The 57,671-nt window shown below is 72.3% G+C and carries 45 protein-coding genes and 2 pseudogenes (1 of these 47 running past the window's edge); 19 read left to right on the plus strand and 28 right to left on the minus strand.

Annotation, left to right across the window (positions count from 1 at the left end):
- Together ACI79P_RS15445 and ACI79P_RS15450 are read right to left on the minus strand one after the other, a co-directional pair.
- Positions 1-794, minus strand: a 794-nt coding sequence (locus tag ACI79P_RS15445; RefSeq protein WP_456581933.1) for a GAF domain-containing protein, incomplete at its 3' end; no start/stop codon positions are given.
- 596 nt (positions 795-1,390) lie between these two features.
- Positions 1,391-2,110, minus strand: a complete 720-nt coding sequence (locus ACI79P_RS15450; protein ID WP_456581934.1) for an SGNH/GDSL hydrolase family protein — start codon at positions 2,108-2,110, stop codon at positions 1,391-1,393.
- A gap of 467 nt (positions 2,111-2,577) precedes the next feature.
- Between ACI79P_RS15450 and ACI79P_RS15455 the strand changes: the two genes are divergently transcribed.
- The 8 genes and pseudogenes from ACI79P_RS15455 to ACI79P_RS15490 all read left to right on the plus strand — a co-directional run bounded on the left by ACI79P_RS15455 (position 2,578) and on the right by ACI79P_RS15490 (position 12,742).
- Positions 2,578-4,017 (plus strand): SDR family oxidoreductase, encoded by a 1,440-nt coding sequence (locus tag ACI79P_RS15455; RefSeq protein WP_456581935.1) that lies wholly within the window; start codon positions 2,578-2,580, stop codon positions 4,015-4,017.
- Positions 3,921-4,229: a carboxymuconolactone decarboxylase family protein gene (locus ACI79P_RS15460; protein WP_456582010.1), complete on the plus strand. Its 309-nt coding sequence runs from the start codon at positions 3,921-3,923 to the stop codon at positions 4,227-4,229. Before ACI79P_RS15455 ends, ACI79P_RS15460 begins: the two co-directional genes overlap by 97 nt.
- Before the next feature lie 384 nt (positions 4,230-4,613).
- A complete protein-coding gene (locus tag ACI79P_RS15465; protein ID WP_456581936.1) occupies positions 4,614-6,572 on the plus strand; it encodes an alpha-amylase family protein in 1,959 nt (652 codons plus the stop codon).
- Positions 6,573-6,877: 305 nt separating this feature from the next.
- Positions 6,878-7,677, plus strand: a pseudogene (locus ACI79P_RS15470) (NAD(P)H-dependent flavin oxidoreductase).
- 309 nt (positions 7,678-7,986) lie between these two features.
- Positions 7,987-8,493: pseudogene (locus ACI79P_RS15475) on the plus strand (glucose-6-phosphate dehydrogenase); the annotation flags it as partial.
- A 61-nt stretch (positions 8,494-8,554) separates the two neighbouring features.
- On the plus strand, positions 8,555-9,475 hold the full coding sequence (locus ACI79P_RS15480) for a hypothetical protein (RefSeq protein ID WP_456581937.1): 921 nt from the start codon (positions 8,555-8,557) through the stop codon (positions 9,473-9,475).
- A gap of 232 nt (positions 9,476-9,707) precedes the next feature.
- Positions 9,708-11,360 (plus strand): FAD-dependent oxidoreductase, encoded by a 1,653-nt coding sequence (locus tag ACI79P_RS15485; protein WP_456581938.1) that lies wholly within the window; start codon positions 9,708-9,710, stop codon positions 11,358-11,360.
- Entirely contained in the window at positions 11,360-12,742 is a 1,383-nt protein-coding gene (locus tag ACI79P_RS15490; protein ID WP_456581939.1) for an ATP-binding protein, read from the plus strand. Before ACI79P_RS15485 ends, ACI79P_RS15490 begins: the two co-directional genes overlap by 1 nt.
- Positions 12,743-12,833: 91 nt before the next feature.
- Here the strand turns inward: ACI79P_RS15490 and ACI79P_RS15495 are convergent, their stop codons facing one another.
- The 3 genes from ACI79P_RS15495 to ACI79P_RS15505 form a co-directional block, all read right to left on the minus strand.
- On the minus strand, positions 12,834-13,955 hold the full coding sequence (locus ACI79P_RS15495) for a glycosyltransferase (RefSeq protein ID WP_456581940.1): 1,122 nt from the start codon (positions 13,953-13,955) through the stop codon (positions 12,834-12,836).
- 253 nt (positions 13,956-14,208) lie between these two features.
- A complete protein-coding gene (locus ACI79P_RS15500; RefSeq protein WP_456581941.1) occupies positions 14,209-15,300 on the minus strand; it encodes an NAD-dependent epimerase/dehydratase family protein in 1,092 nt (363 codons plus the stop codon).
- A gap of 278 nt (positions 15,301-15,578) precedes the next feature.
- Positions 15,579-16,079, minus strand: a complete 501-nt coding sequence (locus ACI79P_RS15505; RefSeq protein WP_456581942.1) for a type II toxin-antitoxin system VapC family toxin — start codon at positions 16,077-16,079, stop codon at positions 15,579-15,581.
- Between the two features lie 534 nt (positions 16,080-16,613).
- Between ACI79P_RS15505 and ACI79P_RS15510 the strand changes: the two genes are divergently transcribed.
- The 3 genes from ACI79P_RS15510 (at position 16,614) to ACI79P_RS15520 (ending at position 20,037) form a co-directional block, all read left to right on the plus strand.
- The gene (locus ACI79P_RS15510; RefSeq protein ID WP_456581943.1) at positions 16,614-17,333 is read left to right on the plus strand and encodes a hypothetical protein; all 720 of its coding nucleotides are present in this window, start codon (positions 16,614-16,616) and stop codon (positions 17,331-17,333) included.
- A gap of 72 nt (positions 17,334-17,405) precedes the next feature.
- Positions 17,406-19,379: a sensor histidine kinase gene (locus ACI79P_RS15515; protein ID WP_456581944.1), complete on the plus strand. Its 1,974-nt coding sequence runs from the start codon at positions 17,406-17,408 to the stop codon at positions 19,377-19,379.
- 7 nt (positions 19,380-19,386) lie between these two features.
- Positions 19,387-20,037, plus strand: a complete 651-nt coding sequence (locus ACI79P_RS15520; RefSeq protein WP_456581945.1) for a response regulator — start codon at positions 19,387-19,389, stop codon at positions 20,035-20,037.
- A gap of 158 nt (positions 20,038-20,195) precedes the next feature.
- Here the strand turns inward: ACI79P_RS15520 and ACI79P_RS15525 are convergent, their stop codons facing one another.
- The 3 genes from ACI79P_RS15525 to ACI79P_RS15535 all read right to left on the minus strand — a co-directional run bounded on the left by ACI79P_RS15525 (position 20,196) and on the right by ACI79P_RS15535 (position 24,461).
- Positions 20,196-21,656, minus strand: a complete 1,461-nt coding sequence (locus tag ACI79P_RS15525) for a M1 family aminopeptidase (protein WP_456581946.1) — start codon at positions 21,654-21,656, stop codon at positions 20,196-20,198.
- A gap of 1,025 nt (positions 21,657-22,681) precedes the next feature.
- Positions 22,682-23,443 carry an SDR family NAD(P)-dependent oxidoreductase gene (locus ACI79P_RS15530; RefSeq protein WP_456581947.1) on the minus strand — a complete coding sequence of 254 codons (762 nt, stop codon included), beginning with the start codon at positions 23,441-23,443 and terminating at the stop codon, positions 22,682-22,684.
- 16 nt (positions 23,444-23,459) lie between these two features.
- Positions 23,460-24,461, minus strand: coding sequence for an acetamidase/formamidase family protein (locus tag ACI79P_RS15535; protein ID WP_456581948.1), 1,002 nt, complete (start codon positions 24,459-24,461; stop codon positions 23,460-23,462).
- Between the two features lie 272 nt (positions 24,462-24,733).
- Here ACI79P_RS15535 and larA point away from each other — a divergent pair, with 272 nt between their 5' ends.
- The 4 genes from larA (at position 24,734) to ACI79P_RS15555 (ending at position 29,540) form a co-directional block, all read left to right on the plus strand.
- Entirely contained in the window at positions 24,734-26,029 is a 1,296-nt protein-coding gene (gene larA / locus ACI79P_RS15540) for a nickel-dependent lactate racemase (protein ID WP_456581949.1), read from the plus strand.
- Between the two features lie 72 nt (positions 26,030-26,101).
- Positions 26,102-27,187 (plus strand): four-carbon acid sugar kinase family protein, encoded by a 1,086-nt coding sequence (locus tag ACI79P_RS15545; protein ID WP_456581950.1) that lies wholly within the window; start codon positions 26,102-26,104, stop codon positions 27,185-27,187.
- Complete coding sequence (gene pdxA / locus ACI79P_RS15550) at positions 27,184-28,179, plus strand: 4-hydroxythreonine-4-phosphate dehydrogenase PdxA (protein ID WP_456581951.1); 996 nt, start codon at positions 27,184-27,186, stop codon at positions 28,177-28,179. Before ACI79P_RS15545 ends, pdxA begins: the two co-directional genes overlap by 4 nt.
- Before the next feature lie 32 nt (positions 28,180-28,211).
- Positions 28,212-29,540: a nickel pincer cofactor-dependent isomerase, group 22 gene (locus tag ACI79P_RS15555; protein WP_456581952.1), complete on the plus strand. Its 1,329-nt coding sequence runs from the start codon at positions 28,212-28,214 to the stop codon at positions 29,538-29,540.
- A gap of 390 nt (positions 29,541-29,930) precedes the next feature.
- On the opposite strand, the gene ACI79P_RS15560 is transcribed toward ACI79P_RS15555, so the two are convergent.
- From ACI79P_RS15560 to ACI79P_RS15570, 3 genes are all read right to left on the minus strand, one after another.
- Complete coding sequence (locus tag ACI79P_RS15560) at positions 29,931-30,842, minus strand: DMT family transporter (RefSeq protein ID WP_456581953.1); 912 nt, start codon at positions 30,840-30,842, stop codon at positions 29,931-29,933.
- Positions 30,843-30,963: 121 nt separating this feature from the next.
- Complete coding sequence (locus tag ACI79P_RS15565) at positions 30,964-31,836, minus strand: NAD(P)-dependent oxidoreductase (protein ID WP_456581954.1); 873 nt, start codon at positions 31,834-31,836, stop codon at positions 30,964-30,966.
- Positions 31,833-33,317 (minus strand): four-carbon acid sugar kinase family protein, encoded by a 1,485-nt coding sequence (locus ACI79P_RS15570; protein ID WP_456581955.1) that lies wholly within the window; start codon positions 33,315-33,317, stop codon positions 31,833-31,835. The genes ACI79P_RS15565 and ACI79P_RS15570 overlap by 4 nt, the downstream gene beginning before the upstream one ends.
- A gap of 101 nt (positions 33,318-33,418) precedes the next feature.
- Between ACI79P_RS15570 and ACI79P_RS15575 the strand changes: the two genes are divergently transcribed.
- Positions 33,419-34,147, plus strand: coding sequence for a FadR/GntR family transcriptional regulator (locus ACI79P_RS15575; protein WP_456581956.1), 729 nt, complete (start codon positions 33,419-33,421; stop codon positions 34,145-34,147).
- 243 nt (positions 34,148-34,390) lie between these two features.
- Here the strand turns inward: ACI79P_RS15575 and ACI79P_RS15580 are convergent, their stop codons facing one another.
- The 8 genes from ACI79P_RS15580 to ACI79P_RS15615 all read right to left on the minus strand — a co-directional run bounded on the left by ACI79P_RS15580 (position 34,391) and on the right by ACI79P_RS15615 (position 44,634).
- Positions 34,391-37,096 (minus strand): UxaA family hydrolase, encoded by a 2,706-nt coding sequence (locus ACI79P_RS15580; RefSeq protein ID WP_456581957.1) that lies wholly within the window; start codon positions 37,094-37,096, stop codon positions 34,391-34,393.
- Positions 37,097-37,268: 172 nt separating this feature from the next.
- Complete coding sequence (locus ACI79P_RS15585; protein WP_456581958.1) at positions 37,269-38,033, minus strand: SDR family NAD(P)-dependent oxidoreductase; 765 nt, start codon at positions 38,031-38,033, stop codon at positions 37,269-37,271.
- A 101-nt stretch (positions 38,034-38,134) separates the two neighbouring features.
- Positions 38,135-38,989 (minus strand): fumarylacetoacetate hydrolase family protein, encoded by an 855-nt coding sequence (locus ACI79P_RS15590; protein ID WP_456581959.1) that lies wholly within the window; start codon positions 38,987-38,989, stop codon positions 38,135-38,137.
- Between the two features lie 675 nt (positions 38,990-39,664).
- On the minus strand, positions 39,665-41,071 hold the full coding sequence (locus ACI79P_RS15595) for an Nramp family divalent metal transporter (protein WP_456581960.1): 1,407 nt from the start codon (positions 41,069-41,071) through the stop codon (positions 39,665-39,667).
- Between the two features lie 254 nt (positions 41,072-41,325).
- Positions 41,326-43,131: an IlvD/Edd family dehydratase gene (locus ACI79P_RS15600; protein WP_456581961.1), complete on the minus strand. Its 1,806-nt coding sequence runs from the start codon at positions 43,129-43,131 to the stop codon at positions 41,326-41,328.
- Positions 43,132-43,240: 109 nt separating this feature from the next.
- Positions 43,241-43,990, minus strand: a complete 750-nt coding sequence (locus tag ACI79P_RS15605; protein WP_456581962.1) for a FadR/GntR family transcriptional regulator — start codon at positions 43,988-43,990, stop codon at positions 43,241-43,243.
- A gap of 129 nt (positions 43,991-44,119) precedes the next feature.
- Positions 44,120-44,422: an SDR family oxidoreductase gene (locus ACI79P_RS15610; protein ID WP_456581963.1), complete on the minus strand. Its 303-nt coding sequence runs from the start codon at positions 44,420-44,422 to the stop codon at positions 44,120-44,122.
- The gene (locus ACI79P_RS15615; RefSeq protein ID WP_456582011.1) at positions 44,398-44,634 is read right to left on the minus strand and encodes an SDR family NAD(P)-dependent oxidoreductase; all 237 of its coding nucleotides are present in this window, start codon (positions 44,632-44,634) and stop codon (positions 44,398-44,400) included. The genes ACI79P_RS15610 and ACI79P_RS15615 overlap by 25 nt, the downstream gene beginning before the upstream one ends.
- Positions 44,635-45,280: 646 nt before the next feature.
- Here ACI79P_RS15615 and larE point away from each other — a divergent pair.
- The gene (gene larE / locus ACI79P_RS15620) at positions 45,281-46,162 is read left to right on the plus strand and encodes an ATP-dependent sacrificial sulfur transferase LarE (RefSeq protein ID WP_456581964.1); all 882 of its coding nucleotides are present in this window, start codon (positions 45,281-45,283) and stop codon (positions 46,160-46,162) included.
- On the opposite strand, the gene ACI79P_RS15625 is transcribed toward larE, so the two are convergent.
- The 7 genes from ACI79P_RS15625 to ACI79P_RS15655 all read right to left on the minus strand — a co-directional run bounded on the left by ACI79P_RS15625 (position 46,159) and on the right by ACI79P_RS15655 (position 53,393).
- Entirely contained in the window at positions 46,159-46,917 is a 759-nt protein-coding gene (locus tag ACI79P_RS15625) for an SDR family oxidoreductase (RefSeq protein ID WP_456581965.1), read from the minus strand. The two genes, larE and ACI79P_RS15625, sit on opposite strands and share 4 nt — an antisense overlap.
- 76 nt (positions 46,918-46,993) lie before the next feature.
- Positions 46,994-47,881, minus strand: coding sequence for a dihydrodipicolinate synthase family protein (locus tag ACI79P_RS15630; protein WP_456581966.1), 888 nt, complete (start codon positions 47,879-47,881; stop codon positions 46,994-46,996).
- Between the two features lie 2 nt (positions 47,882-47,883).
- The gene (locus tag ACI79P_RS15635; protein WP_456581967.1) at positions 47,884-48,858 is read right to left on the minus strand and encodes a sugar kinase; all 975 of its coding nucleotides are present in this window, start codon (positions 48,856-48,858) and stop codon (positions 47,884-47,886) included.
- Positions 48,855-50,300 (minus strand): Nramp family divalent metal transporter, encoded by a 1,446-nt coding sequence (locus ACI79P_RS15640; RefSeq protein WP_456581968.1) that lies wholly within the window; start codon positions 50,298-50,300, stop codon positions 48,855-48,857. The genes ACI79P_RS15635 and ACI79P_RS15640 overlap by 4 nt, the downstream gene beginning before the upstream one ends.
- 91 nt (positions 50,301-50,391) lie before the next feature.
- Positions 50,392-51,675, minus strand: coding sequence for an alpha-hydroxy acid oxidase (locus ACI79P_RS15645; protein WP_456581969.1), 1,284 nt, complete (start codon positions 51,673-51,675; stop codon positions 50,392-50,394).
- Between the two features lie 179 nt (positions 51,676-51,854).
- Positions 51,855-52,799 (minus strand): phosphoglycerate dehydrogenase, encoded by a 945-nt coding sequence (locus ACI79P_RS15650; RefSeq protein WP_456581970.1) that lies wholly within the window; start codon positions 52,797-52,799, stop codon positions 51,855-51,857.
- 135 nt (positions 52,800-52,934) lie between these two features.
- Complete coding sequence (locus tag ACI79P_RS15655; RefSeq protein ID WP_456581971.1) at positions 52,935-53,393, minus strand: anthrone oxygenase family protein; 459 nt, start codon at positions 53,391-53,393, stop codon at positions 52,935-52,937.
- Positions 53,394-53,634: 241 nt separating this feature from the next.
- Here ACI79P_RS15655 and ACI79P_RS15660 point away from each other — a divergent pair, with 241 nt between their 5' ends.
- Positions 53,635-53,949 (plus strand): hypothetical protein, encoded by a 315-nt coding sequence (locus ACI79P_RS15660; protein ID WP_456581972.1) that lies wholly within the window; start codon positions 53,635-53,637, stop codon positions 53,947-53,949.
- Positions 53,950-54,132: 183 nt separating this feature from the next.
- Here the strand turns inward: ACI79P_RS15660 and ACI79P_RS15665 are convergent, their stop codons facing one another.
- Positions 54,133-56,067, minus strand: a complete 1,935-nt coding sequence (locus ACI79P_RS15665; RefSeq protein ID WP_456581973.1) for an acyl-CoA dehydrogenase family protein — start codon at positions 56,065-56,067, stop codon at positions 54,133-54,135.
- Positions 56,068-56,433: 366 nt separating this feature from the next.
- Positions 56,434-56,568: a hypothetical protein gene (locus ACI79P_RS15670; RefSeq protein WP_456581974.1), complete on the minus strand. Its 135-nt coding sequence runs from the start codon at positions 56,566-56,568 to the stop codon at positions 56,434-56,436.
- Positions 56,569-56,751: 183 nt separating this feature from the next.
- Between ACI79P_RS15670 and ACI79P_RS15675 the strand changes: the two genes are divergently transcribed.
- Positions 56,752-57,671, plus strand: the 5' portion of a protein-coding gene (locus ACI79P_RS15675; protein ID WP_456581975.1) for an alpha/beta fold hydrolase. Its footprint extends 1 nt past the window's final position; the window shows 920 of its 921 coding nt (coding positions 1-920); the start codon lies at positions 56,752-56,754; only part of the stop codon is in view: it crosses the right edge, with 2 bases visible at positions 57,670-57,671.

Raw genomic sequence — 57,671 nt, forward strand, 5'->3', positions numbered from 1 at the left:
ACGATGCGGTACTCGGCGTCGTAGATCCCGCCGGTGTCGACGGCGTGCTGAACGCGGGCGCGGACATCGGCGACGTCGTCAGGGTGCACATGGGCGTAGACGTCCTCCGGGCGGCCGGTGAAGGTGTTCCGGTCCATCCCCGACAGCTCCAGCAGGCGGTCATCGACGGTCAGCGCGCCGGTGGCCAGGTCCAGGTCGAAGGTGCCGACCTTCCCCGCGTCCAGCGCCAGCGCCCACCGGGAACGGTCGATCGCCTGCTGCGCCAGTAGCCGCTGCGCCCGCTTCGCGGACTCCTGCGCCTGGGCGACGGCCTCATCGGCGCGCCGCTGGGCCGCCCGCAGCCACAACTCCGAGCTACATGCCCCGGCCAGGTCGGTCAGCACCGCCAGGTCATCGTCCGACCAGGTCCGCGGCCGGCTGTCGATGGCGCACAGCGAGCCGACCACGACGCCGTCGCCGTCGGTGAGCGGAACGCCGGCGTAGGCGATGACACGCAGGTCCGCGATCGCCAGGCTGTCGGCGACCAGCGGATCGGTGCGGGCATCGGTGACGACCAGCGGAGCCGCCGAACGCACCACGTGCTGGCAGAACGAGTGGCTCAGCGGCGTCCTCCGCGTCGACTGCCACGGCTCGGGCAACCCGACCGCGCCGGGGAACACCTGCTCCTCGGCCGACACCAGCGTGACCAGCGCGACCGGGACGTCCAGCTGCCGGCGGACCAGGCGGGCGAACCGCTCGAACGCCGGATCCGACCGCGGGGGCAGTGCCGTGCCCGAAGGCAGTGAGCCAGTCACACGTCCCCCCGGCGACAGGGACACGGCGCCGACGTCCCGATGAGTGAGCGCACCGAGGATACCGGGGTGCTGGTCGGGTCGGACCCTCTTCGTTGGTGGTGTGAGTGCCGACGAGCAGACCACGCGGCGCGCAGACCGCGCCCCCGCTCAGGAGAGGCCCGTCTGTCCCGGGCGACGCGGCAGGTGCGCGTCCTCGCTATCGCTGATCATGCCGGACCACAACACCGCACTGTGGCAGCTGGCGGCGACTGACCCGGTTGCCCTTCGGAGGACGATCTCGCCGCGTCGGACCAGCGCGCTACGTTCCGACAATGACCACCAAGCCGCGCACACCGCGCTCCACTCCCCCAGCGGGGGAAGGCGGTGGGACGGCTCCCACTTCCCTGTGTCCAACTCCCCCCTCGGACACCGAGTTGAACCCCCACGGTATTCGTGCCCGTGGGGGTTCTCCTTTTTCCCATGGCTGCACGGCGGCCAGGGGTGCGAGGCGGAGCTCTGCTGGGGTCCCCCGCGGGGACCGCGGATTCGGCACCCTTCCACGGCGGCGCAACGCACGAGCCACCGCCCCTCCCACCGTTACCGGTGGATGGTCCGTGTCACACGTCCAACGCCGTCCAGAATGCCGCCCGGACGCCGCCGGCTCCCCAGGCGTTCGGCTCGATGAAGCGGCTGAACCACAGGTCCCGCTCCCCCGGTCGCGCCTCGGTCCGCGCAGGATCACCGGCCCGAAGCCCGTGACCATGGAAGATCCCCCCGATGTCGGCCACCGCAGCACCGTGCCGCCCGGCGACGCCGCGCAGCGCCTGGTTGAGCTGGTCGATCACCGCGACCGCATCCGGCCACGGCGGCAGCCCCAGCCTGACGGCGTCCCCCGTGCCGTCGCTCGGGTCGTAGACGGTCCCGACGACGATCCGACCGCCGGGCGCCACGGCACTGGTGAGTTGGGACAGTGCTCCGTCGACGGCCGCCTCCACGCGCGCGATGACCTGCTGAGCGCCGGCGCTGTCCCCGTACACCGACAGCAGGTCGTTGCCCCCGATCGTGAGGGTGACCACCGTGGGCCGGTCCGGCAACGCCTCGAGGCGAGGGAGCTGCACGTGCAGCAGGGTCCGGGTGGTCGCGCCGTCCGTGGCCAACAGGAGGAAGCCGGTCTCGGGGTTGACCGTGAGGAGGTCGCGGCCGCGCCAGTCGGGGAAGTCGTCGTCGCGGTTGCGGAAGAGGAGGCTAGCCCCTCCCCGACCGGGGCCGCCCGCGTAATCATCGATGGAGATCGAGTCGCCGAGGGCGACGTAGAACGGGCACGAAGCATCGGACATGGGGCCATCCTGCTCGTCATTTCCGGGCGCCACCGCCTGCCGGGCGGCTGTCGTGCGCGCCGGAGTCCCGGCTTCCACGTGATCCCCTCGGGCCGCGGACCGACCGCGGTCACCCGCCGGAGGCAATGGCGCTCGCCGGACTCACCGTTGCGGGCTTCTCGGAGCAGCGCTGGCCCCGAAGGCGTCATATCCGGTAGCCCCGCGAGTACGGGGGACGGGCTCCGCCCCGGACGCTGCCGAGGGTCTTCGGCGGCGTGACGGGCCGATGTCCAGCCTCGCTCACGCGCTGACCACCCGTCATGGACTCCGGATGCGGTGCGCTTCTCCCGGGAGCCGACGTGCCGCGCTCTGTCCCACTGTCCCCCGTGCCACGTCTGCACCACTCGCCCATCGGATCCGGGCCACCGGGTAGGGGTGGGTCATGCCGCGCCAGTGTTGAAGCCATACGGGACCAGGTTGTCGTGGTGATGGGCGCGTCGAGCGGGATCGGTCGCGCCACCGCCGCCCGGTTCGCCGCGAACGGGGCGAAGGTCGTCGTTGCCGCCCGAGGAGAGGCCGGCTTGCGGTCGCTGGTCGAACAGGTCCGGGCCGACGGCGGAGACGCTGTGGCCGAGGTGGCCGATGTGACCGACCCCGCCCAGATGCGACGCGTGGCCCAGCGCGCGGTGACCGAGTACGGCGGACTTGACACCTGGGTGCACGCCGCCGGGGTCCTGCTGGTCGCCCCGTTCGACGAGACGACACCGGAGGAGTTCCAGCGCGTCATCGACGTGAACCTCATGGGCCAGGTCCACGGCGCCATGGCCGCTCTCCCGCACCTGAAGCAGAAGGGCGGAGCCCTCATCCACATCCCGTCGACGGGGGCCAAGCGGGGCGTGCCGCTACAGAGCGCCTACAGCGCCTCCGAGCACGGCATCGACGGATTGGTCGAAACGCTGCGGATGGAGGTGCAGCGGGCGGACCTGCCGATCAGCGTCACCAACGTCATTCCGGCGACGATCAACAGCCCCCTGTTCGACCAAGCCCGAACCAAGATCGGCGTCAAGCCCGTCGCGCCCCCGCCGATCTACCAGCCCGACGTAGTCGTGGACTCGGTCCTGTACGGGCCAGCTCCAGGGCGATTCGGCCCCCCAGGGAGACCCCCAGTACGTGTGGCATGGAGACCTCTTGCCGATCGAGCTCTCGCTCCACGGCGTCGGTCAGTGTCCCGACATCAGGCCGCAGGGGCGCGGGTAGCGCGGCGGCTCCCCCTGGCCGGGGAGGTCGAGCGTCAGCACCTCGTACCGGCGGGCCAGCGCCGGCAGCACCGTGCCGAACTCGCCGATGAGACTGGCGAGGCCGGAAAAAGCACCAGGGTCGGGCCGGTCCCCTCCCGGTGCGCGTTGACCTCGGAAGCTGCACCGTCCGGTCCACCCGGCGCATTAAACCGGATTAGCCACAGTGACCGCGGCCACGTTGGGTGGGGCCGGATGTGCGTCTGCCGCTCCCCGGTTGTGCTTACCTGCTCGACGTCCCGTTCGGTCGTCGACGCCCTCCGGTCAGCAGCCGCTGCGCTGCCTCGGGTGGAGGCGCTGGTGCCCAGGGTGGCGAAGACGCCCTCGGCGAGGCCGTCGTCAAGCAGTCGTCGAGGCCGCCCGCGCCACCGACATGGCGAAGGGCCCCCGAGCGGCACGTTGCGCAGCAGAGTCGGCCTGGACGCCGGTGGACCGAGCGTCCGGGCCACCGCGCACTGCGGTACGGCAACTGCCACCATCACGTCATGGGTCACGGCCACGCCGTCCAGGAGGAACTCCGCGCACCGGCCCGCGCGCTGCGTCGCGCGATCCCCGGGGTCTATGACGGATACCGCCAGTTGCATGCCGCCGCATACGCCGCCGGCGCACTGGATGAGAAGACGAAGGAACTGATCGCGCTCGCCATCGCGGTCAGCAAGGAGTGCGACGGGTGCATCGCGTCGCACGCTCGTGGGGCCGTCCGCACCGGCGCCTCCGAGTCTGAGGTTGCCGAAGCCCTAGGCGTCGCCATCGCGATGAACGGCGGACCTGGCACCGTGTACGGCCCGCGCGCATTTGCGGCCTTCCGAGAGTTCGCGGAAGAAGCGGACCACGAGCAGGGGTGACCCGAGGTCATCTCGTCAGGGCGGGAAGCGTGTGCGTACGTAGCGTGTCGCCCCTCGGACACCGAGTTGAAACCGCCACGGCTTCCGGGCCGGCGGGGGTTCTCCTGTCTCTGGCCGCGGCTCACCCCTTGACGGCGGCGGCCCACCCGCCGACTGCATGACGGGCGGCACCGGCCGGCTGGCCTGAGCCTCGGGGCCTGACGGCCGTCCCTTCGTTTGCGTGACGGCCCCCGAGCGCCCTGCGTCGGCGACGGTGGCCATGAGGGCTCAACGCCCTCGACACGGCGGGACGTCGGTGACCAGTCGCATGATGTCCCCGGAGGAGCGGCCATCGCAGCACGCCGATGGGCCCCAGGACCACGACGAGCGGTGGGGGTGACGGGCGTGCCCCTCGGGACAGCCACGCAGCAGCCGACGACCGATATCCGCGCGGTGCTCGGCGAGGACGCGGTGGCCGCGCTCGGCGAGGCCGATGCCGATGCCTTCCTCACCCGGGCCGAGCTGTGGCTACCCGACATCGCGACCGCATTGTCGGAGCTCTACGGCGAGCGGGCACCCGACGTGCTGCAGAGGGCGCTGCGCCTCGCACTGGCGGCCGCGGGCGAGCGGCCGGCGCAGCTGCGCCGGCTCGACCGGCGCCGGGAGATCAACCCGCGCTGGTTCCAGGCACCGGGCATGCAGGGCTACGTCTGCTACGTCGATCGCTTCTGCGGAACCCTCGACCGGCTGCCCGACCGGCTCGACCACCTCGCCGGCCTCGGCACCACCTACCTGCACCTCATGCCGCTGCTGCGTGCGCGCGAGGGCGAGAACGACGGCGGCTACGCCGTCGCCGACTACCGCGCCGTCGACCCGCGTCTGGGGACCATGGCCGATCTCGAGGCCGTGGCCACCGCGCTGCACGACCGTGGGATGAGCCTGTGCATCGACGTGGTCCTCAACCACACCGCACGGGAACACGCGTGGGCACAGGGGTGGCTGGCCGGCGACCCCCGGTACGGCGGCTTCTACACGGCGTTCCCCGACCGGACGATGGCCGACGCCTTCGACGCCACCATCCCCGAAGTGTTCCCCGACCGGGCGCCGGGCTCCTTCAGCTGGGTGCCCGAGGCGCTGGGCGGCGCGGGTGCGTGGGTGTGGACCACGTTCTGGCCCTACCAGTGGGACCTCGACTACTCCAACCCCGAGGTCACCCTCGCGATGCTCGGTGAGATCACCTGGCTGGCCAACCGCGGCGTCGACGTCTTCCGGATGGACGCCGTCCCCTTTCTCTGGAAGCGGCTCGGCACGGCCTCGCAGAACCAGCCCGAGGCCCACCTGCTGCTGCAGGTGCTGCACGCGCTCACCCGGCTGGCCGCCCCGGGCGTCGTCTTCAAGGCCGAGGCGATCGTCGCCCCCGACGAACTCGTCCGGTACCTCGGCGCGCACGAGCGCGAGCGCCCCGAGTGCGAGTTGGCGTACCACAACCAGCTCATGGTGCTGCTCTGGAGCAGCCTGGCGACCGGCGACGTCCGGCTGGCCCGCCAGTCGATCGCCCGGATGCGCCCCGTCCCGGCGTCGACGACCTGGTGCACGTACGTCCGTGGCCACGACGACATCGGCTGGGCGGTGACCGACGAGGACGCCGCCGCTGTCGGCCTCGACGGCGCCGCGCACCGTCGCTTCCTCAGCGACTTCTACGCCGGCCGCTTTCCCGGCTCGTTCGCCCGCGGCGCGCTCTTCCAGGAGAACGAGGCCACCGGTGACGCACGGATCTCGGGGACCACGGCGTCGTTGTGCGGTATCGAAGACGCTCTCGCGCGGCGTGACGACGCGGCACTCGAGTCCGGGATCCGGCGCCTGGTCCTGCTGTACTCGGTCGTCTACGGCTTCGGCGGCATCCCGCTGCTGTTCTCCGGCGACGAGCTCGCGCAGCTCAACGACCACGGCTATCTCGCCGACCCCGAGCTCGCACCCGACAACCGGTGGATGCACCGCCCCACTTTGGACTGGCAGGCCGCCGCCCGGGCAGCCGACGCCGGCTCGGTCGAGGGCCGCGTTTCCGCCGCGCTGCGCCGGCTCGGGGACGTCCGCCGCTCGCTGCCGGCGCTGTCCGGCGACGTCGGCGCCGAAGTGCTCGACATCGGCAACGACTCGGTGCTGGTCTGGCGCCGCCGGCACCCCCGCCACGGCACCTTCCTCGGACTGGCCAATGTCAGCCCCGCCCCCCAGCCCGTCGACGCCGATACGGTCACCGGGCTGGGCAGCTTCCGCCAGGTGCACGGCGGCGACGGTGTCCTGCCGGTCGAGCAGGGCCGCCTCGTCGTCCCGGGCCTGGGCTTCGCCTGGTTCGCCGAGGGCTGAGGACAGGACGACCCGAGACCTCAGCCGCTGCCGGATGCCGACCCCGCAGGCGCCGGCCCGGGACGGACCTGCTTGACCCACGTGCGCCCCAGCGCGACCGTTCCTGCAGGCCACTGTCCGCGAGGGGGTGCCGTCATGCAGACGCGGTTCACGGCCTTGGTCGGCTGCTCGGTCCCGGTCCAGCAGGCGCCCATGGGGGCGGTCTCGTCGCCGGACCTGCGGTCGCGGTCGCGGACGCCGGAGGTCTGGGCACCGTCTATGCACTGGGTGTGCCGGCCGAGACCTTCGTCCGCCGGCTGGACGGCATGCGACGGCGGACGAGCGGCGTGCTGTCGGCCAACATCCTCCTCGAGGACACCGACGAGGAGGTCATCGCCGCAGCCGCGGAGCGCGTGCGTGTGGTCGACTTCTTCTGGTTCGACCCCTCGCCGCGGCTGGTGGAGCTCGTGCACCGGGCGGGCGCTCTGGTCGGCTGGCAGGTCGGGTCGGTGGAGGAGGCGCGCGCCGCAGCGGATGCCGGATGCGACGTCGTCACCGCACAGGGCCACGAGGCGGGCGGCCACGTGCGTGGTGACCGGCCGTTGCTGCCCCTGCTGCGGGAAGTCCTCGACGCGGTACCGGTCCCGGTGCTCGCTGCGGGTGGCATCGCCGACGCCCCACCCTCGCGGCGGTGATGGCCGCCGGAGCGGACGGAGCACGCATCGGGACGCGGTTTGTCGCCACGACGGAAGCGGCTGCCCACCCGGTCTACAAGCAGGCACTCGTCGACGCCACCGGCGACTGCACCGTCATCAGCAGCACGTTCAGCCGGGACTGCCCCCTCTGCGCCACCCGCCCACGTCACCGGGTCCTGCGCAGTGCGGTGGAACGCGCCCGGGCCCTGGACGGCGACGTCGTCGGGACGGTGACGACAGGTGGCCGGCAGGTGGCCCTGCCGCGCGGTGCCGGCCTGCCCCCCCTTCCCGCCGTCGACGGAGACGTGGCCGGCATGGCGATGTACGCGGGCACGGGCGTGGGCGCGGTCACCGCCATCCGGCCGGCCGCCGACGTGCTCCGCGACCTGACGACCGCTCTCGGTCCCGGCAACGTGCCCGCACGTCGCTGAACGCACACCGCCGTCGGGACCCGGAGCAGGGCACCCGACCCGGGCTGTCCGCCGAGGGCGAGGTGTCCGGGCATCCTCGTCCCCGCCCCTGGTCCCGAGCCCGGCCGGGTCACCGCCGCGCCGGGACGATGGCACGAGATCCTGGCGACGCTGGCGGCCACGGGGCGTCAGCGTGCTGCGCCCCGGCTCCCCTCTCGCCCACGGGGTGGCGGCTTCTCGACCGGCCCTGCCTGCTGCGGACGCGAAGGCGCTCGCCCCGGCGCCGAAGTGTCTGTCGGAGGGCATCCTGTCACGGCATGCTGCCTGCTCATGAAGGTCGACGCGGATCGCCGCTCCCCTCCGTGCGCGCTGGTGATCTTCGGGGCCTCGGGTGACCTGACGGCCCGCAAGCTGCTGCCCGCACTCGAGCGACTGGCCGGCTACGGGGCCCTCCCCCCGGAGGTCGCCCTGATCGGGGTCGCCCGCACGCACATGACCGACACCGCCTTCGGAGACCTCTGCCGCCGCAGCGTGTCCGGTGACGACAACCCGCGCTGGAAGGACCTCACGGCGGCAGCCCGCTACGTCCACGGCGACTACGACGACCCGGCGACCTACCAGCGCCTGGCCGAGGTCCTGACCGAGTGCGACACCCGGATGGGGACCACCGGCAACCGGGTCTACTACTTCGCGACGCCACCCCGCCTGTTCGGTCCCATCGCGACGAGCCTCGGCAAGGCAGGGCTCTCCGTGCCGGCCGGCGGCAGCTTCGTCCGCGCGGTCGTCGAGAAGCCGTTCGGGTGGGACGAGGCCAGCGCCCGCGAGCTGTACGCCGACCTCTCGTCGGCGTTCTCGGAGGAGCAGATCTTCCGGATCGACCACTACCTCGCGAAGGACGGTGCAGAACCTGCTCGCGCTGAGGTTCGCGAACTCCATCTTCGAGCCGATCTGGAATCGGACCTGGGTCGACAACGTGCAGATCACCGTCGCGGAGACCCTGGGTGTCGGCGAACGCGGAGGGTTCTACGAGACGGCCGGCGCCATGCGGGACATCGTCCAGAACCACGTCCTGCAGGTCCTCTCGCTCTTCCTCATGGAACCGCCCACCTCGTTCCACGCGGAGGCCATCCGTGACGAGAAGGTCAAGTTGCTGCGGGCGATCCAGCCGCTGGACGAGGAGAAGCAGATCGCGGCCCACGCGGTGCGCGGGCAGTACACCCGTGGTGGCACCCGAGAAGACCTCATGCCCGGCTACTGCGACGAGTCCGGGGTCGACCCGCTCAGCACCACGGAGACCTTCGTGGCGATGCGCCTGGAGGTCCAGAACTGGCGGTGGACCGGCGTGCCCGTCTACGTGCGGACCGGGAAACGGCTGCCGGTGCGGCTCACCGAGGTCGCCATGGAGTTCCGCCGGCCTCCGCAGCTGCCGCTGTTCCCCGGGAGGGCCGAGAGCCTCGAACCCGACGCCCTGATCGTGCGCGTGCAGCCCGACGAAGGACTGAGCCTGCGCTTCGGTGCGAAGGTGCCCGGGCACGCGTTCAAGGTGCAGAAGGCGTCGCTGGACTTCTCCTACGAGAGCTTCGACGAGCAGTCCCCCGACGCCTACGAGCGGGTCATCCTCGACGGGCTGATCGGCGATCCGACGCTGTTCATCCGAGCGGACGAGGTCGCGCGCTCGTGGCGCATCGTCGATCCGGTGATGCGGTCGTGGGCCGGCGACGCGCGGCCCATCCCCCTGTACCAGGCAGCCACGTGGGGTCCGCCGGAGGCCAACGCGCTGATCAACCGCGACGGCCGGAGGTGGCGCCACTCGAGCTGACGACGTCCGGGCACGCTCCGTCCACCTCAGCCGGCTGTCGGGGTGGGGAACCGCGCGTGAACCGGTCCGCCGGCGGTCCTTCCCGTGCTTGTATGGCGCCGACCACCCCGGTGTCCCCGCCAGCGCTGACCCGGGCCGGTCGGCCAGTCGTCGGGCTGCGCGTGACGACCTGACAGCACGACCGCTCACCGACGAGCCGCGGCGCAGCCGACCGACGGAGGTTCAGCAGCGGATGAGCAAGGCGACCATCGTGACCGTGGACGACGACCCGATGGTCCTGCGAGCCATCGCCCGGGACCTGCGAGCGCGGTACGGGTCGGACTACCGGATCGTGCGGGCATCGTCCGGCGCCGAGGCGCTGGCCGCGCTGGAGGAGCTGGCGTTGCGGCTGCGCCCGGTGGCGTTGATCGCCACCGACCAGAAGATGCCCGGGATGACAGGTATCCAGATGCTGGAGCAGGCCCGGCAGCACGCGCCTGAGGCCAAGCTCCTGCTGTTGACCGCCTACGCCGACACGGACGTCGCCATCAAGGCGATCAACGACATCGGCCTCGACCACTACCTCGTCAAGCCGTGGGACCCACCGGCCGAGCGGCTCTACCCCGTCATCGACGACCTGCTCGCGGACTGGCAGCGGGCGCACCCGCAGGAGACCGGCGACGTGCGCGTGGTGGGACACCGTTGGTCGGAGCGGAGTCACGAGATCCGCACGTTCCTCACCCGCAACTACGTCCCCTACCACTGGGTCGACATCGACCGCGACCCCGAGGGCCAGCGGCTCACGACGCTGGCACAGGCGCAACCCGACGACCTGCCGCTGGTGTTCGTGCCGGACAAGGAGGTCCTGCGCACGCCGTCGACCCTGGAGGTCGCCGGCGCCCTGGGCCTCCGCACCCGTGCCCTGCAGCCGCTGTACGACCTCTGCATCGTGGGCGCCGGCCCGGCCGGGCTCGCCGCCGCCGTGTACGCCGCCTCCGAGGGGTTGCGCACGGTCGTGGTCGAGCGCGAGGCACCCGGGGGCCAGGCGGCCCAGAGCGCCGCGATCGAGAACTACCTCGGCTTCCCGAAGGGCCTGTCCGGTGCAGACCTCACGCATCGAGCCGTCGCGCAGGTGGGCCGCTTCGGAGCCGAGATGCTCCTGGCCCGCGACGTGGTGTCGCTGCAGAGGCGGGGACCTGTCCGAGCGGTCTGCTTCGGCGCCGGCGAGCTGGAGACCCGGGCGGTGCTCGTGGCCACCGGGGTCTCCTACCGGCGCCTGGAGGCTCCCGGCCTGGCCGAGCTCACCGGCCGCGGCGTCTACTACGGCGCCAACGCCAGCGACGCCGTCCAGTGCAGGGACGACGACGTGCTGATCGTCGGGGCGGCCAACTCGGCCGGCCAGGCGGCTCTGAACCTGGCCCTGTACGCCAGGCGCGTCGTGCTGGTGGTGCGCGGGGGATCGCTCGAGGACAGCATGTCCCTGTACCTCGTCGAGCGGATCCGCGCCGCCACCAACATCGAGGTCCGGCTCCACACCGAGGTGGCCGAAGCGCACGGCGACGGGCACCTGGAGGCCATCACGCTCGCCGATCGGCTGTCCGGTACCCGGGAGCACGTGGACGTCAACTGGTTGTTCGTCTTCATCGGCGCCTCGCCCCGGACCGACTGGCTGGGCGACGACGTCGTCCGGGACGCCAAGGGCTTCGTCGTCACCGGGCAGGACCTGCTGTCCTCCACCCCCACGGCGTGGACGGAGGCACGGCCACCCTTCACCCTGGAGACGAGCGTGCCTGGGGTCTTCGCTGCCGGCGACGTGCGGCTGGACTCGATGAAACGGGTGGCCTCGGCTGTCGGAGAGGGAGCCATGTCGGTCTACCTGGTCCACCGTTACCTGGCGACGATCTGATGGAGCTCTCCGCCGTCCGCCAGATCGCGTTGTTCGACGGCATCGGCGACGACCAGCTGCAGCGGCTGGTCGAGGCGAGCGCCCGGGTTCCCTTCGAGCGCGGCGACGTGCTCTGGCACGAGAACCAGCCCGCGGAGTACTGGTGGGTGCTCCTCGACGGGAGCATCGACCTCCTGCGTCACGTGGGTTCCGAGGCTACGGCGCTCGGGGCCATGGAGGTGCCGGGACAGTGGGCGGGCGGGTTCCGCGCCTGGGACTCGGACGGGCGCTACCTCGCCACGGGGCACGGCGCGACGGCCGGCTGTGTCCTGCGGGTGCCCGCCGAGGCGCTCCGGGACCTCTGGGCGGCGACCTTCCCCCTGGGCATCCGTCTCATCGAGGGCGTCGCCCGGAACGTCCGTAGCTTCGCGTCGCTGGCGCGGCAGCGCGAGTCACTCGCCGCGCTCGGCACCCTGGCGGCCGGGCTGGCCCACGAGCTGAACAACCCCGCGGCCGCCGCGACCCGGGCGGTGGACGCCCTCGGCGACGCGTACGCGGGCATGTTGTCCTCCCTCCAGCAGCTCGCCGCGGTCCCCATCACCGCGGACCAGTTCAACGCGCTCGACGTACTTCGCCGTGAGCTGGGTCCCAGCGCCCCGGGGTCTGGGTCACTCGACCTGGCCGACCGCGAGGACGAGCTCTCCGACTGGCTGGCCGACCGGGCGGTGGCGCGGGAGTGGGTGCTCGCACCGGCACTGGCCGGCGCTGGAGCCGACGTCGAGTGGTGCGAGCGGGTCGCGGACGCGATGGGGGAGGCTCCGCTGGGCTCGGCCCTGGAGTGGGTGGCGAGCACCATCTCCGCGACGGGCCTGCTCGGGGAGGTGAAGGAGTCGACCCGACGGATCTCCGAGCTGATCGGAGCGGTCAAGTCCTACTCGCAACTCGACCGGGCGGCGATGCAGGAGACCGACCTGACGGAGGGTCTCGAGAGCACCCTGGTGATGCTGGCGCACCGCACTCCGAAGGACGTGACGGTGGTGCGCGACTACGGCGCCGACGTCCCCCACATCCAGGCGCTGGCCGCAGAGCTCAACCAGGTCTGGACCAATCTCCTCACCAACGCGCTGGACGCGATGGACGGTCGGGGGACGCTGCGGGTGTCGACCCGCCGGAGCAGGGATGCGGTGATCGTGGAGGTCGCGGACACCGGCGCAGGCATGTCACCGGAGATCCAGGAGCACGTCTTCGACCCGTTCTTCACCACGAAGGGCGTCGGCCACGGCACCGGTCTCGGACTCGACATCTCCCGCCGCATCGTCGAGCGGCACAGCGGCAGCATCACCATCGACAGCCGGCCCGGCGAGACCGTCTTCCGGGTACGCCTGCCCGCACCGGACCTCTGAAGCGCCCATCCGCGGGCTCCCGGTCCGGCTGCTGCGTCCTGCGTGCGCATCGCACAGCGCGCCCGGCAGAGCTCACTGGACCCATGCGCCATCACCGCACCAGAGCCTCGAGGTCACGGACGACTTCCGACGGATCAGGCATGGTGGCGATCTCGGCGGCCACCTCGCCGGCCGTCGCCCACAGCTCCGGGTCCGTCGCGAGCCGCTCCAGCGTGGCGGACGTCAGCCCGTCGAGCGGCACGGCCAGGCCCGCACCCCTCGCTGCGACGAGTCGGGCGTGCTTCGTACGGTCTCCGGCGCCCGGGACGACCATCTGCGGCACCCCAGCGGCCAGCGCACTCATCAAAGTGCCCGCGCCACCGTGGTGGACGACGCCGGCAACGTGAGGCAGGACGTCTGCAAAGGGCAGCCAGTCCGTCGTCGTCACGTTCGGCGGCAGAGTCCGGCGGGCGACCGCCCGATCGGGCCGGACCAGGACGACGTCGAGGTCCGCGTCCCTCGCGGCATCGACCACCCGCGTCATCAGCCGATCCGGTCGCGGGTCATCGACCGTCGAGCGGGAGACCAGCAGGATCGGCCGGTTACCACGTCGCGTGAACTGCTCCGGTACGTCCCCGTGTCCAGCAGCGACCACGTACCTCATCGGCCGCCCGATCCGGGCACGCTCGTGGAGGCTCAGGGGAATGGCGACCAGCGCGTCGACAGGTTCGGGCAGGGCGTCGTCGGCGTGGCTCAGCGGGGTCCTACCCAGGCTCCTCGCGACGGCATGGAAGAGGTCACGGGCATCGAACAGCAGGGCGTCGACCAGGACGCTCGGCACCTCTCGCCGGCCCGCGACGATCGCGCCGGCGGCGGCCAGTCCTTCGTGCAGGACCAGATGCGGCTTCCACTCCTCGGCGAGCTGCAAGGCGCCAGGCGTCATGGCCTTGCTGACCGCGGCGAACAGCAACCCGACCCCGTCCGTCCCCTCGTCCCCCCGGACCATCCGGCCGACCCGGACGGGATGCCGGAGAAGCGAGCGGATCATGACGGGGCCAATGCTGAGCCCGGGTGCGACGTCATGGGCGGGGACCCCGGCCCTCCACGCGGCTCCGACGCCATCGGCGGCGGTGGCCAGGAGCACGTCATGTCCAGCGGCCTGCAGTGCGAGCGCCACAGGCACATGGGGAAGGACGTGCCCGACCATCGGCGAAGCCACCAGGAGGACGCGCATGCGGAGCAGCGTGCCCCGCCCCCCGTCCGGCAACAATCCCTCCCGGCTACGAGTCAGGAGGCGTGCTCTGCGACGACGTCTTCGGGCGTATCAGGACGCGTCCCTCTCCTCACGCGATCGACGACGTGTCCCCGACCAGAACGCATGCCCGCAGCGCGTCACCCGCTCACCTGCATCCCGTCCCCTGGACTCAGGCGTGTGCGGAAGTACCGTGTCCCCCCTCGGACACAAACGCAACGTGTCGGTACATCGTTCACAGACGTTCCTCGACATCCTCCACTCGCGGCGCCGTGCTCGTCAGGGCCGGCCCGCCTGAGGAATCGCCCGCCGCCGGTGGCCCCGGCCTCGTGTTCATGTCCCGACCTGCGACGGTCGACAGGAACCCGGATCCCGGCCCCGCGGCACGGGTGGCGGACAGGGTCCGGCGGACGCCGTCCTCGAACGAGGTCGGGACGAGACCGAAGGCGTTGGCGGCGCGGTGACCGTCGACCACGAACGGCTGCTCGAACTGGTAGACGAGTTCCGCGCCCTCACGCGCCAGGGGCAGGACGAGGCCGAGCGCCCGTGCCTGCCTGGTCCCGTGTCGCAGCAGCCACAGCCGGGTGCCGGCCTGCCGGCAAGCCTCGGCAGCCAGGGCACGACCAGTGGTCGGCTCCGGATGCGGCACGTGCCAGACCGCTGCGTCAGACCTGTCCTGCAGACCCACGACGGCCACGGTTCTCGCGAAGTCGTCGACGAACGTGGGGGTCACGGGGAGGTCGGGGTCGCCTACCCAGTGCACCGGCCGACCGCGCAGCGCTGAGGCGAACACGTTGCCGGCGATGAGCGACCGCACACCGGGCCCGTAGAGCTCCCCGGCACGAGCGATGCTGACCTTCAGCCGCCCGGTCGCGGCGGCGTGGAGCATGCGCTCTGCGATCCAGGCCCGGAGGACGCCTTTCGTGCTCACCGGTCGCCACGGGGTCTCCTCGGTCATGGGACCGCGGACCCGGCCGTACATCCAGGTGTCGTCGGCGAAGACCAGTCGCGCGTTGACCCCGCTGGCGGCGTCGATCAGGGCGTCCGTGACCACCGGGAACTCCTGGGTCCAGCGGTCGAGGACCGGCATGACGCAGTGGTAGACGGCGACCGCCCCGCGGCAGGCGGTCGCCAGGGCGGCGGTGTCGGCGGCATCCGCGGCCACGCATTCGACGCCGGGCGTGCCGACGTCGCGACCGTTCCGGGTCACTGCCCGCACCTGGGCGCCCGCCGCGTCCAGATGGGCCACGACGAGCCGGCCGACCGCTCCACCGGCGCCTACGACCACGTGGACGTCCGACCGTCCCGCGGCTCCTGGTCCGGTCATCGACTGGCCGCCGATTGCCGTTCCCGGTCGTACACGTCAGCGAGGTGTGCCAGCAGGGCGTCCTCGTCCGCCGGCCGCCCGCGATGTCCGACGGAGCCTTCCGGACGCAACAGGTAGCTGCCGCCCGCCGCTCCTACGACGAGTACATCGATCTGGCACGACCCCATGTTTCGGCTCCCGGATGAACCTCAAGCATGCTGCGCGTACGGCGAGTGCCGTGCACGGTCGGCGGGGGACCGAAGGCACAGCCTCCGACGACACGGCAGGTCCGGCGGAAGCTACGCCCAGTCCCGGCGGAGGGCAATGTCTCCGGACGCCGCGATCGAGTGTGTCGACCGCTCCGTGGACGACGCCGTTCTCGTGCCGCCGCACCGGGCACCATGACGCCGCACTCCCGAAGCGTTGCGACCGATTCGGGACGCTTCGGCGCCACGGACAAGCCGCTCATCGAAGGTGGCAAGTCGCGCAGCCGCGTCCTGGGCAGCCAGTGGGACACAGCAATCCGGCATCCGCAGACCCGTGTCGGCTCGCCACCGGGCCAAACGAACAGCGGTGTCGGCGGGGAACGGCTGTTCTGCGATCTCCAGCTCCCGTAGCGCCGAGCGCGCGGCGTCAAGACGGCCGGTCCGGGAAGGGCCGCCGAGCACCTCCGCGAGCGTGAGCGCGCTGGCGGCGAACTCGTCGTCGATCTCCCGGACGAGCATCGACTCGGCCTTGTGATGCTGAGCGTCTTCGGCATCGAGGTGGGCGATGAGCACGCTGGCGTCGAACACGATCACGCCGGCCACTCCTGGCGCAGCCGTTCCAGATGGTGCTCACCGTAGGCGCCGGTGAGGGCGCCACTGTGCTGCCGCAGCGCCTCGAGCCGATCGCGTCGCCGGTCTTCCTGTGCATCTTGGGCGACCGCTGGCCCTCCAACGCGAGACGAGTGAGCAACTGCGCGCGAGTCAGCCATGGATACCGGGAAGCCGCGGAATCCAGCGCTACAGCACGTTCGTCGGTCTCCGTCACCATGATCTGCGGGCGTGTCGTGGGCACGCGGGCTATGCAACACCTCCCGTCCAAGGTGCTACACGGAAGAAGGACCTGCAGGCGGTGAGGACGAAGACCGCGGTTCCCGACAACTGACCCGCCCCCCGCGCCGGGTGGTGAAGTGCCGGCCCGGCGAACCTCGCCGTACCTACCGCTGCGGGAGCGTTGCCCTCATCCGGCATCACACCCTGCCCAATGAACCAGTTGCGGCCAATACTTGGGACGGCGGTTGGGACATGTGCACCATGTGTCCGGCCGGGCTCGGGCCACAGCATTCGGCCATGACCGCAGTCGACAGCACCGCACCGGCGCCGGCCCGGGACGACGCCCCGCCGTTCTCCCGCGCCCTCCGGATCGCCGCCGGACTCTGCCTCATCGCCGGTGGCCTGCTCAACGGGCTCCCCCAGTTCGTCGTCGAGTTCGTCACCTCCGAGCACGAGACGTTCAGCGACCAGATCGCGTGGAGTCGGGAGAACGCGTTCCTGCACAACGCCGAGCAGACCGCCCTCGTGCTTAGCTCGCTGTTCATGCCGCTCGGATTGCTTGCCGTCGCGCACCTGTCCCGCTTCGGCGCTCCCGTGCTCACCGCGGTGGCCACACCGCTGGTCCTCTGGGGGATGTGGGGGTTCGGCAACGTCCTGGCCATGGGTTACGTCGCGGGCACGGTTGCGCCGACGATCCTGCCCGTCGACGAGGCCGTGGCCCTCAACGACGGCCTGAGCAGCCACTACGGAACAGTCGCGACAGCCCTCGTGCCGCACCTGATCGGCAGCTTCCTCGGGCTGGTGCTGCTCAGCATCGCAGTGTGGCGGTCCCGTTCCTTCCCCCGGACACCGGTCGTGCTGCTCGTCGGCTTCCTGGTCTGGGATTTCGGGCTGCCGCCCCTCGGGCCTGTCGACCCGCACCTCCTGCTCGTCGTCGCCTGGGTCTGGATGGGCGTCCACCTGCTCCGGCTGCCCGATGCGGTGTGGCGGGGGTCGGACCCGGCGATGCGGAGCTGAGCCCGCGAGGGCCTTCCCCACCGCATACTCCCCGTCATGGAAGCGGTGCCTCGGGCATCCGGACGTTCGACCGTGGTGGCGGCCCGGGCCGCCGCCGTGGTCGCGGTCCTGGCCACGGCGGTGGTGACCTGGCTGAACTGGGCCGGCGCCGCGCCGGCCGCCTCGCTCCGGCCCCTCCTCCTCACCGCCGTCTTCGTCGCCCCCGGGCTCGTCCTCGCGTCCGCACGACCCCGGCTGCCGCTGGGTTGGCTGGCGCTGGGCGAGGGCGCGCTGTTCGCGCTCTCGGCCCTGGCGATCGCCGCGGTGGTCCGCGCCGGCGACAGCGACAGCGCCCTCGTGGCATGGGCCGCGTGGGTCGCCGACCGGTTCTCCGCGCTGCTCGCCGTCGGGGTCTGGCTGCTCCTCGTGCTCCTCCCCGACGGACGGCTGCCCTCACCACGGTGGCGGCCTGTCGTGGGCGTGGTCGTCGCCGTCCAGTGCCTGGTCATCGCCGCCTTCGCCACGGTGCGGGGCCCTGCCGCGGGACCCGACTCCTCCCTCCCGGCTAGCGCTCGGGAGGCCGCCAACCCGGTCGGCGTGCTGCCACCACGGGTTGCAGAGCTGGTCGAGGGGTTGGACGGCCCGCTCCTGCAGGAGCCCCTGCTGCTCTGTCTCGTCGCCTACGGTGTCCGGCTGCACAAGGCCACAGCCGAGGATCGTGCGCGGGTGGTGGGCACACTGCTCGCCGCGTCTGCCTTTGTGATCTGGGTGGTGCTCGGCCACGCCTGGTGGCCTCAGGCCAGCGACGTCCTCGACGTGCTCGCTGGCGCACTCCTCGCGGCCGCGCTGACGGCGATGGTCCTGGGTCGCCGGCCCCGCGCCGTGGCCGCCGTGGTGCGCCAGACGTTCGTGTACACCGTCCTGATCGTCCTCATCGGGGCGCTCGCCGTCCTGGTCGCCGAGCTACTACGTCGGTTCGGTCACGAGCAGCCCGACGTGGCGGTCGCTGCCGTCGCCGGCGCCCTGGGACTGGCCGTGCACCCGCTGCGCACCCGTCTGGCCCGGATGGTCGACCGGCTGATGTACGGCGACGCCGGCGATCCCTTCAGCGCACTGCAGCGCCTCGCCGAGCGCACGCACCAGGCACCGAGCGCGGCAGCCGTGCTCGACGGGCTCGCCGCGACGGTGGCGACGTCGCTGCGCGTGCCGTGGTGCGCGGTCGCGGCCGCCGGGCACGAGGGTCGATGGGGGGAGCGGCCGTCCGGCGCGGCGAGCGCCAGCGCGGAGCTGCTCGCCGGCACGACCCGGCTCGGCACGATCACCGTTGCCGCCCCCGACCGCCACCTCGACGCAGGTGAACGACGGCTCCTGGCCGATCTGGGCAGGCACGGCGGGGTGGCGGTCCAGGCGGTGATCCTCAGCAACGCCCTGCGGGCCGGGCGGCAGCGGATCGTCCTGGCCCGCGAGGAGGAACGCCGCCGTCTGCGCCGCGACCTGCACGACGGAGTCGGTCCGACGCTGGCCGGGCTCGCCATGCAGCTGGGCTCGCTGCGTTCGCTGCTCCGCACCGAGCCCGACGCCGCCATCGAACGGCTCGGGCGGCTGCAGGACGCCGCCCGCGAATCGCTGGACACCGTCCGCCGCCTGGCGCACGGCCTCCGCCCGCCTGCCCTCGACGAGCTCGGGGTCGTAGGCGCCCTGCGCGCTCTCGCCGAGTCACTGGGGCTGCCTGCCCAGTTCCCCGATCCGGACCCTCCCCGACTTCCCGCGGCCACCGAGGTGGCCGTCTACCTGATCGCCGCCGAGGCGCTGCACAACGTGTCCCGCCATGCCGGTGCGGCGACCGTGGAGGTCTCCGTGCAGGTGGTGGCCGGCGACGTGACCGTGGTCGTCCGCGACAGCGGTCCCGGGATGGACGGCTCCCGGCCGCCCGGCGTCGGGTTGGTCGCGATGCGGGAACGCGCGGACGAGCTGGGCGGCTCACTCGCGGTCGACTCGCTCCCTGGCCAGGGCACGACGATCACCGCCCGCCCGCCCGCCTGCCGGCCTACGACGCCGAGGCGGTGACGATGCAGTGACGGAGACGGTGCGGATCCTCCTGGCCGACGACCACCCTATGTTCCGGGAAGGGCTCCGCTTCGTCCTCACCCGCGAACCGGGTCTGGAGGTGGTGGCCGAGGCCGCCGACGGCGACGACGCGCTGCGGTCGGCCGAGGAACTGGACCCCGACGTCGTCGTCATGGACCTCGCCATGCCCAGGGTCGACGGGCTGACCGCGACGCGACGGCTGACCGAACGGGGCGCCCGGGCACGCGTGCTCGTGCTGACCCTGACCGAGGACGACGAGAGCGTCTTCGCGGCACTGCGAGCCGGGGCCGGCGGATACCTGGTGAAGGGTGCCGATCCGGAGCAGGTCGTGGCGGCCGTGCGGGCGGTGGCCCGGGGTCACGCCGTCTTCGGGCCGCACCTGGCCGGCCGGATGCTCACCTTCCTCTCCAGCCCGCACGGGAACCCCGCGGCCGTCCTCTCCGCCCGTGAGGCGGAGGTGCTCGACCTCCTCGCGGAGGGAATGACCAACGCCGAGATCGGGCGGGCCCTGTTCATCTCACCCATCACCGTCCGGAACCACGTCAGCAGCATCCTGGCCAAGCTGCAGGTCACCAACCGGCAGCAGGCCATCGTGCGCGTTCGGAGCCGGGAACCGCGCCGCACTCCGGAGCGATAGCAGGACATCGTCAGGCGCCGTCCGCGGTGGCGTGGGCATCACCAGGTCGTCTCCCCCTCACTCCCGCTCCCCTACGTCACCACGAGCGCCGCCTGGCGGGACGCGCGGCTGCTGAACCCCACGGGCTTTCGGTCGGCAGGCGTACGGGCTGAGCTCGGTCACCCACCGTCCGACGCAAGATCCTGGCGATCCAGCGCGCCGGCCTCGAGGAGCACGTCCAGCGCCGGTTCCAACCCGGCCAAGGCCTGTGCCACGTCCTCGGGGCGGGCGATCGTCCACGCCTGGGTGTCGACGTAGCAGCGCAACGCCTCGTCGAACGCCTCCTCACCGGCCGCCTTCCGGGCGGCCTCCAGCGCCGCGGCACCCTTGCCGTAGACGAGCTCCTCGTACTCGTCCTGATCGTCGAAGTCGTCCATGGACCCGCCCACGTCCCCGCGGGTCCGCAGCTCCTCCTCGTGCGTGTGCGCGTCGGGCCCCAGGGACTCCGAGAAGCTGGCGAACGCCTCGTCGAGCCACGGGTCGCGGAACTGCGAGTTCCCCACCATCCCGTAGAACCACATGTGCGCGACCTCGTGCAGGATCAGGTCGTAGTCGTCCCCACCGAGCACGATCGACGACGCGTACTCCTCCCCGCCGCCGTCGTCGTCTCCGGTGGTCACCAACGGCACGGTGAGCGTGTCGTAGGGGAAGGGGCCGAAGCGCTCCTCCACCCGTCGGATCGCGTCGACGGTGTCGTCGGCGAGCTCCTCGGCCGACATGTCCGCTCCCGGCAGCACGCCGACGGTGACCTCGGTGCCGCCGGTCTCCACGGCGGCGGTGTCGAAGTCCCCCGCCGCCACGCTGACGTCGCGGGCGACGGGCTCCCGCGACTCCCACATCCGGCGCCCGGCCCCGGCGCTGCGCGGCTCCTCCTGGTCGCCGCTCATCAGGACGACCAGGTCCTCCGGCGCGGAGACCCGGATCGTGGTGTCCGCCACCGCGGTGGTCGTCGTCTCGGCGCTGATCTCGACGAAGGGGTCCCGCGCCCAGCCGACGCCCGGCTCCCAGGCCAGCGACGGGTAGCCCCCCGCCCACCAGGCCACGTCGTCGCCGACGCCGAGCCGGTCGAAGCCGGCGGGAGTGCGGCCGGCGGTGAGGCGCAGGGTGAAGTCGAGCTCCACCGTCACGGCTTCTCCCCCAGCCACGGCGGTGTCCAGGTCGACCCGGTACAGACCGCCCGGGGTGCCGGATGCCGCGTCGGCGTCCACGTACTCGCCGCCGGTCACGGTGTCCCCGCGGACGTCGTCCACGCTGAGCCGGTGGCCCTCTGACTGCGGGGCGTTCGGGATGAGCCGGAACCACATCTCCTCGACCGGCTGGTCGGGGGTGAAGGTCACCGCCTCGGTGCCGGTCACCGTGCGCAGGTCGTCGTCGAGCCGGAACTCCAGGTCGATCACCGGACGGTCCGGCGCCGGAGCGGCCCGCTCGGCCGTGGCGCAGCCGAGCACCTGCCCCTCACGCGCGGCGCCCTCCGGGGACGACGTCTCCTCCGGCGACGAGGTGCACCCGACGAGCAGGAGGACCGCGCAGCACGCCGCTCCCCACCAACGCCTCCGAGCCGGAGCGGTCGCGTCGAGCATGGTCTCTGCCCACCCAGCGGCGTCGACCGGGTCCCGCCCTCGGCGGGTTCCGTGTACGGCCAGTCCGCTGATACGGAATGTAGGGAGTCAGGCGGCCGTCGTACAGGGCCGGCACGCCACGAGCGTGCAGCTGGGGGTTGGCCCGCGCCAGGCAGGCGCGCCTGCGGAGGGCTCACCGGCTCGGGAGCGCATGAGCTGCCCGCTGCCGGCGACGCTGACCATGGCCCGCGGTTCCTCGTCGATGGCTCGGATCGGGCGGTTCTCAACAACGCCTGACTGGCGCCCAGCCGACGATAACGCGGTGGCATGTCTCCCCTCGGACACAACCTCACCCCGGCGCTTCCTGTTCACCTCTTGGTCGTCGAAGCGCGCTGCTGTTCGTCGTCGTTCGGCGCTCGGACGATCCCCTGTTCCGTCGCATCGTCCTGCAGGTCATCGAGGCCCCCTGGTCCTCGCCTCCCTCCTCGTTGGTGTCCTCGAGGGTGGTTCCTCGCCCGGCCCGGCACTCCCGCCTCCACATGCAGTGAGGCCGAGTCCGGTGATAGCGGGCACCGCGATCGCGGACAGGGCGCGCGGCAGGCGTCGTCGGTCGAGAGACGTCAGTGGTTCCCCTCTGGCTGACTACTGCGCCGTCGGCAGGAGAAGGTCGGGCTGAGCTGGGATCCTCCGGGCGACAGAACGGCTCGTGAGACGACGTCCTCCGGCCTACGCCTGCGTGCCGCCGAACAGCACCACCGGCGCCATCCCGACGTACGGAGTGCGAGGTCAGCGCGCCGTGCAGGCGATCCACATCGGGCGGGCGTCGTTCCTCCTGCTGACGGAGAAGCGCGGGCAGTTGAGGCAACCGGGTCCCGAGCCTTTCCGAGCTGGCCGTGCCGATTCGATCCCGATCACCCACGCCAAGCGGAATCGAGGGCCAGAAGGCCTGTCCGCCGATGCGCGGAGCCGGCTACGAGCCCCTGCCGGCCGGCCGGTGGGGGCGTGTGCCGGCCGGCCGACGCGGAGGCGCCCGCCGGCGGGAAGGATCAGAGATGGATCCCGCGGGTCAGCGCACCATCGACCACCAGGTTCGTACCGGTCGTGAAGCTGGACACCGGGCTGCTCAGAAAGACGACGGCGCGGGCCATCTCCTCGGGCAGGCCCATGCGTCCGGTGGGGTTGAGCTGCAGCGCCGAGGCGTAGAGCTCCGGATCACCCTTCTCGATCTGGTTCCAGACGCCGCCCTCGAAGAAGGTGTTGCCCGGCGAGACGACGTTCGCCCGAATCCCTCGACCGGCCAGCTGGAACGCCAGCCCCGAGATGTAGCCGACGATCGCCGTCTTCATCGTCCCGTAGGGCCCGGAGGCGAAGTCCGCTTCCCGCCCCGTGACGCTGGAGAGCGCCACGATGGAGCCGCGGCCGCTGGCCCCCAGGTGCGGGAGCGCGGCTTTCGCCAGCCGCACGGTGTGCATCAGGTCGACCTCGAAGGACAGCTGCCAGTTCTCCTCGGTGTCCGGGATGGCCAGCGCGCTGACGTTGGCGACGACGGCGTCGAGCCCACCCAGCCGCCCCGCGGCGGCGTCGACCCACGCCGTCAGCGCCGGACCGTCCGCGACGTCGAGGGGGACGCCCGTCGCCCGCCCGCCCCGTGCGGCTACGGCCTGCTCCGTCGCCTCGATCTCTTCCGGGTCGCGGGCGCAGAACTCCACGACGGCACCCTCGTCGACGAATGCCTCCACGATGGCCCGGCCGATACCGCGGGTCCCGCCGGTGACGAGCACTCGGGCACCGGTGAGCTGCAGATCCATGAGAGTCCTTCCGAGGTCAGAGCAGGGAGGCCGCGCGGCGGCGCAGGTCGTCGTGCAGCCCGCCGAAGGCCGTGGCCTTCGGGAGGAGGGATTTCCGGGCCTTCACCACGGCGCTGTAATTGGCGTCGACGACGTTGGCGATCGGCACCTCGGTGATCTGGGAGAGCAGCTGGTAGGCGTCCATGTGGTACAGCCCGTACAGCTCGCCGAACCAGCGGACCAGCTCGACCTGCCCGATCCGCCAGGCATCCTCGAGCGGCCGGCTGGATCCGACGGTCATCCAGTGGGTGTCGTCCTCGATGCGGGGCCACAGCGGGGCCCCGCCTTTGATCAACTCGACGACCAGGGTCGTCGTCATGGCGCCTTCGACGGCCGTTCCGCAGGCCTCGCCCTCGCCCTGCCGGTAGTGGCCGTCGCCGACGGAGAACAGCGCCCCCTCGACGTTGACGCCGAGGAAGCAGGTGCTGCCCGGCCGCATCTGCGGGCTGTCCATGTTGCCGCCGAACCGCTCGGGCACCAGGGAGCTGCGCACCTCTCCCCCGGCCGGGGCGACACCGACCGTGCCGAGCATCGGTTCGACCGGGAGGTCGATCCGCAGGTCGCTGTGCTGCGCGGCGAAGGTGACGGTGTTCCGCGCCCGGTCCAGCTCGTAGATCCAGGTCGTGTCCGGCAGCGGGTCCTGAAGTGTGGCGACCCGGTCGGTGCTGGTGAGCCCACCGAAGAACGGGATGGCCGCCGAGGCGCCCCAGTCCCGGGCCGGCTCCATCGCCACGAAATGCAGGGCCAGGGTGTCCCCCGGCTCGGCACCTTCCACGTAGAACGGCCCGGTCTGCGGGTTGACGAAGCGCAGGTCCACCTTCTCGCTGGAGAGGTCCTTCGTCGAGCGAAGCGCGCCGCAGAACGCGTCGTCCGACCACAGGCGCAGCGCCGTGCCCGGGACGACCCGCCGCAGAGGGGCGACGCCACCGAAGGTGAAGGCGTACTGCTCGAAGGAGGGCACGACCTCGATGACGTCCATGGCGCACCCTAGGAAGCCCGCAGCCACCGGCGCAACGCCGGCGTCGGGGCCGCAGCCGGGCCCGGTCGGGCGTCAGCTGATAGCCGTTGACCCGCCCTGCACGCCCTTGACCGAGAGCACGCCACCCCAGGTATCGCGGAGCGCGCGGACGTCCGCGACCGTTGCGCCCGTCCGAGGACCCGGTCCACCAGCTCGGCGCGGCAGCCGCGACGACCTCCCGGGGCTAGGCTCGGCGCCAGCTCGGCCGACTCGACGCACGGCGGGGAGAGCACATGAGGGTGGAACTGGCCTACGGCGAGGGCGGTCTGACCGTCGACCTGCCGGACGAGCGGACCACGGTCGTCGAACCCCGGTACGTGCCCGGCGCCCAGGATCCCGCCGAGGTGCTGCGGTCGGCGCTGCGTCGACCGGTGGCGGGGCCGCCGCTGCGCGAGCTGGTCCGGCCGGGTCAGACGGTCGCCATCTCGATCTGCGACGGGACCCGCGCCCAGCCGCGGGACCTCATGGTCCCGGCCGTGCTCGAGGAGATCGCCGGCATCGTCGACCTGGACGACGTGGTCATCCTCGTGGCCACCGGGACCCACCGCGGCAACACCGAGGCCGAGCTGCGGGCCATGCTCGGCGACGACGTCGTCGACCGGGTCCGCGTCCTCAACCACGACGCGCGCGACGAATCCTCCCTGGTGTGGATGGGCCGGCACGGGAACGGCGTGCCCGTCTGGCTCAACCGCCACTGGGTCGAGGCGGACGTGCGGATCACCACGGGATTCGTCGAACCGCACTTCTTCGCCGGATTCAGCGGCGGCCCGAAACTGGCCGTTCCGGGGCTCGCCGGGCTGGAGACCGTCCTCACCCTGCACGACGCCCAGCGCATCGGGTCCCCCGAAGCCGTGTGGGGTGTGTGCGAGGGCAACCCCGTCCACGACGACATCCGCGCGGTCGTGGCGGCGGTCGGCCGCGTCGACCTCGGGTTCGACGTCACGCTCAACCGGGAGCAGCAGGTGGTGGGCGCGTTCGCCGGCGAGTTGTTCGCCATGCACGCCGCGGCGCGTCAGGCAGCACGGGAGCTGGCGATGGCGCCGGTCCCCCGGCTCTTCGACGTCGTGGTCACCACCAACTCCGGGTTCCCGCTCGACCAGAACCTCTACCAGGCCGTCAAAGGCATCTCGGCGGCGGCCACGGTGGTCAAGGACGGCGGCGCCATCGTCTGTGCGGCGGAGTGCCGGGACGGTTTCCCCAACCACGGCTCGTACCGCGAGGTGCTGGAGTCCGCCGAGTCCCCGCAGGCGCTGCTGGACCTGATCGAGAACCGGCCGAGGACCGTTCCCGACCAGTGGCAGGTCCAGGTGCAGGCGAAGGTGCAGAGCCGCGCCCGCGTGATCATGCACACCTCGTACCTCTCCGACCACGCGCTCGCGGCTGCGCACCTCGAGCAGACCCACGACATCACCGCCACGGTGCGGGAACTGCTCGACGCCGCCGGGCCGGATGCGCGGGTGTGCGTCCTGCCCGAGGGGCCCCAGACGATCCCGTACCTCAGCGCAGACAGCCTCGCTGACATCAGATGAGCCGTTGACGCGCCAGGAGGGCCTCTCTACCCTCGACCGCACCGGCGCCGGTTGATGGAGGTCACCGCAGCAATGCCTCCCGCCGACGCTCGCCGCTCCCGCCTGGTGGTCCTCGCCGACGACCTGACCGGTGCCGCGGACGCCGCGGCACCGTTCGCCGTGCGCGGGCTCGACGTCTCCGTCGCCCTCGCCGGCGACCCCTCGCCGGACGTCGACGTGCTCGCCCTGGTCACCGACAACCGCTGGCGACCCGCCGAGGAGGCGGCCGTCCGGATGCGGGCGGCGGTGGAACGGGTGCGGGGACGGCGTCCCGACCTCTTCTTCCTGAAGGTCGACTCCACCCTGCGCGGACGGGTGCGGGCTGACGTCCGCGTGGCGCTGGACGCCTGGGGCAGCAGGAACGCCGTCGCCACCCCGGCGTTCCCTGCCCAGGGCCGGACCGTCCACGAGGGAGCCCTGCTCGTCCACGGCCGGACCACGGTCGACGACATCACCGCCCACTTCCCCGCCGGCGTCCGGGTGGTCGACGCCCGGACGCACGACGACCTGCTCCGGATCGCCCGCGACGTCCTCGACGACGGAGCCGTGGCCGTGGGCTCGGGAGGGCTGGCCCGCGCTCTGGCCGACGTCCTGGTGCCCACGCCGGGCCCCCGGCGGGTCCCGGCGCTCACGGTCACCGGAGTGCTGCTCGTCGTCGGGACCACGCACGCGGCCACGCTCGACCAGGTGACCGTCCTGCTGGAGGCCGGAGCCGACCGGATCGTCGTCGACGGCCGGGCGCCGTGGCCGGTCGAGGCCGCGGCCCGTGCGCTGCGCGACGGCCGCCGGGTGATCCTCACCAGTGAGGTCGCGGAAGAGGTCGCCGCCGACAGCGCGGAGGCCGCAGCGCTGGCTGAGCACCTGGCGCGGGTCGTGGCCGCGATCGTGGCCGACGCGCCCTCGGTGGGGCTGGTGCTGACCGGCGGCGCGACGGCGCTGGCGGTGTCCGCGGCTCTCGGAGCCGAGGAGCTGCGGCTCCTGTCGGAGGTGACCGAGGGCCTGCCCCTCGGGGAACTGCTGGCCGGTGACCGCCGGATCCCCGTGGTCACCAAGTCGGGCGGCTTCGGTACGCCGAACTCGCTGAACCGCGCCGCCGAGGCGCTCGAGGAGTGCGCATGAGACCCCTGCTCGGCCTGACCGTGGGCGACCCCGCCGGCATCGGCCCGGAGATCACCCTGATGGCTGCCCGCGATCCACGGGTCGCCGACACCAGGATCCTGGCGATCGGCAGCCTGGCGGCGTTGCGGTCCGCCTGCGCGGTGGTACCCGACCCGCCGGAGCTCCGCACGGTCTCCTCGCCCGGCGACGCCCGGTTCGAGCCCGGCACCCTGGACGTGCTGCCCGTGCCGTCCGACGTCCCCGTGCCGGTCGGGAAGCTGTCGGCCGAGGCCGGGAAGATCGCCTTCGATGGGGTCGCCCGGGCGGTAGAGCTGGCCTTGGCGGGGGAGATCGACGGCATCGTCACCGCGCCGCTGAACAAGGAGGCGATCGCACTCGGCGGGCACCCCTACCCCGGCCACACCGAGATCCTCGCCGAGCTGACCGGCACCCGGGACTTCGCGATGATGCTCACCGCGCTCAAGCTCCGGGTCGTCCACGTGACGACGCACGTCGGCATCCGGGAGATGCTCGATCGCGTCACCACCCCCCGCGTCCTGACCACGATCCGGCTGGCCGACCGGGCGCTGCGCGACATGGGCATCGACTCCCCCTCTGTGGGCGTGGCCGGCCTGAACCCGCACGCGGGCGAGGGCGGCCTGTTCGGCGACGAGGAGGCGCGGGTCATCACCCCGGCCATCGAGCAGGCCAGGGCGGAGGGCATCGACGCCACCGGCCCCTGGCCCGCGGACACCCTCTTCGGGCGGTCGGTCGCCGGCGACTTCGACGTGGCGATCGCGATGTTCCACGACCAGGGCCACATCGCGGTGAAGGTCCTCGGGTTCGAGACCGGGGTCAACGCCACCATCGGGTTGCCGATCGTCCGCACGAGCGTCGACCACGGCACCGCCTTCGACATCGCCGGCACCGGACGCGCCAGCCACGACAGCCTCGTGGAGGCCATCATGGTGGGGGCGGCCATGGCGCAGGCCCGCGCGGCTGCCCGTTCCTGACCGGCCAGTCCGACGAGAGCCCGGGAGACGACATGACCCACGACGGCAGCAGTGGCCTGGGCCCCTTCGAGGCCGCGCGCGGCCTCGAGTTCGAGGCGCCCTTCCCCCGTCTCATCCCGGTGCGCCAGAACTTCGACGCGCCGCAGCTGCCCGACGTCGCGGCGGCGACCGCGCAGGCGCTCGAGCCGCTGCGCACCCGGTTGCGGCCCGGGATGAGCGTGGCGATCACCGCGGGCAGCCGGGGCATCCACGACAAGCCGGCGGTGGTCCGCGCGGCGGGGGCCTGGCTGCGCTCGGTCGGGGCCGAGCCGTTCGTCGTCCCGGCCATGGGCTCGCACGGCGGCGCCACCGCCGAGGGGCAGGTCCAGATGCTCGCCGAGCTGGGCATGACCGAGGACACCCTCGGGATGCCCATCCGCGCGACGATGGAGACGGTCGAGATCGACCGGCTGCCCGGCGGGCCGGCCGTGCACCTCGATGCGAACGCGGCCAAGGCCGACGGTGTCCTCGCCGTCAACCGGATCAAGGCCCACACGGACTTCCAGGGCGAGGTCGAGAGCGGCCTGGCCAAGATCGTCGCCATCGGGCTGGGCAAGCAGCGCGGCGCCGAGGGCATCCACGCCCACGGCCCGGCCAACCTCGGCGTCTGGATCCCCCGGGTGGCCCGCCGCATCGTGGAGACCGGGAAGATCCTCGGAGGTCTGGGGATCATCGAGAACGCCTACGACCGGGCCGCCCGGGTCGAGCTGGTCCGGGCCGAGGACATCGGCGGCCCGGTGGAGGCCGGCCTGCTCGCCGAGGCCAAGCGCCTCATGGCCCGGCTGCCGTTCGAGGCCTTCGACGTCGCCGTCGTCGACCAGATGGGGAAGAACGTCTCGGGCACGGGGATGGACGTCAACGTCATCGGCCGCATGATGATCCGCGGCGGCGTCGAGTTCGACCGTCCTCGGATCGCCACTCTCGCCGTCCTGGACCTGACGGACGTGTCCCACGGCAACGCGGTCGGCCTCGGGCTGGCCGACTTCGTCCCGTTCCGGCTGCTGGCCAAGCTCGACCTGCGCGCCAGCTACATCAACGCCATGACCGCCGGGCTCGCCGGCCCCCAGCGCGCCCAGGTCCCGGTGGCCCTCCCCACGGACCGCAGCGCGATCGCCGCCGCCATCCTGACCTGCGGCCGCGCCGACCTCGAGAGGGTCACCCTGGTCCGGCTGCGCAACACCCTGGACCTGGAGCACCTGCTGGTGTCGGAGTCCCTCCGCGACCAGGTGCTGGCCGAGCCGCGCCTGGAGATCACCGGCGATCCCGTCCCCATGAGCTTCGACGCCGACGGCGCGCTGGAGCCGTGGCCGCACGCCTCCTGACCGCCGGTCCGTTCCCACCCGGGATGGACCCACGACCCTCGCAGCGCCCCTCGACCTGATCGGCGTGCAGCTGCCCCTCCGACGATGTGGCCCTGCTGCCCCGTGACCGCCGGGAGGGCGGTGGGCGGCCGACCGTGCCGCGGGGGTCCTCCGCCGCCGCACGGTGGCCGTCGCCCCACCCGCCGCCGGCGGGCCGGTCCGCGGGTACGACCGGATCATCGGGTCGTCGAGGCCCCGATGGTGCCCGAGAGCGGGCGGGCACCGTCCAGGGGGTGGTGCGGGACGCTGGGATTCGGGCAGGCGGAGTCCGTGCCGTGGCGGCCCGGCTCGGTGACGTGACCAGCCGTGCCCCGGGCGACGCTCCCCCCGGACGGCGGGTCGGGAGGCGGGTCAGGCCGGTCGCGGCTGCTCGGACGCCGCCGGCCGGGGGCCACCTGATGAGACGAGGGCGCCGACCACACCGCCGATGGTCACGAGGCCGCCGACCACGTGCAACAGGGAGACGCCCTGGCCGAGCAGGACCCAGGCCAGCGCGCCGGCGATGAACGGCATGGTCAGCTGCATCACCGGCGGGATGTTGGCAGCGACCCTGTCCAGCGGGTGGGTGACCAGGAAGTGGCCCAGTGCTCCCGGCACGACGGCGATGCTCGCGGCGATGATCAGATCCCTCGCGCCGATGCCGGTCACCGGCTCCCCCGTCAGCACCGCGAACAGTGTCACGCCCGCTCCGGAAACCACCGCGACGCCGAAGAGGAAGGGCAGTGCGGCTATGTGGGTCATGGCCTGCTTGGACCAGATGAAGTAGAAGGCGAAGAAGACGGTGTTGGCCAGAGCCAGCGCCATTCCCCGCGGATCGCCGTCCGGCCCGGTGGTGCCCGCCACCACGACCAACGTCGCACCCGCCGCGGCGACCACCGACCACAGCCGGAAGGGCAGGCCCGGGCGCTCGCCGAACACCAGGAACGCCAGCACACCGACCAGGATCGGCTGGAGCACCTGCATGAGAGTCACGTCCACCACCGATGTGGCCTTGATCGCGACCATGAAGAACACCTGGTGCACGCCGAACGCCAGACCGGCCGCCGCGGTCCAGCCCCATCCGCGCCGGGTCGACCGGATTCCGCTGGTGCTCCTGCGCCAGAGGGTCAGCACACCGAGGAGCGCAGCGCCGATCCACAGTCGCCAGAGCGAGAGCACGGTGCCGGTCGTGGTGGAACCCGCGATCAGGACCGGCCCGGTGCTGAACAGGACCACTCCGATCCAGATCATCAGCAACGGCCGGTCGTCCAAGACCTTGGCCACGCCCGGACGCGCCGTCTGCGGGCGACGCGCGGCCCGTACCTCGGACCGCCGCGGGCCGCGTCCGACGGCGATCCGTCGAGGGCTCACCGATCTGCCATCCTCCGAGCGCGGCGGCGCGCGATCAGCGCTCGCCGCGCAGCACCTGGATGAGCGTGGAGTCGTCGGCCGATCCGAGGCCGGCGCGGCGACCGGTGAGGTAGAGCTGCTCCGCCACGGAGGCGAGAGGAGCCGGGTAGACGGTCTCGCGCGCGGCCGCCAGGACCAGGCCCATGTCCTTGACGAAGATGTCCAGGGCGCTCTTCACCTGCTCGCCGGCGCCGTGGACCATGCGCTCACCGCGGTCGTCGAGCATGAACGAGGCCGCGGCGCCGTGGCGGATCACCTCCCAGCACGCCTCGGCGTCCAGACCGAGGGCCTCGGCGTAGGCCAGCGCCTCTGCTGCGGCCGCGATGTGCACGCCGCACAGCAACTGGTTGACGAGCTTGACCTTCTGCCCCTCACCCGGGTTGGCTCCCACCACGGGGGCCTTGCCGGACATGACGTCGAGCAGAGGGCGCACCGTGGTGAGCGCCTGCTCGGACCCGCTGACCATCATCAACAGGTCGCCGGTGGTCGCGCGCGCCACCCCGCCGGAGACGGGCGCGTCCACCACCTGCACACCCTGGGCGGCGAACCGGTCCGCGATGGCCTCGACAGCCGCCGGTCCGATGGTGGACATGATCAGGACGACCGCACCGTCTCGCAGGGTGGACGCGGCACCCCGATCGCCGAACAGGACGTCCTCCGCCTGCGACCCCGTGGCCACCATGACGGCCAGCACGTCGACGCCGGTGCCGGCTTCGGCCGGCGACCCCGCAGCCCCGGCACGGTCCCCCAGCGCCGCAACGGCGGCTGGGGCGACGTCGTAGCCGGTCACCTGGTGGCCGCTGTCGAGCAACCGGGCGGCCATCGGCCGCCCCATCGCACCCAGTCCGATCCAGCCGACCTTCGTCATGCGCCCACTCCCTGCTCATCGGTGTCGGTGCGGTCCGCGGCCGGGGCATCAGCACCGGTGCGGGAGCCGGCGACCACGTCCATGACGTGGGCCAGCGTCTGGGTGTCACCCACGTTGCCCGCGAAGACGACGTAAGGGATACCGACCGCCCCCTCCGCTGCTTCCAGCGGTTCGAGCACGGAGACCATGCCGGTCAGGAGTTGACCGAGGACCTTCGCCCGGCGGATCCCCAGACCCTCCACGGCGACGTCGTGGGAGGTGATTCCCCCCTTGGCGATCACCCAGGCCGGCCTGCTCGGCAGCACCGCCCGCACCACGGAGGTGACGCCCGCCGAGACCGCGCGCGCGATGGCCAGGCTGTCGTCGCGCCCGGCTCCACGGACGAGGTCCCGGCTGGTCAGCAGCAGGACGTCCCGGGTGGCCAGGGCCTCCCGCACGCGCCCCGCTGCCTCGGCGATGTGGCCGTCCCGGCTGGCCGGATCGATGAGCGCCGGTACGGACAGCTCGATCCGCTCGAGGTTCTCCCGCTGCTCCACGGCCGCGACCTGGGCGCTGGTGAGCCCGACGTGGGAGCCGACCACCAGGAGTCCGTGCCCGTCCGGCCTACCCGAGGACCAGATGTCGTCGGCCCGCAGGGGAGCCCGCGGCTCGATCCCCGCGAGGGCGCGGACGAAGGACGGACCCGTCCGGTACACGAACACCCTGCCCGCACGGCGGGCCTCGATCAGACCGAGGACCACGATCTCCAGGTCGGCGAAGTCGGTGGCGTTGACGACGACGTAGGCCCCGCCGGTCACCGCCCCGAGGACCTCCGCCACCCGCTCCGGTCCCCCCAGCCGGATGTCCTCCAGCGTGACGCTGTGCACCTCGTCGGCACGGATCCGCCCGTCGCTCTTCTCCGCGACGAACTCACGCAGGTCGGAACTGGCATATCCGAACGTGGCATCGGCGGCGAACTCCGTGTCGGCCACCGGGACCGGGGCGCCGCCCACGGTCGCGTAGTGGATGTCGCCCGCGGTGAAGCGACCCGCCTCGAGGAAGGCCGGCACGAGCAGCTTCCCGTCGACCGGCCTGCCGGTGGCGGCCCGGTACGCGTCAGCCAGCGCCTCGGTCTCGGCCAGGACGTGCCCGCGGAGCGTGGAGTCGCTGCGCGTGACCAGATCGACCGGCGCCTCCGACCCGCCCATGACCGCCAACACGTCGGTACCCACCTGGGCGGTGAGCCGCACCGCGTCGTCCTGGGCCAGGCTGCGGGTGTTGGTCAGCACGAAGCAGGTGGCTCCCGGTTCGGACAGCGCCTGCGCGTACTCCGCCGGGTCGAGGACGGTCACCACGTCGACGCCGTGCACGCTCTGGGAGCCGGTGGGGTCGTCGTCCACGACCACCGTGCGTCGCCCCTCACCGTCGCGGCTCCGCCGGATCCGCGCCCGGGCGTCCTCGACCGTCCGGAGCGGCGGCAGCGCATCGAGTCCGAGGGCCATGCGAGAGGTCTCCCAGCGAGGAGGCGATCTGACATCTGACATGTTGTTTCCTCGCGCTCCTCCGGTCAAGCGCACGTCACGGTCCCTTGTAGCCTGGGTGCATGCGGCAGGGCCGGGCCGAGGTGGTCGCCGAGGGGCTCCTCGACCTGGTTCTCGACGGCACGTTCCCGATCGGGGGCGTCCTGCCCAGCGAGGCAGAGCTGGCCGCCCGCTTCGGCGTCAGCCGCCTGACGGTCCGTGAGGCGATCCGGTCGCTGGCCTCCACGCGGGTCATCCACGTGCGGCAGGGCCGGTCCAGCGTGGTGAACCCGACCGCCGAATGGTCTCCGTTGGACGGCCGGCTGCTCGCGGCGCGTGGCCGCCTGGAGGGCGATCCCCTGCTGCTGCCGATGCGCTTGCTCGAGGCCCGCCGCGCCGTCGAGATCGCCATGGCCGAGCTCGCCGCCCAGCGGCGCCGGGACTCGCACCTGGAGCGGCTCGCCGCCTGGCACGACGCGATGGAACGCGCCCATGCCGAGGGCGACGCCGCCGGGGCCTCGGAGTCCGACCTCGCCTTCCACGCGTTGCTGTTCGAGGCGGCGGACAACGTGTTCCTCGAAGCCCTGTTCGAACCGCTGGCCTCCGTGCTCGCGACCCTGCGCCGGAAGACCTCGTCGGTCCCGGAGATCCGCAGCCACGCGCTGGAATGCCACGCCGCGATCCTCCGGGCGGTCGTCGCGGGAGACGCCGTGGCGGCCGGAGAGGCGATGCGCGCACACCTCGTGCAGACCGAGGCCGACGTCGAGCGGCACCTCGGCCGCAACGCCTTCTCCGAATCCACCGCGGACTGAACGACAGCGGAGGAGGTCGCCGGTGGCGACCTCCCCCGCTGCTGCGTCCGTCCCGATCAGGCCAGGCGCAGACCCAGGGCGATCAGGATCGTGACGATGGAGAAGACCACGATCCCGCCGTGCGACCACAGCCACCGTTTCCGTTCGTGCCCGGACGTCAGGTGCATCCGACCGCAACCACGCGGGTTCGACCGGGCCAACCGTGGGACTCCCCCGCGCCGCCGAGGGGGAGTCCCCGGCGACTCACATGGAGACGCCGAGCAGTCCCCGGCTGACCTGGAAACCGACCATCCCGGACCGCTGGGCGCGTGGTTCGTAACGGTGCTCCACGGCTGCGGCGACCAGGTCGGCGAGCGCCACCAGCGCTCCGGGATCGTCAGCCGACGCCTCCTCGAGCGGCGCGTCCAGATCCATGGCACGGTGCCGCAGGGTCATGGGGTCCGCGGACACCTGGACGACCGGCACGAAAGGATGGCCCGGCAGCGTGATACCGGCGACGTGGACGACCATCGCCGCCGCGCCTCCGGCGGCGAACGCCGCCGACGCCTCGAGCCAGTCCTCACCGGGCCCGGCGACGACGTGCACGCCGGGCTCCGCGGGTGCGCCACCGTGCTGGAGGGTGGCCGCGACGTCGTCCGGCGCCCCGAGGGCCTCGAGGAAGGCCGGTGATCCGCACAGGGGGCTGCCGTCCATGAGCAGCACGCTGCCACCGGCGTCGACGGCGGCACGGGCCAGGCGGCCCAGCTGCCGGGCCGCTGCGTCCGGGACGCGGCCGACGGCATGCACCGCCAGCGCCGGCGCGCCCGCGCCTGCGCCGGGGGTGGTTCCGTCGTCCGTGGCGGGCTCGGTGGCCGGGCGCTCGGCGAACCAGCGCTCCACCTTCCGCCCGACCGCCTCGATGCCTCCGTCGAGCTGGATGCTGGCCCAGCCGAAGTGCTCGGGATCGACTCCCGCCTCGCTGAGGCGGAGGCGGAAGTAGTCGTTGTGGGTCTTCTCGCAGCCGTGCTCGAGCAGCAGCGCGTCGCGCACCGACGGGTGCCGGAGGTGACCGACCACGACGCGGCTGTAGAGCCGCTCTGAGGCGCCGCTGGAGCTGCCGCAGCCCTCGGTGTGGACGGGAGCGGCGAACCGCCGGCCGCCGGGGTCGTCGCTGGTCTGCAGCCGCTCGGCGATCTGCTGGGCGACCTGCCCCGAGCAGATGCTCGTCGGCATCACCAGTTCGACGTCCCGGGGAGGACGGACCCCGGTCAGCACGGCGACCGCGGCCGGATCGGCCGGCTGCCCGCCGAGCCGGAGGGGACGGCGGTCGGCCACCTCGTCCAGCAGCACGTCCTCGCCGGGCTCGGCCATGGGCTCCTCGGGGCCGCGCGTCCACTCCCGCCACAAGGAGACCTGGCTGTGCCCGGCGCGCTCCCCTGCCGACTTCTGCCCGGACGCCACGGCGACGGCGAGGTCGAGGGCGTCCCCGGCGAGGGTGTCCAGCGGGGTGCCGGTGAGGATCACGCCGGCGTCGATGTCCATCTCCGCCGGAAGCATCCGGTAGCGGTCGGTCGTGGAGACGACCTTGAGGGTCGGCACGAAGGGGAAGTTCGTCACCGAGCCGTTGCCGGTCGTGAAGACGACCAGGTTGCAGCCGGTGGCGACCTCGCCCGCGATGCTCTCGAGGTCGTTGCCCGGGCTGTCCATGAAGGCGTAGCCGGGGCCCGGGAGCCGCTGGCCGTAGTCGAGTACGTGCTCGAGCCGCACCTCGGGGTCACGCTTGCGGGCCGCCCCGAGCGACTTGATCGTGATGTTGTACAGACCCCGCCACAGGTTCCCGCCGGAGACGTTGGTCTCCGCCGTGTGTCCGTGCCGCCGCACCCGCTCCTTGAAGCGTTCCACCGCGGCCAGGAAGCGCCGCGCCGTCTCGGCGTCGCGGACGTTGGCCAGCACGTAGTCCTCGGCACCGATGAGCTCGTCGGTCTCGGCGAGGACCGCCGAGCCGCCGCGCCGCACCAGTTCGCGGGCCAGAGCACCGGCCAGGGGGTTGGCCGTGATCCCGGAGAAGGCGTCCGAGCCACCGCACTGCAACGCGAGGGCGAGCGCCGACACGGGCTGCTCGGTGCGCCGGGCGACCAGGGCGGGCAACCACGAGCGCACGAGCTCCTCGGCCCGCCGCAGGTCCTCCTCGACCGTGCCCTCGCGGGTCAGGTAGCCCACCGGGCGGCCGGTCTCGGGATAGCCGTTCGCCCGCGCGTACTCCTGCAGGTCGGCGTTGCGGACGGGTGACCCCGGCTCGTCGACGGCCAGCATCGCGCCGACGTTCGGGTGGGCGGCGTAGCCGGCGAGGGTCCGCAGCACGAGCTCGCGGTTGTGCCCCCATCGGCGCCGCCCGCCCTCGGTGTGCACGACGGTGACGACGGGGTCGAGGCCCTCCACGCCGCGGCCGACGTCGGCGAGCCGTCGGGCGAGCGCCTGCACGAACGCGCCTGCCCGTGACGACGTGGCCACCACGACCACGTGGTTGCGGGTGCCGACGCCCAGGCCCGGCCCACGGTCGTAACCGAGAAAGGTGCGGCCGTCGTCGGCGGGAGACACCGGGGTGCCGGGCCGGAAAGCGGCCTCGTCCCACACGAACGGGAGCAGCTCGCGGTCCACGAAGTTGGCCTCGGGCAGGTCGAACGGGGCGGACCGGTCGCGCAGCACCTGGAGCATGCGCTCGCTGACGAGGTAGTCGCCCGGCTCTACCGCGCGGATCGCCGTCCCGAACGGACTCCCCCACGACAGCACGGATTCATCCGATCCGATCGACCGGACCGCGAAGCGGTGCCCCTGAGGGATGGTGTGCGGGAACGTCACGACGGCGTCCGGGGTCTCCACCCGCTCCCCTGCGTCGATCTGGCGCACGGCGACCGCCGCGTTGTCGCCGGGCGTCGGCAGGATGCCGACCTCTCCGAATGGAACGGTCATGCTGGACCTCTCGGACATCTGATGTGTGGTGCCAGTATCCCCGTTGCAGGCCCGCGATGGTGACCACCGCCTCGCTGGTGGGCGGTTCGACCGCGATGTGGACCGACCGGACCGGCGCCGGGACCGGTCGCCCTCCCCCGCGCGTCGACCATTCCGGACGTCCCGGTCCCCGTCAGCTCTTCGCCGGCAGCCGGAGACCGGTGAGTCCCCCGTCGACGGTCAGCGCGGTACCGGTGGTGGCGGCAGATCGCGGGCTGGCCAGGAAGGCGATGGCCTCTGCGACCTCCTCCGCGGTGACCAGGCGCCCCGCCGGCTGCCGTGCCTGCAGCGCCGCCCGCTCCGCAGCCGGGTCGTCGGCCTGCGCCAGCAACCGCCCGACCCAGGGCGTGTCCGCGGTTCCAGGGTTCACGCAGCAGACCCGGATGCCTTCGCCGAGGTGGTCGGCAGCCATCGCGCGGGTGAGCGAGAGCACCGCTCCCTTGGTCGCCGAGTACAGGGCCCGCATCGGAAGCCCCACCTCGGCGGCGACCGAGCAGGTGTTGACGATGGCTGCCGCCGGCGACCGCCGCAGGTGGGGCAGTGCTGCCCGGCTGACCCGCACGATGCCGACGACGTTCACGTCGAGGACCCGATGCCATTCGTCCAGCGAGTTGTCGGCCACCGTCCCGGTGGCCCCGATCCCCGCGTTGTTCACCACGACGTCGAGGCGGCCGGTGCGACCCACGACCTCCTCGACCGCTGCCTCCACCGCCGCGGAGTCGGTCACGTCCGCCGGGAGCACGGGGACGCCCTCCGGGGTCTGCCCGGCCGTCCTGTCCAAGGCGTGGACGGTGGCGCCTCGTGCCTGCAGCAACGCCGCCGTGGCGGCGCCGATGCCGGAAGCACCCCCGGTGACCACCGCGACCAGGCCCTCGAAGTCGTCCGCCACGTCGCTCACGCTGCCCGCCGCCCTACCGTGCCGCTCGGGCGGGAGCGCTCCTCGAGCGACGCCGGCAGCATGTCGAAGCCGGTGATGCAGGTCATGGCCTCGGCTCCCGGTCAGGGTGCGGCGACGAGCCGCTGACGCTGGGTGCCCAGCCCATCGATCGACAACTCGACCGTGTCACCCGCCCGCAGGTACCGCTGCGGGTCCCTGCCCATCCCTACGCCGGCCGGTGTCCCCGTGTTGATGAGGTCGCCGGGTTCCAGCACCAGGAACTGGCTGAGGTACCGGATCAGGTGCGCCACGGGGAAGATCATGTCCGCGGTGGTGCCCGACTGCATGACCTCGTCGTTGACCTTCAGTGAGAGGCCGAGCGCGCCGACGTCGGGGACCTCGTCGCGGGTGACGAGCACCGGACCGAGGGGATTGAACGTCTCGCACGACTTGCCCTTGACCCATTGACCACCGCGCTCGAGCTGGAACTCCCGCTCGGAGACGTCGTGGGACACGGTGTACCCCGCGATGCAGGCCTCGGCAGCGGCCTCGTCGGGGAGGTAGCGCGCTTCCGCCCCGATCACGACGCCCAGTTCCACCTCCCAGTCGGTCTTGGAGCTGCCCCGGGGGATCCGGACGTCGTCGTAGGGCCCGACCACCGTGTTCGTCGCCTTGAAGAACACGACGGGCTCCGCGGGCGCGGGCAACCCGGACTCGGCCGCGTGGTCGGCGTAGTTCAGACCGATGCAGATGACCTTGTGCGGTCGGGCGATGCAGGCACCCGTGCGCTGGCCGGCGGTGTCGACGGCGGGCAGGTCGCCCCGGTCCAACGCCGCCTGGAGCCGTTCCAGCCCGCCGGACCCGAAGAAGCCGGGGGTGTAGTCGTCGCAGACCCCCGAGGCGTCGAGCACGGCACCGTCGGGGCCTTCCACGCAGGGGCGCTCGCTACCGACCCCGCCGATCCTGAGCAGTCGCACGGATGTGCCTCCTCGCTGATCCGGCCGGGATGCGCCGGTCGAACGGGCGCTGCCGCCGAGGATCGACCGTGTGATCCCGCGCCGACGCAGCACATGTCGAGCCCTGTCGTGTTCAGGGTCCCTGGACGGGCGGTTCCGTCTGCGAACGCTAGGCGGGGCGTATGCCCCGGGTCAAGGTCGCCCCGGCCACCCGCTTCCCCGCGCCCTGCGACGCCGCTCCCGCGGTGGGAGACGTCCGACGATGGATCGCGGAGGCCGCGTGCGGTGGGATGGACCATGATCGTTACGGACGAGGAACGGGGGCACGTGACGTCCCTGGCACCCGCTGCAACCGGCTGACCGCCGGGCGGTCGATGCCCTGGAGGAGAGGCTGGCCGGCGTCGCGAGGCTCGACGTCGCGTTGTCCGGGGGGCGTCGACTCCTCGGTGGTCCTGGCGCTGGCCGTCCCGGGCCTCGGTAGCCGAATGCTTTCTGGGGCGGGGACGCGATGAGAGCCCACCTGCTGCAGACGGAGCAGGACATCGAACGCCATCTGGGCAGCCGGGTGGACACGCTCGCGTCGCCGCACTGACCGCCGGACCGCCGGACCGGTGACGCCGGCCGGCCGAGTGCGACCGCACGTGCACGGGGGGAGGCCGCCGTCGGCGACCTCCCCCCGCTCACGCGGCCGGTGGCTCAGGCGAACGTGAGCCCGAAGACGCTGAGGAGGGTGTAGATGCCCAGCAGCGCGATGGCGATGCTGCTCACGATCAGCGCGATGTTGAACGGCGTACTGCCGTAGACCCGCTGATCCGTCTCGGTCTTGCGCAGGTACCAGACGGCGATCACGACGGCCACCAGGAAGATCCCGGTCATGACGCCACCGATCTGCACCATGATCACCGGCGACTGGATCAGCAGGTAGGCCACACCCCAGATGATGGGGAGGGCGACGGTGAAGACGCGGATCCACTTGAGCCGCGCCACCGGGTCCTGCCAGTCGAGCACGCCCATGGTGGCCAGCAGGTTGACGTACATCCGCGACCAGCTGGGGATGGCTGCCCACATCGTCGAACCCAGGACTGCGATGGCGCCGACCAGGAACAGGATGCTGGACCAGGCACCGAGGGTGTCGGTGTAGATGCGGGACAAGGTGGTGATCATGCCGTTGCCCTCGGGGACGAGCCCCTGCGGGTTCAGCACCGCGGCACCCATCAGGTAGAAGGCCAGGGTTCCGAAGGTGTAGACGACCCAGGACACGGCCGCGTCCTTGTACATGACCTTGATCCACCCGTTGGCGCGGCGGGCCCACTCCTCGCTGCCGTCGTTGGGTCCGGCCCAGCGGGCGTAGCCCTTCTCGACGCACCAGTAGGTGTAGAAGGTGATCTCGTCGGCGCCCACACCGGTGATGCCGAACATGGCGATCGCGGCACCCAGCGCGCCGGCCGGGATCAGGAACGTGAGCCCGCCGGCCAGGTCGTCGCCGCCGTACGCGAACGGCGTGAACGGCAGACCCAGGGCGATCAGGATCGTGATGATCGAGAACAGCACGACCAGGAACACGGCACCGCGCTCGATGAGCGAGTACCTGTTCGAGTACAGCAGCGCGATGCTGCCGGCGGCGACGATGGTCGTCCACACGAGCAGGTGCGAGAAGGCCAGCGGGTCGCCGCCGAAGGGGAACAGGATGCTCAGCGCAACGGCGACACCGCCGATGATGCCGCCGAGCTGGAGGAGCTTGCTGAGGGCCAGCAGCGTCCAGAGGATGTTGACCCAGCCGAGGCGCCCGATCTTGGGCGGCACCTTGTTGTAACCCGTGAGCGCGGGCTGCCCGGTCGCGATCGTCCACCGCGCCAGCTCGACCTGGACGGCCACCTTCACCAAGGTGCTGAAGATGACCAGCCAGAGGAGAGCGAACCCGGCCTCGGCGCCGAGCGCGGTCGTGGCGATGAGTTCCCCCGAGCCCACGATGGACGCGCTCAGGATGAGACCCGGGCCGAGGTACCTGAAGCTCGCCTTCCAGCCGACCGGTGGCTCCTTGATCCCCTCGGGGGTCAGGGTGTACCGGTCCACCCGGTCGACGTCGGCTACTGCTTTTGCCATGCCGGACTCCTCGACTCATCAGTCATCAGATGTACTCAGATGTGACGAGGATCATGCGAAACCGGAAGGTCACCGTCAATGGTTACGGCTGCCTCTCGTAACTGGGTCCCGCGACCGACCTGCTCCCCCGCGCGGCGGGCAGCGCACCGTCACAGAATCGTGACCGAGCAGCCTCGCGCCGGGACGGGGCGACGGGCTGCGCAGTCATCGGCCCGCGCGGCCAGGGACGCAGCCAGTGCAGGGCGGACCCGAGCTCAGTGGTTGTCCCTGGGCACTCCCATGGACTGCGCGATGCGCTGGAAGCGGACGGCGGGCTTGAGGACCATCCCCTCGGAGAGCTGGTCGACGGTGGCGCGCTGGATCTCCTGCCACGGCGTCTGCGACGCAGGAACCGGGAATCCCCCCGCCGCTGCGAGGTCCCGGATCCGGGCCTCGAGTTCTTCATCGTCGATCAGGACGTCGGCCCGGCGCCGGGGCAGGTCGACGCGCACGCGGTCCCCCGTCCGCAGCACGGCAAGCCCGCCGCCGAGCGCCGCCTCCGGCGACGCATTCAGGATCGACGGCGACCCCGAGGTGCCCGACTGCCGCCCGTCCCCCACGCAGGGCAGGTGGTGGATCCCCTGCTTGATCAGCGCAGCCGGCGGCTGCATGTTCACGACCTCCGCGGCCCCCGGATAGCCCAGCGGGCCGGCGCCCCGGACGAACAGGATGCAGCCGTCGTCGATGGCGAGGTCGGGGTCGTCGATGCGGGCGTGGTAGTCCTCGGGCCCCTCGAAGACGATGGCCCGGCCCTCGAAGCAGTCGGGGTGGCGGGGGTCGGACAGGTAGCGCTCGCGGAACTCCGCGGAGATGACGCTGGTCTTCATGATCGCGCTCGCGAACAAGTTGCCGCCGAGGACGATGAAGCCGGCGTCGGGCAGCAGCGCGTCGTCGAAGGTCCGGATGACGTCGGCGTCCTCGGACGCGGAGCCCCGGCAGTTCTCCCCGATCGTCCGGCCGTTGACCGTGAGGGCGTCCTCCTTGATCAGGGAGTGGCGCATGAGCTCGTGGACCACCGCCGGAACGCCTCCGGCACGGTGGTACTCCTCACCGAGGTACTCCCCCGCCGGCTGCAGGTTGACCAGCAGGGGGACGGTGAGCCCCAGGGTCTCCCAGTCCTGCACCTCCAGCGGAACGCCCATGTGCCTGGCGATGGCGTTGAGGTGGATGGGCGCGTTCGTCGAGCCGCCGATCGCGGAGTTGACCACGATGGCGTTCTCGAACGCCTCGCGGGTCATGATGTCCGAGGGCTTGAGGTCCTCCTGCACCATCTCGACGATCCGCCGACCGGTCAGGAACGCCACCCGCCCGCGGTCCCGATGCACGGCGGGGATGGCCGCCGACCCCGGCAGGCTCATGCCGAGGGCTTCGGCCAGCGAGTTCATGGTCGAGGCGGTGCCCATGGTGTTGCAGTGGCCCGGCGACGGGGCGGACGACGCCACCAGCTCGACGAACTCCGCCTCGTCGATCTCGCCGGCCGCGAGCATCTCCCGGGCCTTCCAGATGATCGTTCCCGATCCGGTGCGCACGCCGCGGAACCACCCGTTGAGCATGGGCCCCCCCGACAGCACGATCGCGGGGATGTTGACGGTCGCCGCCGCCATGAGCAGCGCAGGGGTGGTCTTGTCGCAGCCGGCCGTGAGCACCACGCCGTCGAGCGGGTAGCCGTAGAGGACCTCGACCAGCCCCAGGTAGGCGAGGTTGCGGTCCAGCGACGCGGTCGGCCGCTTCCCGGTCTCCTGGATCGGGTGCACGGGGAACTCGAAGGCGATCCCTCCGGCCTCGCGGATGCCCTCCCGCACACGCTCGGCCAGGACGAGGTGGTGCCGGTTGCAGGGAGACAGGTCCGAGCCCGTCTGTGCGATACCGATGATCGGCCTCCCCGACTGCAGCTCCTCCCGGGTGAGCCCCCAGTTCATGTAGCGCTCGATGTACAGGGCCGTCATCCCGGGGTTGTCCGGGTTGTCGAACCACTGTTGGCTCCGGAGGAGCCGGCGGTCACGGTCGCGAGATGCCTTCACGATCACTCCCTGTGCGGTTGGCCTGCCTGCCGGTGCGGCGCAGGCATCGGGCCCGGGTGCGGGCCGCAGCGAGCCTTGCAACGGCGCGGACGGAGGTGGGTAGGCGTGCTCACGAAGCCTCCCGATCGGTGGCCGGTCCGTCGAGGACGCCCGCGGAGGAGCGGAGCCGGTCGATGACCCGATGGGTCTCGGCGAGGTGCTCGCTCATGCTGCGCCGTGCTGCGGCCTCGTCGCCCGCGGCGACCGCGTCCAGGATCGCCGAGTGCGCCGCAATGGCGGTCAGCCGCATGTCGGGCTCGAGCGAGGTGTGCACGCGCACCTCCCGGACCAGCTCTTGGACCGGCTGGAGCAGTGCCGCGAGGAACGGATTGCGCGCCGCGGTCACCAAGCCGTCGTGGAAGTCGATGTCGGCGGCGGAGAACTCGACGACATCACCCTCGTCGTGCGCCCGCCGCATCCGGTCGATGCAGCGGCGGAGACCCCCCAGGTCCGCCTCGGTGCGCCGGTGGGCGGCCAGCTCGACAGCGCCGACCTCGACGATCCGCCGGGTCTCGGTGAGCTGCTGCGCCACGTCCGCGGAGTCCCCTTCCAGTGCGGCGCGGCTCCTGAGGAGCACCGGGTCGAGCGCGGCCCACCGCGCAGGGGGGTTGACGAAGGTCCCGCGGCCCTGCTCCACACTGAGGACGCCCTTGTCGCGCAGGACGCGTACGGCCTCGCGCAGGGTCAAGCGGCTGACCCGCGCCTCCTCGGCCAGGACCGACTCCCGCGGCAGTCGGCTGCCCGGGGGATACCGGCCGTCGGCGACCGTGGCGAGCAGGTGCGCCGCCACGTCGTCGGCCAGTCCGCGCCGTCCAGTCACAGGATCCGCCCCGGGTCAGTGCTCAGAGATCTGACCAGTCACGGTATCCCGCCGCGAAGGCCAGTCAAGCGCCCTTCGAGCGACCGGGCGATGGGAAGGGTCTCGTCGGGGAACTCTTCGGCGGCGCCGTCAGCTCCTGGACGGCAGTCGCAGCCCGGTCAGCCCCCCGTCGACGGTCAGCGCGGTGCCGGTGGTCGCACCGGACCGCGGGCTGGCCAGGAAGGCGATGGCGGAGGCGACCTCATCGGCGGTCGCCAGCCGTCCCGCCGGCTGGGCGGCAGCCCCACCTGGGCGGCGACGGAACAGGTGTGGACGACCGCCGCGGCAGGCGACCGGCGCAGGTGGGGCAGAGCGGCCGGCGCTCCGGACCACCGCCTCGACCACGGCCTCGACCGCGGCCGTATCGGTCACGTCGGCCGCCAGGACCGGCACGCCATCGGCTGTCGGCCGGCGGTCCGGTCGAGCGCGGAGACGGTCGCACCGTGGGCTCGCAGCGTCGCGGCGGTGGCGGCGCCGATGCCGGAGGCGCCCCCGGTGACCAGGGCGACCAGGCCGTCGAACTCGTCGACCGCCGGGCTCGTGCGCGCCGGCTCACGGCCGGCGGGTGACGCGGTCCACGGCGTCCCTCTGCGATCACGGCGCAGCGACCAATCGCTGCCGCTGGGCGCCCAGCCCCCTGGATGGACAGCTCCACGGTGTCACCGGCCCGCAGGTAGCGCTGCGGATCCTGGCCCATGCCCACGCCGGCAGGGGCCCCGTGTTGATCAGGTCGCCGGGCTCCAGTACCAGGAACTGGCTGAGGTACCAGACAGACAAGGTGCGGAACCGAGAAGATCGCCGTCAGCTCGCCGCGGTCGAGCGCGCCGCGAAGCCGCTCCAGCCCATCCGCGGCGAAGAAATCGGGGGTGTAGTCCTCGCAGACCCCGGACGCCTCCAGGACGGCCCATCCGGGCCTTCCACGCACGGGCGCTCGGCACCGGGCTCGCCGATCCTGAGTGGTCTCACGGGCGTCATCCCCCAGCCGACTCGATCCCGCCGGACGGGCAGTCACTGCCGGCCGACCAGGGGCCCGGACGCTGGGTGACCTCGTTCACAGGGGTCAAGCCGGCCGTCCACGGCGTGGGACGGCCCGGACCATGCGGGGCGCCCGGCGAGCGGCGGACCGCTGCAACCGCGTGCGCGTGCCGGCGGCAACTCATCGCGCTCCGGTGACCGGGACCGGCCACTACCCTGGCGATCGACGACGGGACCGCTGTGCCGCCGGGGCATGACGAGGGACGGGGTGGTGGGTTGTCTCTGGCATCGCTGGACGCCGAGGACCGCCGGGCGGTCGACAGCCTCCAAGAGGGGCTGGCCGGCATCGCCCGGCTCGGCGTCGCGTTCTCCGGGGGTGTGGACTCCTCGGTCGTGCTCGCCCTTGCCGTGGCGGTTCTCGGTCCTGATCGCGTGCTGGCCGTTCTCGGAGTCTCACCCAGCCTGGCCGCCGACGAGCGCGTTGCGGCTCATCGGGTCGCGGCCCACGTCGGAGCACCCGTCGTGGAGGTCGAGACCTTCGAGGGGGATCGGCCCGCCTACCGCCGGAACGGCCCGGACCGCTGCTTCCACTGCAAGGACGAGCTCTTCGAGCGGATCTCGCAGGACGTCGTCGCCCGTCACGGCCTCACCGCGGTCGCGTACGGGGAGAACGCCGACGACGCCCGGCGACCGGATCGTCCCGGGGCGCGCGCAGCCACCGAGCACGCCGTCCTGCGCCCCCTGGCCGACGCCGGTCTGGACAAGGCCGCGGTGCGCCGGATCGCCCGGGCGCTGCACCTGCCCTGCGCGGACAAGCCCGCGGCCCCATGCCTCGCCTCGCGGATCCCGCACCACAGCGAGGTCTCACCGGAGAAGCTCGCCCAGGTGGAGCGGGCCGAGGCCGCCCTGCGACGCATCGGCCTGGGGGATCTGCGGATCCGCCACCACGGGGACGTCGCCCGCCTCGAGGTGCCGGTGGAGGAGCTGCCGGCGCTGGTCGGGTCCCCGCGCCGGGAGCAGGTGATCCAGGCCGTGCGGGCGGCCGGGTTCCGCTTCGTCGGCCTCGACCTCGCCGGCATCCAGTCCGGAGCCTTCACCCTCCCGCTGGTGGACGTCCGCGAGGGGGCGGCCCGGCCCGAGCCCGCACCGGGCGGCTAGCTTTCGCCGACCTCCGCCCGCCAGTCCCGCACCGCGGTCGGCTGGATGGTGAGCAGCTCCACGCTGGCCCGTTGCGGCAGTGCCGCGACGAACAGGATCGTGGCCGCGAGGTCCTCCGGCTGCAGCATGGTGGCCCGGGCCTCGGGCGAGGGCGGCGAGGGACGCTTGTCCAGGATGGGGGTGGCGACCTCCCCCGGGCAGATCGCGCAGGCCCTGATCCCGTGGCGCCGCTCGGCCAGGTTCACCGTCTCGGTGAAGGCGTTCACGGCCGCCTTCGCGGCGGAGTACGCCGGGCCGCTCAGGGCGCTGGGACGGTAGCCGGCGATCGAGGACACGTTCACCACCGTGCCGGACTGCTGGCTGCGCATGACCGGCAGCACGGCCTGCGTCACGAGGAACGTGCCGGTGAGGTTGACCTGCACGACGGTGGTCCAGTCGGCGGCGGACACGCTGGCCAGTTCCCGCTGCGGGACGTTCAGCCCGGCGTTGTTCACCAGCAGGTCCACCCGGCCCCAGCGCTCGACGACGGCGTCGACGACGGCCGGCACCGCCTCCGGGTCGGCCACGTCCACCGGGGCCGCGAAGGCCGTCCCCCCGGCCGATGTCACCGCGCGCACGACCTCGTCCAGCGGTTCTCGCCGCCGCCCTGCCACAGCCACCCGCGCACCGTTCCGGGCAAGGGCGATCGCGGTCGCCTCGCCGATCCCGGAGCCGCCCCCGGTGACGACGGCCACCTGTCCGTCCAGCTGTCCCATCCGGCCCTCTCCCCTTCCGTCCACGACGCCGTCCGGCGCCGCGCCCCGTCGGTCCGTCATCTCACCCGCCCGCTGTTCAGCGGCCGACGGCCCCTGCCGTCGCCCGTCCGGCCGCGGCGGCCGCGTCGAAGGACGGCGGGACGGGGACCAGAGGAGGGCGCACGGTTCCCATCGGGTGGCCGTGGCGCACCTCGGCGACGCGTTTGAGGACGCCGGCGGAGGTGTGCTCCTTCGTCATCGCGCGCACGCGCTGCAGGTGGTCCGACAGCCGCGCCGCCTCCGCCGACCGCCCGCTGCGGACGTGCCCGTACAGCGCGACGACCTGCTCGGGGACGATGTTCGCCAGCGCCGAGATCGAGCCGTGGGCGGTCAGCAGGCGGGCGGGCAGGTCGTCCTCCGTGCCGAGGAGCACGCCCTTCCCCGCCGCGTGCACGGTCTCGGCGTAGCCGGCCTCTCCGCTGGAGTCCTTGACCCCCCACACCGGCAGGCTGGTCACGAGCTCGGCCGGGACCGGGACCGCGTACTTGGGGATGTGGTACACGACCACCGGGTGGCGGGTGGCGGCCAGGACGCGTTCGTAGAACCGCCGCAGGCCGTCGATCGGCACCGGCTTGAAGTAGTAGGGCGGCAGCACCATGACCGCACGCACCGGCACGTCCTGGAGGTACTCCAGCAGGTCCAGCGTGTCGGGCAGGTTGCCCTCCGCGACCGTCGGGACGACCTGCAGCCCGCCCGCCTCGGGGATCAGCGCGTCCAGCAGCGCCCGCTTCTCCGCCGCGGCGATCGAGGGCCCCTCGCCGTTCGTGCCGAACGGGATGATCCCGGTGACCCCGTGACCGGCGAGCCACCGCACGTGCCCGAGATAGGCGTCGACGTCGATGTCCAGCCGCTCGTCGTCGCGGAAGGGGGTCACGTTGGCGACGTAGACGCCCTCGAGGACGGCGGCGGGGTCGGCGGTGTCCATCGTCATCTCCCGAGGTCGACGGTCTGGTCCAGGAACGCGGTCAGCTCCGCCCGGCTGGGCAGGCCCTCGTAGTCGCCGAGGTTCTGCACGCAGAAGGCGCCCATGGCGTTGGCGGTCCGCAGGCGCCCCGCCGGCTCCAGGCCCCAGAGGCTGGCGGCGAGGTAGCCGGCGGCGAACGCGTCCCCCGCCCCGATCGGGTCCAGCTGGCGCGCCGGGAAGCCCGGGGAGCTCAGCCGCTCACCGTCCACAACGGCCACGCAGCCGCGGGCGCCGAGCTTGAGGACCACCGTGTCGGGACCGGCGTCGGCGAGGCGGTCGAGACAGGTGTCCTCGTCCCAGCCCCACAGGGCCCGGGCCTCCTCGTCGCCGACGAAGAGGACGTCGACCTCCGGGAGCAGGGCCTCGGTAGCCGCCCGGGCAGCCGGCGGGTCCCACAGCCGGCTGCGGTAGTTCACGTCGTAGCTGACCCGGACCCCTGCCTGCCGGGCCGTCCGCGCCGCCCAGGCGAGGAACTCGGCGGACTCCGGCGAAAGCGCCCCGGTGATCCCCGTGAGGTGGAGGAAGGCGGCCCCGTCGAGGATCGCTGGGTCGAACGCGCCCGGCGCCAGCGTCGAGCCCGCCGACCCGCGGCGGTAGTAGTAGACCCGGAGCGCGCCGGCGACCTCCTCCCGCAGGTAGAGCCCGGTCGGCCGGTCGGGGACCCGCCGGACGGCGCTGGTGTCCACGCCCTCCGCACGGACCCGGTGCAGGACCAGCTCTCCGGGCTCGTCCTCGCCGAGTGCGCTGACCCAGCTCGCCGGGATCCCGAGACGGGACAACCCGATGGCGACGTTGCTCTCGGCTCCGCCGATGGACAGCGTCACCGCGTCGGCGTGCCGCAGCCGGCCGGGGCCCGTGGGGACGACCAGGACCATCGTCTCCCCCGCGGTCACCACCCGCCGGCGCGGCTCGTCACCCCCCGTCCCCCCCGGACTCACCCGCCGAACAGGTTCTGCAGCTGCTGGTTGAAGGTGAGGGCCGTCAGCGCCCCGAAGACCAGGAACGCCACGACGAGGGCGGCGATGCGTCCGGCTCCGGGCCGGATCTCCTTCGGCAGCGTCCGCTTGTTGAGCATGATCAGGAGCGCGGAGTAGACGAACATCATCAGGCCGCCGGTGACCGCGGAGATCACCAGCAGCACGATCGGCTGGGTGATCCCCGACAGCAGCACGACGGAGCCGGTGATGATCAGGCCCCACACCAGCGCGAAGTAGATCTTGCTCTCGTTGGCATCCTTGACGTAGATCGTGGCGATCACGTCCGCAGCCAGCCGGGCGGTGTAGTCGACGATCCCCAGCGCGGCGGCGAACAGCGAGATCGCGCCGATCACCCAGAAGAAGGTTCCGAACCAGCCCCCGACCGCCTCGTTGAGGGCTTCGCCCTCGGCCTGGATGAACGTGATGTCACTGGCCAGGCCCTCCTGGCCGAACACGGTGGCATAGGCCAGCAGCGAGGTGAAGGTGATCGTCACGAAGGTGATGAGGACGAACGTGGACAGCTGCTCGAGGTTGGCGAACCTCCACCAGCGGTTCCACCTGCCCATGTTCTCCTGGGTCGGCTCGAAGATGAACCCGGTCGACGGCTTGGCCTCGGGGTGCCCGGTCAGCGGGCTGACGATCTTCGGCACGTAGGAGCCCATGCCGAACCCCTTGTCGCGGATCCAGTTGCTCTGGCACAGGTTCTGCCCGCCGCCGGCACCGGCGAAGGCCAGCGCACCCATCAGCAGCGCGAAGCCGAGCGCCTCGATGGGCAGGCCGGCCTCGGTGACGATCTGCGGCGTGTCGGCCCAGGCGTCCGGGCCGATGGCGAAAACCGCCGCGACGGCGAGCAGGAGGATGACCGCGATGACCTTGAACCACTCGATCTTCTCGAGCGCCTGGTACACCACCGGCGCCAGCGTCAGGGTGACGCCGATGAGGAGGAGCATGCCGATGGCGATGGGCACCACGTCACCGCCCACCAGGTAGGTGACCAGGGTCGCCGAGCTGGTCACCCACCCCGGCCAGAGGTTGGCGAACAAGGCCAGCATCGCGAATACCAGCCCCCAGTGGCGCCAGTAGCGGCTGAAGCCGGTGAGTGCGGTCTCCCCGGTGGCGAGGGTGTACCGCTCGATCTCCATGTTCAGGAAGAACTGGATGGTCAGGCCCACGAAGGCGGCCCAGACGAACACGAGGCCGACCTGGGAGGCGATGTAGGGATAGAGGATGAACTCTCCGCTGGCCAGTCCGACCCCGGCCGCGATGATGCCCGGCCCGATGACGTGGCGGAAGCTCGCCGGCGGCTCGGGCATGTCCCGCACAGCCGGCGCTGCCAGGTGCTTGGTCGGGAAGAGGTCCACGACGGAGGACATCCGTCCCCCCGGCTGACGGGTCGATGCCATCGTGTCCTCCTGTGTCCTGCACCACAGTTGAAAGGGGGTCCATTGCCGCACGTCCGCGCCCCGACGGCAACCCCCGTGCGCCCGGCGCCGGTCAGACCGAGACGTTGGGATAGTCCCCGGTGCCGTGCGGCGAGAAGGCGACGTGCCGCACGCCCAGGTCCTCGCTGCGCCGGACGCCGAGCAGCTGCATCGAGCGCTGGTACTCCTCGGCGAGGATCTCGTAGGCACGGAGGACGCCGTCCCGGCCACCGGCCATGAGGCCGTACAGATAGGCGCGGCCGATCATGGCGGCGTCCGCGCCGAGGGCCCGGGCGGCCACGATGTCCTGGCCGTGCAGGATCCCGCCGTCGATGAGGACCGTGGCCTGCCGGCCGACGGTCTCGCGGATCGCGGGCAGCACATCGAGGGTCGCGGCCGTGCGGTCCAGCTGGCGTCCGCCGTGGTTGGACACGATCACGCCGTCGGCCCCGTGCTCCATGATCTCGGCGGCCGACGCGGGGGTGATCACGCCCTTGACCAGCAGGCTGCCCCGCCAACGCCGCCGCAGCCAGTCCAGCGACGTGAGGTCGAGGCCAGGGTCGAACAGCATGTTGGCGACCTGACCCGGGGTCGGGTTGCCCGGGACGCCGCTGAGGGAGGCGAACCGCAACCCGCCGGTGGTCAGCTTGTTGAACCACCACATCGGGAAGCGGGACATGTTGAGCACCGTCCTGGCCGTCAGGGTCGGCGGGATGGTGAGCCCGTTGACCACGTCCCGGCGTCGCATCCCGGACACCGTGGTGTCGACGGTGAGCACGATGGTCGAGTACCCGGCCGCTTCCGCTCGGGACAGGAGGTCCTCGTTGACCTCCGGAAGGGCGGTGTAGTAGAGCTGGAACCACAGGTCGCCGTCCGGCGCCGCCGCCCGCACGTCCTCGATCGAGGTCGAGCCGACCGTGGAGAGGGCGTACGGGACGCCGACGTGCTGGGCCACAGCGGCCACGGCGGCCTCCCCGTGGTGGTGCATCATCCGGGTGTAGCCGGTGGGCGCGAAGACGAGCGGCATCGCGATGCGCGACCCGAAGAGCTCGACGCCCGGATCCGGCTCGGCGACCGACCGCAGCGCGTCCGGCTGGAAGGTCACCCGCCGGTAGGCGGCGACGTTGCGGGCTGCGGTGATCTCTTCCTCGGCCGCGCCGTCCACGTAGTCGAAGACCGCGCGCGGGGTCGTGCGCGTGGCCGCGGCCCGGAGGTCGCGGATGGACAGCGCGTGCTCCAGCCGCCGGGGCGTGCGGCCGAGCCGCGGCCTCCGGAACTGGACGACCTCACGGAGCTCGGACCACCTGGGCACCTGCCGGGCGATCGACACCGGCTCGAGTGGCGCCCTGTCCACCATGTCCCCACCTCCGTGCGCATCGGGAACCGCTGCCGGCCGGGTTCCTGCGCCATCCAGGGTCGCAGGCCCCGCCCCGCCCCGCCCGTCGCCCGCCGGGATCGGGTCCTGGCGCCCGGGGGCCGGGGTCGGTGGCCACGCCGCGGGCAGCGGGCAGCGGGCAGCGGGCGCCTACGCGTCGGTCAGCGGTCCACGACGTTGCGCAGGTCCCGGCCCGCCAGCAGCGCCGCCACGTTGGCGGCGACCAGGTCGTCGGCCCCCACCGGCCGGCCGCCGGCCGCATGCGGGGTCAGCACGAGGTTCGGGGTTTCCCAGAGCGGGGAGTCGGCCGGCAACGGCTCGGTCTCGGTCACGTCGAGCGCGGCGCCGGCCAGGCGGCCCTCCGTGAGGGCGGCGACGAGCGCCGACTCGTCCACGGTCGAGCCGCGGCCGACGTTGACCACGTAGGCGTGCGCCGGCAGCGCGGCCAGCCGGCGGGCGTCCAGGGCACGGTCGGTCGCGGGCGTCGACGGCAGGATCATGATCAGGACGTCGGTTCGTCCGAGTTCCTGCTCCAGGCTCTCCTCGGCGACGACGACGAACCCGGAGCGCTCCCCCGCGCTGCGCGCCGCGCCCCGGACGGCGGCCCCCAGTGCGGACAGCACCGGTGCGAGGGTCTGGCCGATGGCGCCGAACCCCCAGACGAGGACACGGGCACCGATCAGGGTGGTGACCGGGCCGCTCTCGGGGCGCAGCGGCTGCAGTCCGCCGAGCTCGTCGGCCCAGCGGTGGTCGGCCTGCGCCCGCCCGGCCGCCGGCAGCCGGCGCACGAGCGCGAGGGTGAGCGCCAGGGCGTGCTCGGTGACGGTCCGGTCGTGCAGGCCCGACCCGGCCGTGATGGTGACGTCGTCGGGGAACCCGGCGGCGAGGACGGCGTCCGGCCCGGCGGCCAGCGTCTGCACCCAGCGCAGCTGCGGCATCCGGCCGGCGACCGCGGCGAGATGGGCGGAGGAATTTCCCCAGACCACCATCGCCTCGGCGTCCAGGTGCTCGTCGGGGACGGGAGCCGAGGCGTCGTAGACGACGGCGACGACGCCCTCGGGCAGGTCCGGGTCCAGCGGGACCGAGTCGGGGAGCAAGAGCTTCATGGGGGTGCACCTCCGGCGCCGATCCTGCTCCCCGCGGTCAAGCCGGGCGAGGCCGGGCGAGGCACCCGGGGGCTGGGCGCCCGGGGCCTTCCTCCTGGAAGACCGCAGTGGCCTCCGACCGGATGAGACGTCAGCTCAGGACTTCCGGTCCATCAGAGCCGACGCAGCCCCGACGGTCGCAACAACACCGAGCGCCACCCGGAGGTGGTGCCACCGTGCCCACCGCTCGAGCAAGGATGCGGTCTCGGCGTCGGCCAGGTGCTCGGCCGTGAAGCGGTGATTCATCGGCTCGTTGACGGTGATGGTGATCGCGACGACGCCCGCTGCCGCTCCCGCGGCCACGGACGCCGCCCCGGCTCGAGTGCCCTTCGCCGTCTGGACGACGGCCGACGCCGCGTTGACGGCGGCTGCGCCCGCGGCGAGAGGAAGCATCAGCCTCCGGATCCGGCCGGAGTGGGCCGCGAACCAGGTGCGGAACTGTTCCGGCGGCACGCCGCGCCAGAACGGGAGGAGCACGACGTCGATCAGGGTCATGCCGCCCGCCAGGAGCCCGGCCAGGACGGCTGAGACAAGAGCAAGGACACGCGCAACCACGCCGGGCACTATCCACCCCCCGTCGCATGAGCAACAGGTTGATCCATGCGGTGCCGGTTCCGGGCCGACTCGGCCAGCCCCCTTCCGACCGTGATCGTCGGCTCGAGCGCCACGAAGGACGACAGCGGTGATCGCGGCGCGCCGTCGGCCTGCGAACGGAATGGACGGAGTCCATGGCCTCTACTCCACCGTCAGTGCGCGGTGGAGGCTATGGCTGCCCCAGACACACCGGGAGGGCCCCATGAGAATGATGCTCAGGGCGGTCATCGACACCGAGGCGGGAAACGAGGCCATCCGCAACGGGTCCGTCGCTCAGATGTTGGAACAGATGGTGAAGCAGCTCAATCCCGAAGCCGCCTACTTCCACGACGAGGATGGCCAGCGGGCCATGACCGTGGTGTTCGACATGGCCGATCCCTCGCAGATGCCGGCCATCGCCGAACCCCTGTACCTGGGCGTGAAGGCGCGGGTATCGATGGTCCCCTGCATGAACCTCGATGACGCGCACAGGGGACTCTCGCAGCTCCCACCAGAGCTGACGTCGCCCGGCGCCTGACCGGAACGCTCCGTCGAGCAGCGACTGCTGCCCCCAGCTGTCCGCCGTGTGAGCCCAGCGGGCTGCAGGGCGCCCTTCCGCAGGAGAACCGAACCCGGTCGGCCCGGACTGCACACCGGAGGCCACAGCAGGGTCCTGCCACGTCTCCAGGGCGCGCCCGGTGCCACCGGCCGCGACCGTTCCCTACCGCGGGGCCTCGACCTGCACGGGGGCCGGAGACGCCCGGAACTGCGCGGCGGCCGGCGGGGCGTGCGTCGGCATCATCGGACCCTCACCCGCCGGGTCGAGCACCCCCTCCTCGAACCACGCATATCGGCCGGAGAGAACCTTCTGCGCAGCCTTGTACTGAGCGTGGTCGTCGTTGGCCCACAGCTCGGCGAACAGCCGGTCGGCCCGACGTCGGGCCTGGCCGCAGAACAGGTCGGCCAGTTCCATGGCCTCATCCCGGCGGTCGGGCCGCTCCCGCCCGATGGTGCTCGCATAGACGCACGCGCACGCGATCGCGTGGAGCTCGGCACCGATGTCGACGATCCGGCCGAGCAGGTGACCCTTCTGCTCGAGGCGCCCCTGGTAGCGGCTCATCGCGTAGAAGGTCGAGCGCGCGAGCTTGCGGGAGTGGCGCTCGACGTAGCGCACGTGCTTGGCCAGCCGCCCGAACTCGGAGAAGGAGCCGGGCCGCTGACCTGCTCCCACGGTCAGCGTCGGCAACCACGTCGCGTAGAAGGCCCCTGCCCTCGCGGCGGCCTTCGCCTTGTCGGCCGGACGGGAGTCGCCGAGCACCAGGTCCCCCGCCACCCTCAGGTGCTCGTCGACGGCCTCACGGGCGATCAGCAGGTGCATGATCTCGGTGGATCCCTCGAAGATGCGGTTGATGCGCATGTCACGCAACATCTGCTCGGCCGGTACCGGCTTCTCGCCGCGCCGGGCGAGCGACTCGGCGGTCTCGTAGGCCCGCCCTCCGCGGATCTGCACCATCTCGTCGACGGCGGTCCAGCCGAGCTCCGAGGCGTACAGCTTCGCCAGGGCGGCTTCGATCCGGATGTCGTTGCGGTGGTCATCGGCCAGGCGGCTGGACACGTCGAGCACCGCCTCGAGGCCGAATGCCGTCCCCGCCAGCCAGGCGAGCTTCTGGGCGATCGGGTCGTGCTTGCCGATGGGCTGACCCCATTGCCTCCGTTCGGCCGACCACTCGCGCGCGATCTTCAGCGAGTACTTCGTCGCCGACAGGCAGAACGCCGGCAGCGACAGGCGGCCGGTGTTCAGCGTGGTGAGCGCGATACGCAGCCCCTTGCCCTCGCCGCCGATGACGTCCTCGCGGGGGACGACGACGTCGTCGAAGCGCGTCACCGAGTTCTCGATGCCCTTGAGGCCCATGAACTGGTTGCGGTGCTCGACCGTGACGCCCTCGCGGTCGCACGGGCAGAGGAACGCGGTGATGCCGCCCCTGTGGCCGTCGGACTCCGGGACGACGGCCATGACCACGACCACGTCGGCGATGGCGCCGTTGGTCGCCCAGAGCTTCGTGCCGTTGATCCGGTAGCCGGTGCCGTCATCCGTCGGTACCGCAGTGGTGCTCATCCGCGCCGGATCTGAGCCGACGTCCGGCTCGGTCAGCAGGAACGCCGAGATGTGGTCCCTGGCCAGCCTGGGTAGCCATTCGCGCTTCTGCTCCTCGGAGCCGAACAGGCGCAGCGGCTCGGGCAGGCCGATCGACTGGTGCGCGGAGAGCAGCGTCGAGATCGACGAGTGCCAGGTGCCGGCCATGGCCAGGGCCCTGTTGTAGTAGACCTGGCTCAGCCCGAGACCGCCGTACTCCACGGGGATCTTCATGCCGAGGGCGCCCAACTCCTTGAGGCCCGCTATGACGCTCGGGGGGATCCTCGCCTCGCGCTCGATCTGCTGCGGATCGACATGGTCGGTGAGGAAGGCACGGAGGCGATCGAGGAACGTCTCCCCCACCGTCACCGCGGCCGGGTCGAGCTCGGGCTGCGGGTGGATCAGGTCGAGGCGGAAGTTGCCGAGGAAGAGCTCCTTGCCGAAGGATGGCTTCGTCCACTCGGTCTCACGGCCGGCCTCGGCGACCTGCTTCGACTGCTCGTACGACGGATGCGACGCCATGCACCACGATCGCCCCTGTCCCCTCGTGCGGCAATGGATCTCGGCGCGTCCTCCGCGGCGGCCGCGCCGTACGGTCCGAAGGGGTGTGCGCCTGTCGCGGGTCGCCCTCGGACACCAGCTGACGCACGCCTCGGAGTCGGCGTCGTAGTGGACGATCGACGTCGCCCCGTCCGAGCCAGGAGGCGCTGGGCCTCGAACGCCCGCTGCCCGTGCCCATCGTCAGTCGGCAGGTACTCGTGGGCCTCGCGGCGGTCGGCCGGCACCTGCTCGTACTCCGCCGAACTCCGTGTCGAGCGCTTCGGCGTCCAGGCCCACCGGCGGCGTGGCGCTCCTCGACCGCGCCGGCACCGGTGGACCGTTCGTGCGTCACGCCGGCGCGGAGTCGTCCTCGTCCTCCACCAGGTCCTGCGGCACTCCCTCGGACGGCTTCGCATGCCGGCTGGGATCGAGCTCCTGCGCCAGTCGCTGCTCCACCCCGCGGGTCTCCTCCGCATCCGTCATGCCCACCACTGTGCCCCTGCCCGGGCGCGCCGTCGATTCGTCGGGGGCTGCACCGACCCCGTCCGCGTCGCCGAGCGGTGGCAGGAGCCCTATCCGGGGTAGCTCTGCGCCACCGCGGGTAGGCACGTCCACGACGCGCTGCGCTTCGGTCGTGCGTCGTCCTCGTCCCGCACGGAAGGTGCCATGCTGACGGTCGACGGCTTCACGGTGTCCGAGACGCTCGTCGACGTCGGTGACGGGCACCGCCTGTACGTGCAGGACTGGGGCACGGGGGACGCGCCCCCCGTGCTGTTCCTCCACGGCGGTCCCGGCGTCGGGGCCAGCGACGACTACAAGCAGTACTTCGACCCCTCGCGCCAGCGCGTCCTGTTCTGCGACCAGCGCGGCGTCGGACGCAGTGAGCCGTACGGGTCGCTGCAGGACAACACCACCGACCACCTCGTCGCGGACATCGTCCGGGTTCTCGACCACCTCGACGTGGACGACGCCGTCCTCATGGGCGGGTCCTGGGGCTCCTGCCTGGGACTGGTGTTCGCCGTGGCGCACCCCGAACGCGTCCGGGCGCTCGTGCTGTACGGATTGCTGACCGGCCGGCAGCAGGAGTCGGAGTGGCTGAACCAGGGCCGCTGGAGGACCTTCTTCCCGGAGGTGTGGCAGTGGTACCTGGACCGGACGCCGGGTGAGCACCACGACGACCCGACGAGCTACCACTTCGCCCGGATCCTGGGCTCGGACGCAGCGCAGAGCAGGGAGTCGGCGTACGCCTACACGACGGCGGACAGCGCCGTCATGCACCTGGACGACCGCTTCGCGCCGACGCCGCTCGCGGACGACTTCGACGCGACGCCGGCCCGCCTGCAGGCGCACTACTTCACCAACAACCACTTTCTGCCACCGGACCACGTCCTGGACAACGCCCACCGGCTGACGATGCCGGTCTACGTCGTGCAGGGCAGGTACGACATGATCTGCCCGCCGGTGAGCGCGTACGAGCTGGTGCAGCGCGTGCCCCGTGGCGAGCTGGTCTGGGCCGTGAGCGGCCACGGGCCCGACCGCGAGAGCTGGAACCTGCTGCGCACGCTGCTGCTCGAGCTCACGCAGTA

Source organism: Blastococcus sp. SYSU DS0510, assembly GCF_054050835.1.

What these genes read in the sequence shown, in the direction of transcription:
- ACI79P_RS15570 (WP_456581955.1), bottom strand. Translation starts at nt 33,317, where the DNA reads ATGGCCCTCGGACTCGATGCGCTGCCGCCGCTCCGGACGGTCGAGGAC.
- ACI79P_RS15555 (WP_456581952.1), top strand. Translation starts at nt 28,212, where the DNA reads ATGACCCACGACGGCAGCAGTGGCCTGGGCCCCTTCGAGGCCGCGCGC.
- ACI79P_RS15535 (WP_456581948.1), bottom strand. Translation starts at nt 24,461, where the DNA reads ATGGACGTCATCGAGGTCGTGCCCTCCTTCGAGCAGTACGCCTTCACC.
- ACI79P_RS15510 (WP_456581943.1), top strand. Translation starts at nt 16,614, where the DNA reads ATGACCGCAGTCGACAGCACCGCACCGGCGCCGGCCCGGGACGACGCC.
- pdxA (WP_456581951.1), top strand. Translation starts at nt 27,184, where the DNA reads ATGAGACCCCTGCTCGGCCTGACCGTGGGCGACCCCGCCGGCATCGGC.
- ACI79P_RS15665 (WP_456581973.1), bottom strand. Translation starts at nt 56,067, where the DNA reads ATGGCGTCGCATCCGTCGTACGAGCAGTCGAAGCAGGTCGCCGAGGCC.
- ACI79P_RS15545 (WP_456581950.1), top strand. Translation starts at nt 26,102, where the DNA reads ATGCCTCCCGCCGACGCTCGCCGCTCCCGCCTGGTGGTCCTCGCCGAC.
- ACI79P_RS15625 (WP_456581965.1), bottom strand. Translation starts at nt 46,917, where the DNA reads ATGGGACAGCTGGACGGACAGGTGGCCGTCGTCACCGGGGGCGGCTCC.
- ACI79P_RS15490 (WP_456581939.1), top strand. Translation starts at nt 11,360, where the DNA reads ATGGAGCTCTCCGCCGTCCGCCAGATCGCGTTGTTCGACGGCATCGGC.
- ACI79P_RS15530 (WP_456581947.1), bottom strand. Translation starts at nt 23,443, where the DNA reads ATGGATCTGCAGCTCACCGGTGCCCGAGTGCTCGTCACCGGCGGGACC.
- ACI79P_RS15495 (WP_456581940.1), bottom strand. Translation starts at nt 13,955, where the DNA reads ATGCGCGTCCTCCTGGTGGCTTCGCCGATGGTCGGGCACGTCCTTCCC.
- ACI79P_RS15640 (WP_456581968.1), bottom strand. Translation starts at nt 50,300, where the DNA reads ATGGCATCGACCCGTCAGCCGGGGGGACGGATGTCCTCCGTCGTGGAC.
- ACI79P_RS15580 (WP_456581957.1), bottom strand. Translation starts at nt 37,096, where the DNA reads ATGACCGTTCCATTCGGAGAGGTCGGCATCCTGCCGACGCCCGGCGAC.
- ACI79P_RS15500 (WP_456581941.1), bottom strand. Translation starts at nt 15,300, where the DNA reads ATGACCGGACCAGGAGCCGCGGGACGGTCGGACGTCCACGTGGTCGTA.
- ACI79P_RS15575 (WP_456581956.1), top strand. Translation starts at nt 33,419, where the DNA reads ATGCGGCAGGGCCGGGCCGAGGTGGTCGCCGAGGGGCTCCTCGACCTG.
- ACI79P_RS15670 (WP_456581974.1), bottom strand. Translation starts at nt 56,568, where the DNA reads ATGACGGATGCGGAGGAGACCCGCGGGGTGGAGCAGCGACTGGCGCAG.
- ACI79P_RS15450 (WP_456581934.1), bottom strand. Translation starts at nt 2,110, where the DNA reads ATGTCCGATGCTTCGTGCCCGTTCTACGTCGCCCTCGGCGACTCGATC.
- ACI79P_RS15565 (WP_456581954.1), bottom strand. Translation starts at nt 31,836, where the DNA reads ATGACGAAGGTCGGCTGGATCGGACTGGGTGCGATGGGGCGGCCGATG.
- larA (WP_456581949.1), top strand. Translation starts at nt 24,734, where the DNA reads ATGAGGGTGGAACTGGCCTACGGCGAGGGCGGTCTGACCGTCGACCTG.
- ACI79P_RS15660 (WP_456581972.1), top strand. Translation starts at nt 53,635, where the DNA reads ATGAGAATGATGCTCAGGGCGGTCATCGACACCGAGGCGGGAAACGAG.
- ACI79P_RS15455 (WP_456581935.1), top strand. Translation starts at nt 2,578, where the DNA reads ATGGGCGCGTCGAGCGGGATCGGTCGCGCCACCGCCGCCCGGTTCGCC.
- ACI79P_RS15525 (WP_456581946.1), bottom strand. Translation starts at nt 21,656, where the DNA reads ATGCTCGACGCGACCGCTCCGGCTCGGAGGCGTTGGTGGGGAGCGGCG.
- ACI79P_RS15645 (WP_456581969.1), bottom strand. Translation starts at nt 51,675, where the DNA reads ATGGTGGACAGGGCGCCACTCGAGCCGGTGTCGATCGCCCGGCAGGTG.
- ACI79P_RS15650 (WP_456581970.1), bottom strand. Translation starts at nt 52,799, where the DNA reads ATGAAGCTCTTGCTCCCCGACTCGGTCCCGCTGGACCCGGACCTGCCC.
- ACI79P_RS15595 (WP_456581960.1), bottom strand. Translation starts at nt 41,071, where the DNA reads ATGGCAAAAGCAGTAGCCGACGTCGACCGGGTGGACCGGTACACCCTG.
- ACI79P_RS15485 (WP_456581938.1), top strand. Translation starts at nt 9,708, where the DNA reads ATGAGCAAGGCGACCATCGTGACCGTGGACGACGACCCGATGGTCCTG.
- ACI79P_RS15630 (WP_456581966.1), bottom strand. Translation starts at nt 47,881, where the DNA reads ATGGACACCGCCGACCCCGCCGCCGTCCTCGAGGGCGTCTACGTCGCC.